Annotated in this window: 50 protein-coding genes and 1 tRNA gene (1 of these 51 running past the window's edge); 16 read left to right on the top strand and 35 right to left on the bottom strand. The window is 51.7% G+C overall.

Annotation, left to right across the window (positions count from 1 at the left end; translation table 11 throughout):
- From ACW73I_RS15945 to ACW73I_RS15930, 4 genes are all read right to left on the bottom strand, one after another.
- A protein-coding gene (locus ACW73I_RS15945) for an HDOD domain-containing protein (protein ID WP_458030413.1) crosses the window boundary here: on the bottom strand, window positions 1–292 show its start. It extends 629 nt beyond the left edge of the window; only the first 292 of its 921 coding nucleotides appear in the window; its start codon is at window positions 290–292; its stop codon lies beyond the left edge, outside the window.
- A gap of 8 nt (window positions 293–300) precedes the next feature.
- Window positions 301–1,620, bottom strand: coding sequence for a sigma-54 interaction domain-containing protein (locus ACW73I_RS15940; protein WP_458030412.1), 1,320 nt, complete (start codon window positions 1,618–1,620; stop codon window positions 301–303).
- Between the two features lie 223 nt (window positions 1,621–1,843).
- A complete protein-coding gene (locus ACW73I_RS15935) occupies window positions 1,844–4,327 on the bottom strand; it encodes an ABC transporter permease (protein WP_458030411.1) in 2,484 nt (827 codons plus the stop codon).
- On the bottom strand, window positions 4,324–5,013 hold the full coding sequence (locus tag ACW73I_RS15930) for an ABC transporter ATP-binding protein (protein WP_458030410.1): 690 nt from the start codon (window positions 5,011–5,013) through the stop codon (window positions 4,324–4,326). The genes ACW73I_RS15935 and ACW73I_RS15930 overlap by 4 nt, the downstream gene beginning before the upstream one ends.
- Before the next feature lies 1 nt (window position 5,014).
- Here ACW73I_RS15930 and ACW73I_RS15925 point away from each other — a divergent pair, with 1 nt between their 5' ends.
- The gene (locus ACW73I_RS15925) at window positions 5,015–5,617 is read left to right on the top strand and encodes an arylesterase (RefSeq protein WP_458030409.1); all 603 of its coding nucleotides are present in this window, start codon (window positions 5,015–5,017) and stop codon (window positions 5,615–5,617) included.
- Between the two features lie 77 nt (window positions 5,618–5,694).
- Here ACW73I_RS15925 and ACW73I_RS15920 read toward each other — a convergent pair whose 3' ends face one another.
- From ACW73I_RS15920 to ACW73I_RS15910, 3 genes are read right to left on the bottom strand one after another with little or no spacing between them, the layout of a single operon-like run.
- Window positions 5,695–6,657, bottom strand: coding sequence for a DUF58 domain-containing protein (locus ACW73I_RS15920; protein WP_458030408.1), 963 nt, complete (start codon window positions 6,655–6,657; stop codon window positions 5,695–5,697).
- Between the two features lie 29 nt (window positions 6,658–6,686).
- Window positions 6,687–7,592 (bottom strand): AAA family ATPase, encoded by a 906-nt coding sequence (locus ACW73I_RS15915; protein ID WP_458030407.1) that lies wholly within the window; start codon window positions 7,590–7,592, stop codon window positions 6,687–6,689.
- A gap of 17 nt (window positions 7,593–7,609) precedes the next feature.
- Window positions 7,610–8,833 carry an urease accessory protein UreH domain-containing protein gene (locus ACW73I_RS15910; RefSeq protein ID WP_458030406.1) on the bottom strand — a complete coding sequence of 408 codons (1,224 nt, stop codon included), beginning with the start codon at window positions 8,831–8,833 and terminating at the stop codon, window positions 7,610–7,612.
- A 384-nt stretch (window positions 8,834–9,217) separates the two neighbouring features.
- Between ACW73I_RS15910 and ACW73I_RS15905 the strand changes: the two genes are divergently transcribed.
- Window positions 9,218–9,293: transfer RNA gene (locus ACW73I_RS15905), tRNA-Gly, on the top strand.
- A 180-nt stretch (window positions 9,294–9,473) separates the two neighbouring features.
- On the opposite strand, the gene nifS is transcribed toward ACW73I_RS15905, so the two are convergent.
- Genes nifS through ACW73I_RS15890 form a run of 3 tightly spaced genes read right to left on the bottom strand, consistent with a single transcriptional unit; the run spans window position 9,474 to window position 11,965 of the window.
- The gene (gene nifS / locus ACW73I_RS15900) at window positions 9,474–10,688 is read right to left on the bottom strand and encodes a cysteine desulfurase NifS (RefSeq protein ID WP_458030405.1); all 1,215 of its coding nucleotides are present in this window, start codon (window positions 10,686–10,688) and stop codon (window positions 9,474–9,476) included.
- Window positions 10,681–11,592, bottom strand: coding sequence for a Fe-S cluster assembly protein NifU (gene nifU, locus ACW73I_RS15895; protein ID WP_458030404.1), 912 nt, complete (start codon window positions 11,590–11,592; stop codon window positions 10,681–10,683). Before nifU ends, nifS begins: the two co-directional genes overlap by 8 nt.
- A 16-nt stretch (window positions 11,593–11,608) precedes the next feature.
- Window positions 11,609–11,965 carry a HesB/IscA family protein gene (locus ACW73I_RS15890; protein WP_458030403.1) on the bottom strand — a complete coding sequence of 119 codons (357 nt, stop codon included), beginning with the start codon at window positions 11,963–11,965 and terminating at the stop codon, window positions 11,609–11,611.
- Between the two features lie 195 nt (window positions 11,966–12,160).
- Here ACW73I_RS15890 and ACW73I_RS15885 point away from each other — a divergent pair, with 195 nt between their 5' ends.
- Window positions 12,161–12,421, top strand: coding sequence for a nitrogen fixation protein NifZ (locus ACW73I_RS15885; RefSeq protein ID WP_458030402.1), 261 nt, complete (start codon window positions 12,161–12,163; stop codon window positions 12,419–12,421).
- A gap of 75 nt (window positions 12,422–12,496) precedes the next feature.
- Window positions 12,497–14,095, top strand: coding sequence for a SagB/ThcOx family dehydrogenase (locus ACW73I_RS15880; protein ID WP_458030401.1), 1,599 nt, complete (start codon window positions 12,497–12,499; stop codon window positions 14,093–14,095).
- Window positions 14,096–14,102: 7 nt separating this feature from the next.
- Here ACW73I_RS15880 and ACW73I_RS15875 read toward each other — a convergent pair whose 3' ends face one another.
- From ACW73I_RS15875 to ACW73I_RS15865, 3 genes are all read right to left on the bottom strand, one after another.
- Entirely contained in the window at window positions 14,103–14,759 is a 657-nt protein-coding gene (locus ACW73I_RS15875; RefSeq protein WP_458030400.1) for a potassium channel family protein, read from the bottom strand.
- Window positions 14,756–16,222, bottom strand: coding sequence for a TrkH family potassium uptake protein (locus ACW73I_RS15870; protein ID WP_458030399.1), 1,467 nt, complete (start codon window positions 16,220–16,222; stop codon window positions 14,756–14,758). Before ACW73I_RS15870 ends, ACW73I_RS15875 begins: the two co-directional genes overlap by 4 nt.
- A 243-nt stretch (window positions 16,223–16,465) precedes the next feature.
- On the bottom strand, window positions 16,466–16,684 hold the full coding sequence (locus tag ACW73I_RS15865; RefSeq protein ID WP_458030398.1) for a Nif11-like leader peptide family natural product precursor: 219 nt from the start codon (window positions 16,682–16,684) through the stop codon (window positions 16,466–16,468).
- Window positions 16,685–17,188: 504 nt separating this feature from the next.
- Between ACW73I_RS15865 and ACW73I_RS15860 the strand changes: the two genes are divergently transcribed.
- Window positions 17,189–18,373, top strand: a complete 1,185-nt coding sequence (locus ACW73I_RS15860; RefSeq protein WP_458030397.1) for a hypothetical protein — start codon at window positions 17,189–17,191, stop codon at window positions 18,371–18,373.
- Window positions 18,374–18,382: 9 nt separating this feature from the next.
- The gene (locus ACW73I_RS15855; protein ID WP_458030396.1) at window positions 18,383–20,944 is read left to right on the top strand and encodes an ArsR family transcriptional regulator; all 2,562 of its coding nucleotides are present in this window, start codon (window positions 18,383–18,385) and stop codon (window positions 20,942–20,944) included.
- A gap of 86 nt (window positions 20,945–21,030) precedes the next feature.
- Here the strand turns inward: ACW73I_RS15855 and ACW73I_RS15850 are convergent, their stop codons facing one another.
- The 4 genes from ACW73I_RS15850 to ACW73I_RS15835 all read right to left on the bottom strand — a co-directional run bounded on the left by ACW73I_RS15850 (window position 21,031) and on the right by ACW73I_RS15835 (window position 26,157).
- A complete protein-coding gene (locus ACW73I_RS15850) occupies window positions 21,031–21,567 on the bottom strand; it encodes an REP-associated tyrosine transposase (RefSeq protein ID WP_458030395.1) in 537 nt (178 codons plus the stop codon).
- A 112-nt stretch (window positions 21,568–21,679) separates the two neighbouring features.
- Window positions 21,680–22,093 (bottom strand): hypothetical protein, encoded by a 414-nt coding sequence (locus ACW73I_RS15845; RefSeq protein ID WP_458030394.1) that lies wholly within the window; start codon window positions 22,091–22,093, stop codon window positions 21,680–21,682.
- Window positions 22,094–23,110: 1,017 nt separating this feature from the next.
- Window positions 23,111–24,817 carry an AAA family ATPase gene (locus ACW73I_RS15840; RefSeq protein ID WP_458030393.1) on the bottom strand — a complete coding sequence of 569 codons (1,707 nt, stop codon included), beginning with the start codon at window positions 24,815–24,817 and terminating at the stop codon, window positions 23,111–23,113.
- Window positions 24,814–26,157, bottom strand: a complete 1,344-nt coding sequence (locus ACW73I_RS15835) for a (Fe-S)-binding protein (RefSeq protein WP_458030392.1) — start codon at window positions 26,155–26,157, stop codon at window positions 24,814–24,816. Before ACW73I_RS15835 ends, ACW73I_RS15840 begins: the two co-directional genes overlap by 4 nt.
- Window positions 26,158–26,400: 243 nt before the next feature.
- Here ACW73I_RS15835 and ACW73I_RS15830 point away from each other — a divergent pair, with 243 nt between their 5' ends.
- Complete coding sequence (locus ACW73I_RS15830) at window positions 26,401–26,700, top strand: DUF6156 family protein (protein ID WP_458030391.1); 300 nt, start codon at window positions 26,401–26,403, stop codon at window positions 26,698–26,700.
- 14 nt (window positions 26,701–26,714) lie between these two features.
- A complete protein-coding gene (locus ACW73I_RS15825) occupies window positions 26,715–27,176 on the top strand; it encodes a GNAT family N-acetyltransferase (protein ID WP_458030390.1) in 462 nt (153 codons plus the stop codon).
- Window positions 27,177–27,186: 10 nt separating this feature from the next.
- Here ACW73I_RS15825 and ACW73I_RS15820 read toward each other — a convergent pair whose 3' ends face one another.
- The 7 genes from ACW73I_RS15820 to nifB form a co-directional block, all read right to left on the bottom strand.
- Window positions 27,187–27,762 (bottom strand): nitrogen fixation protein NifQ, encoded by a 576-nt coding sequence (locus ACW73I_RS15820; protein ID WP_458030389.1) that lies wholly within the window; start codon window positions 27,760–27,762, stop codon window positions 27,187–27,189.
- Between the two features lie 82 nt (window positions 27,763–27,844).
- Window positions 27,845–28,195, bottom strand: a complete 351-nt coding sequence (locus ACW73I_RS15815) for a 2Fe-2S iron-sulfur cluster-binding protein (protein ID WP_458030388.1) — start codon at window positions 28,193–28,195, stop codon at window positions 27,845–27,847.
- An 18-nt stretch (window positions 28,196–28,213) separates the two neighbouring features.
- On the bottom strand, window positions 28,214–28,501 hold the full coding sequence (locus ACW73I_RS15810) for a 2Fe-2S iron-sulfur cluster-binding protein (RefSeq protein ID WP_458030387.1): 288 nt from the start codon (window positions 28,499–28,501) through the stop codon (window positions 28,214–28,216).
- 218 nt (window positions 28,502–28,719) lie between these two features.
- Window positions 28,720–30,000 carry an FprA family A-type flavoprotein gene (locus tag ACW73I_RS15805; protein WP_458030386.1) on the bottom strand — a complete coding sequence of 427 codons (1,281 nt, stop codon included), beginning with the start codon at window positions 29,998–30,000 and terminating at the stop codon, window positions 28,720–28,722.
- Window positions 29,997–30,422 carry an ArsC/Spx/MgsR family protein gene (locus tag ACW73I_RS15800; protein ID WP_458030385.1) on the bottom strand — a complete coding sequence of 142 codons (426 nt, stop codon included), beginning with the start codon at window positions 30,420–30,422 and terminating at the stop codon, window positions 29,997–29,999. The genes ACW73I_RS15805 and ACW73I_RS15800 overlap by 4 nt, the downstream gene beginning before the upstream one ends.
- Window positions 30,423–30,426: 4 nt before the next feature.
- A complete protein-coding gene (locus ACW73I_RS15795) occupies window positions 30,427–30,705 on the bottom strand; it encodes a ferredoxin (protein ID WP_458030384.1) in 279 nt (92 codons plus the stop codon).
- Window positions 30,706–30,793: 88 nt separating this feature from the next.
- A complete protein-coding gene (nifB, locus tag ACW73I_RS15790) occupies window positions 30,794–32,287 on the bottom strand; it encodes a nitrogenase cofactor biosynthesis protein NifB (protein ID WP_458030383.1) in 1,494 nt (497 codons plus the stop codon).
- Between the two features lie 464 nt (window positions 32,288–32,751).
- Here nifB and ACW73I_RS15785 point away from each other — a divergent pair, with 464 nt between their 5' ends.
- The 3 genes from ACW73I_RS15785 (at window position 32,752) to ACW73I_RS15775 (ending at window position 35,517) form a co-directional block, all read left to right on the top strand.
- Window positions 32,752–33,192 carry a putative lipoprotein gene (locus ACW73I_RS15785; RefSeq protein ID WP_458030382.1) on the top strand — a complete coding sequence of 147 codons (441 nt, stop codon included), beginning with the start codon at window positions 32,752–32,754 and terminating at the stop codon, window positions 33,190–33,192.
- Window positions 33,193–33,215: 23 nt separating this feature from the next.
- Window positions 33,216–35,165, top strand: a complete 1,950-nt coding sequence (locus ACW73I_RS15780; RefSeq protein WP_458030381.1) for a hypothetical protein — start codon at window positions 33,216–33,218, stop codon at window positions 35,163–35,165.
- A gap of 226 nt (window positions 35,166–35,391) precedes the next feature.
- A complete protein-coding gene (locus ACW73I_RS15775) occupies window positions 35,392–35,517 on the top strand; it encodes a hypothetical protein (RefSeq protein ID WP_458030380.1) in 126 nt (41 codons plus the stop codon).
- Window positions 35,518–35,600: 83 nt separating this feature from the next.
- Here the strand turns inward: ACW73I_RS15775 and ACW73I_RS15770 are convergent, their stop codons facing one another.
- From ACW73I_RS15770 to ACW73I_RS15755, 4 genes are read right to left on the bottom strand one after another with little or no spacing between them, the layout of a single operon-like run.
- On the bottom strand, window positions 35,601–35,867 hold the full coding sequence (locus ACW73I_RS15770; RefSeq protein WP_458030379.1) for a GIY-YIG nuclease family protein: 267 nt from the start codon (window positions 35,865–35,867) through the stop codon (window positions 35,601–35,603).
- Between the two features lie 8 nt (window positions 35,868–35,875).
- Entirely contained in the window at window positions 35,876–36,151 is a 276-nt protein-coding gene (locus ACW73I_RS15765; protein WP_458030378.1) for a hypothetical protein, read from the bottom strand.
- A 1-nt stretch (window position 36,152) separates the two neighbouring features.
- Window positions 36,153–36,608, bottom strand: coding sequence for a ribonuclease HI (gene rnhA / locus ACW73I_RS15760; RefSeq protein ID WP_458030377.1), 456 nt, complete (start codon window positions 36,606–36,608; stop codon window positions 36,153–36,155).
- A complete protein-coding gene (locus ACW73I_RS15755) occupies window positions 36,605–37,324 on the bottom strand; it encodes a class I SAM-dependent methyltransferase (protein WP_458030376.1) in 720 nt (239 codons plus the stop codon). Before ACW73I_RS15755 ends, rnhA begins: the two co-directional genes overlap by 4 nt.
- Window positions 37,325–37,409: 85 nt before the next feature.
- On the opposite strand from ACW73I_RS15755, the gene ACW73I_RS15750 reads away from it, so the two are divergent.
- The 3 genes from ACW73I_RS15750 (at window position 37,410) to ACW73I_RS15740 (ending at window position 43,732) form a co-directional block, all read left to right on the top strand.
- Window positions 37,410–38,996 carry a LysM peptidoglycan-binding domain-containing protein gene (locus tag ACW73I_RS15750; protein ID WP_458030375.1) on the top strand — a complete coding sequence of 529 codons (1,587 nt, stop codon included), beginning with the start codon at window positions 37,410–37,412 and terminating at the stop codon, window positions 38,994–38,996.
- Between the two features lie 101 nt (window positions 38,997–39,097).
- Window positions 39,098–41,218 carry a RelA/SpoT family protein gene (locus tag ACW73I_RS15745; protein WP_458030374.1) on the top strand — a complete coding sequence of 707 codons (2,121 nt, stop codon included), beginning with the start codon at window positions 39,098–39,100 and terminating at the stop codon, window positions 41,216–41,218.
- A gap of 75 nt (window positions 41,219–41,293) precedes the next feature.
- Window positions 41,294–43,732, top strand: a complete 2,439-nt coding sequence (locus ACW73I_RS15740; protein WP_458030373.1) for a cation:proton antiporter — start codon at window positions 41,294–41,296, stop codon at window positions 43,730–43,732.
- Between the two features lie 139 nt (window positions 43,733–43,871).
- Here the strand turns inward: ACW73I_RS15740 and htpG are convergent, their stop codons facing one another.
- Window positions 43,872–45,806, bottom strand: a complete 1,935-nt coding sequence (htpG, locus tag ACW73I_RS15735; RefSeq protein WP_458030372.1) for a molecular chaperone HtpG — start codon at window positions 45,804–45,806, stop codon at window positions 43,872–43,874.
- Between the two features lie 444 nt (window positions 45,807–46,250).
- Between htpG and ACW73I_RS15730 the strand changes: the two genes are divergently transcribed.
- Both ACW73I_RS15730 and ACW73I_RS15725 read left to right on the top strand, forming a co-directional pair.
- The gene (locus tag ACW73I_RS15730) at window positions 46,251–48,044 is read left to right on the top strand and encodes a diguanylate cyclase domain-containing protein (RefSeq protein WP_458030371.1); all 1,794 of its coding nucleotides are present in this window, start codon (window positions 46,251–46,253) and stop codon (window positions 48,042–48,044) included.
- A gap of 528 nt (window positions 48,045–48,572) precedes the next feature.
- On the top strand, window positions 48,573–50,675 hold the full coding sequence (locus tag ACW73I_RS15725; RefSeq protein WP_458030370.1) for an alkyl/aryl-sulfatase: 2,103 nt from the start codon (window positions 48,573–48,575) through the stop codon (window positions 50,673–50,675).
- A 427-nt stretch (window positions 50,676–51,102) separates the two neighbouring features.
- Here ACW73I_RS15725 and ACW73I_RS15720 read toward each other — a convergent pair whose 3' ends face one another.
- The 6 genes from ACW73I_RS15720 to ACW73I_RS15695 all read right to left on the bottom strand — a co-directional run.
- The gene (locus tag ACW73I_RS15720; RefSeq protein ID WP_458030369.1) at window positions 51,103–51,480 is read right to left on the bottom strand and encodes a DUF4345 domain-containing protein; all 378 of its coding nucleotides are present in this window, start codon (window positions 51,478–51,480) and stop codon (window positions 51,103–51,105) included.
- A gap of 32 nt (window positions 51,481–51,512) precedes the next feature.
- Window positions 51,513–51,974 carry a hypothetical protein gene (locus tag ACW73I_RS15715; RefSeq protein ID WP_458030368.1) on the bottom strand — a complete coding sequence of 154 codons (462 nt, stop codon included), beginning with the start codon at window positions 51,972–51,974 and terminating at the stop codon, window positions 51,513–51,515.
- 257 nt (window positions 51,975–52,231) lie between these two features.
- Window positions 52,232–52,702: a transposase gene (locus ACW73I_RS15710; RefSeq protein WP_458030367.1), complete on the bottom strand. Its 471-nt coding sequence runs from the start codon at window positions 52,700–52,702 to the stop codon at window positions 52,232–52,234.
- A gap of 282 nt (window positions 52,703–52,984) precedes the next feature.
- Window positions 52,985–54,418 carry an HlyD family type I secretion periplasmic adaptor subunit gene (locus ACW73I_RS15705; RefSeq protein ID WP_458030366.1) on the bottom strand — a complete coding sequence of 478 codons (1,434 nt, stop codon included), beginning with the start codon at window positions 54,416–54,418 and terminating at the stop codon, window positions 52,985–52,987.
- Between the two features lie 99 nt (window positions 54,419–54,517).
- Complete coding sequence (locus ACW73I_RS15700; RefSeq protein WP_458030365.1) at window positions 54,518–56,692, bottom strand: type I secretion system permease/ATPase; 2,175 nt, start codon at window positions 56,690–56,692, stop codon at window positions 54,518–54,520.
- 200 nt (window positions 56,693–56,892) lie between these two features.
- A partial coding sequence (locus ACW73I_RS15695; protein ID WP_458030364.1) for a calcium-binding protein occupies window positions 56,893–57,671 on the bottom strand: 779 nt, incomplete at its 5' end.

The raw sequence follows: 57,671 nt of genomic DNA, 5'->3' as shown, positions 1-57,671 counted from the left end.
CCCGGATGATCGCATCCCGAACCGAGGTAATTTTGCCCCGATAGCCATAAAGCGCGGAACTAGCCCAACGAATAATCTGGGCAGTCAAAACCGGGTCGATTTCTATAATTTCGGCCAATTCGTCAACATCCGCCTTGGGGTCGGAAATCAATTCGACGATACGCGCGGCTGTTCCCGGCAAAGGAGGCAGCGCCCGAATATTTGCAATGGTCTCACGCATATCCAAAGGCGGCGTAAACCCATCATGAGAATTGATTGCGCTGAGTGTCCAATGTACCAACGTAGACCGCATTTTTTTGCCTAGTTGAGATTAAGCCGGTTTAATTTTCGATAAAGCGTTCTTTCGCTAATATTCATTTCCGCCGCAATGAGCTTGCGATTACCTTGATATTTTTTGATCAAGCTCGCGATAAAACTCGCCTCATATTGTTCCAGAGCTGAAAGCGAATTTGATATCACTGGTTGCGCGCTAAAAGACGCTACCGTATTAAAATCTATCATTGGCTGAGACGATTCCTCTATCCTGCGCATAAAGTGGACATCATTTTCCTGTATCACGCCACCCGTACATAAGCTACCCGCTAATTGCAAACAATTTTTCAATTCACGGATATTACCCGGCCAAGCATGCTGAATTAACTTAACCAAACCTGCTTTACTCATCGTCAACGGTTGACCTGTTATTAGCCCTATCTGTTCTAAAAAGTGATCTACTAATAAGGGAATATCCTGCTTTCGTTCACGTAACGGCGGAATATCAATCGGAAATACCGACAGACGATAAAATAAATCCTCGCGAAACCTGCCTTGTCGTACCATTTCAGCTAAATCTCTATGGGTTGCACAGACGACCCGAACCGTAGCCCTGAGGCTCGAAGTCCCGCCCACGCGACGAAATTGACCGCTTTCGATAGCGCGCAGTAATTTTGCTTGCTGGGAAATGGGTAGTTCACCAATTTCATCCAAAAACAAAGTACCGTTGTCGGCCAGCTCGAATAGGCCTTTTTTACTTGCAGCCGCCCCTGTAAATGCCCCTTTTTCATGTCCAAACAATTCGCTTTCGAACAAGTCCTCGCCGAACACTGTGCAATCGGCAATGACAAACTCACCGGTCGCATGAGTTGAGTGTCTATGAACGAACTCGGCAGCAAGTTCCTTGCCAGTCCCCGTTTCACCTAACAATAAAACCGGAGCCGATGTCATTGCCGCTTTTTGCAACTTCATCGTTAGTCGTTTGAATGGATCGCTTTTGCCTACCATTCCGCCGTGGTGGTTCTCCTGCAACGTTTTGCTTAACAGACTTTGTGATTCACCTAAATACAATTGGCCTTCCGCGTTAAGCAAAGGATATCCCCTTACATTTAATATCCTTTTTTCCTGTTTCCCTTGTTCGGATGGAAAAATTCCGGCGTACGGCTCCAAAGTCTGAAAAAGCTGATGATGCCGACAATCGCCCTGCTGTTCACAACAAGGCTTTCCGACATAATCGTTACGCATAATGCCAAACACAGCCTCCCAGGCTTGGTTCACAGCAACCACACGTAAATCGGCACTGATGACCACGAACGGTTGTTCATGGGTTTCTAGCAACGATTCAAGCTTAATGACATTTTGCGACATAATCCTTTTTAATATATACGGCTATTATTTTTCGATACCCCAAAGATCGGTTCAGCCAACGATGTCAGCCTCATCTGACAGTTATGACAGATATAAGTCTAGCATTGTAGCGATAAATTTAGCTTATATAAGATATTCAGCACTTAGCTGCGCCAAAGCCTAAACGGCTTGGAAAAGTTATAAGGCTCGCAAAAAGCAAAAGATTCACGGCTTCTCAACACGATTAATACCGTCTTAAAACCAACATAGGCGATCGTTTCACCACGTCCCTGACACCCCAATAACCCGCTAATCCGACCAGTAGCGATCCTAGCACAGGCATTAAAATCCATAACCAAATTGAGGGGCGAAACGGAATATGCAGCACCCAGCTATACAGCACATATAAAACCGTCAATGCTATAAATACGGCCATCACCCCTGCAAATGCGCCTAACGAGCAAAATTCAATTAGCTGGATCTTTCTAAGCCAGGCCCGGCGGGCTCCAAGTGTACGCATCAACGCACCTTCATAAATACGATTATCTAATGTGGCATATACTGCGGCAAACAACACCGAAAAGCCGGCAACTAAACCAAAATAAAGCAAAAGATCAATCGCTTGAGTCAATTGGTTTAATATCATTTTAAACTGTTTTAGAATCTGGTCGACCTCAAGCACCGTAATCGCCGGATAGGTCTTAACCAAACTATTCAAAAGATTTTTCCGCGTTTCCGGCAAATAAAAACTAGTCAAATAGGTAGCGGGAAAATCGGCCAACGTTCCAGGCGAAAAGATCATATAAAAATTGGGCTTCATGCTATCCCATTGCAGACTACGAATATTCGCCACTTCTGCGCTGACTTGAGCGCTACCGACGGTGAATCGTAAAACATCGCCGATATTAATCCCGAGATTCTCCGCCAGTTTTTGCTCTACCGATACCCAGCCCGGCTCATTGCTATGCCATTCGCCGCCTGCGGTAATGACATTGTCTTCAGGTAAATCTTGGGCCCATGTCAAACTGAGATCTCGTTGAGTAGCCGACTCACCGCGGCTATCTTTGCTGACCCTGGCCTGCACGGCTTCATCATTTATTGCCACTAATCTTCCACGCACGACAGGATAGAACCGACTGGAAACGATACCGTTTTGCCGCAGACTTTGCGAAAATGCATGCAATTGCTCGGGCACCACATTTAGCACAAAATGATTGGGCGCATGTTCCGGCAACTGTTGTTGCCACTGTTCGATCAAATCACTCCTGACACTGAAACTCAAACTCATCGCCGCCAGCGTGATACTGAAAGCCAATATTTGGCTAGCGCTGGCTCGAGTGTTACGAACCATCTCTTTTACCCCGAAACGCCAGCTTACACTTAATCGCGGCAGCCACCGGGCCGAAAACCGCAACAAACCGGCTATCAGCAGCACCAGCATCGAAAGCACCAACATTCCGACGCCGATGATACTGGCAGTCATTTTCCAATCATTGCTATAACGCCAGACTAGCACTGTGATCACAGAAGTAGCTAAACCGTAAACCAGCCAGACTTTGGTCGACATAGGCTCGAGCTCTCTGCGTAAGACTCTTAACGGTGAAACTTGACGCAAACGTAACAGAGGCGGCAATGCGAAGCCGAATAAAATCACCATGCCGGTCACAAAGCCAAATAACACGGACAACATACCCGGGTTGGCCAATTCGACCGATAACAAGGGTTTCAATACAAAAAATAAACCGAGCTGCCCCAACCAACCGAATAAACAGCCGACTGCACTAGCCAACACGCCCAAGATTAAAAACTGATAAACATAGAGCCTGACTATTTCGTTTTGCCGGCAACCCAAACAACGCAATAAGGCCGATGTATTGAAATGACGCCCGGTATAACGCTGTGCGGCCATCGCAATAGACACGCCGGCAATCAGAATCACGACGATGCTGGATAATCCCAAATAGCGTTCCGCGCGACGCAAGGCCGAGCCCAACTCGGGCCGGTCTTCATGAATATCCAGGATACGTTGGGATGCATTAAGCAAAGGCCGTATTTGCTGTTTAAATGTCATCAATGCCGATTCGTCGCCGACGAATTGATAAAAATAATGCACATGGCTGCCGGGTTGTATGACGCCGGTCGCTTGCAAATCGGCCTGATTGATCATCACCCTAGGCGAAAAACTATAGAAATCGCCCCGCTTATCCGGTTCGTAACTTAATATTCGCGTGACGAGCAACGGTTTTTCCCCGACCGTCAGCGTATCCCCCACATTTAAATTTAAGGCCGACAAGATGCGCCGCGCCACCCATGCGGTTCCAGGCTCGGGGCCTTTATATACGCCGGCTTCTTCAGCAGCGTCTCCATCCCGGGTCTTCAGAAAACCGCGTAAAGGATAAGCCTCGGATACGGCTTTCACGGACGCCAGCAACATCTCGTTATTTTCCAGCAGCACACTGCTAAATTCCGTGGTTTGGGACCCCGTCAGTCCCAATGCCTGCGCCTGTCTTTGCCACTCAGCATCAATCGGTGTCGTCCCGGAAACAACCAGATCGCCTGCTAAGAACTGGGCCGCTTGTAAGATCAAAGTACGTTGCAATCTGTCGGCGAACAAGGAAATCGTCGTGGCGCTACCTACCGCAATGATTAAAGCCATTGCCAATAAAGTCAGTTCGCCGGAGCGCCAATCACGTTTAAGAAATCGCATCGCCAATTTGAACCGGTTCATAGCATGCTCCCTGCATCCAGTCTGATCATACGCCCGCAACGGGCGGCAAGCGATGCGTCGTGAGTGACTAAAACCAAGGTGGTATGCTTTTCCTGATTCAGTTCGAACAGCAAATCGATAATATGCGCACCGGTTTTGCTATCCAGATTCCCGGTCGGCTCGTCGGCGAACAAAATCTCGGGCTCGGTTACAAATGCACGCGCCAAAGCAACGCGTTGTTGCTCGCCGCCCGACAGTTCCTTAGGCGTATGCGTCAAACGCTGCGCCAGTCCCACCCGCCGCAACAAGGCCCGAGCAACCTCTTCCGCGCTATCATCGCCCGCCAACTCCAGTGGCAACATGACATTTTCCAAAGCGGTCAATCCCGGCAGCAATTGAAAAGACTGGAATACAAAGCCGATCAACGCATTCCGCAGCAGTGCCCGCCCATCTTCATCCATTTGCGTAATATCTTGGCCGGCGATACTGATCGATCCCGTGCTGGGCGTATCGAGTCCGGCCAGTAGACTCAGTAAAGTCGTTTTACCCGAACCGGATTCGCCGACAATCGCAACGCTTTCCCCGCGATTGATGATTAAGTCGATCGATGACAAGATATGCAGGTCGCCTTCGGAAGTTTGCACAGCCTTTGCCAAGCTTTTCGTGACGATAATGGGCGCTTTGCTTTGATTATTTTGAAACTTCATTATGTACCGTTTTGTCCTTGCCTTTATCCTGGGGCTCATGCCATTAGCCGCTATGGCCAAATCAATAGTCGTACTGGGCGACAGTATCAGCGCCGGTTACGGCATTGACGTTAAAGCCGGTTGGGTGAATTTGCTGCAGCAAAAGTTCAACCAACGGCAACCGGGTTATGTTATCAGTAACGAAAGCATCAGTGGCGACACCTCCGCCGGGGGATTAGCTCGCATCGATCAGATTTTAGCCAAGCATAAACCGGCGATTGTGTTGCTGGAGTTAGGCGCCAACGACGGCTTACGCGGCCTATCGCCCCAACAAATGAAAAGTAATTTGACCGAGATCATTAAGCGCTGCCGGCAAGCGCATGCAAAAGTGTTATTGCTTGGCATGAAACTGCCTCCCAATTACGGCAAACGCTTTGTCGATATGTTTTACAAGGTCTATCCGCAGCTGTCCGATGAGCTGAACGTACCCTTGGTACCGTTTATTTTAGAAGATGTGGCTTTAAAACCCGAATCGATGCAAGCGGACGGACTTCACCCTAATACTCTGGGCCAACCCCAAATCGTCGAAACGATTTGGCCTTATCTCCTACCGCTTTTGAAATGAATCGGTATGCCCCAGGGTTCGCACCGGCAAAACGGGAAGTTGTTTTTGGCCAAATCCTAATTGGAATTTACGCCGGATCAGAATAGCGCCAGCGCCTCCAGGCAAGCGGCCTGATGTTTTTGACCTTGATTCGGATTCAGCTGCTTGCCGGGCAGACGCAGGCCATAACGCAGGCCCGCCGTTTCGGCGTCCAGCACCCAGCGACACAACATGCTCAATCTTTCTTCGCGTTGGCCGCCGGGGGTATATTCATAATCCAGCCATAACTCGCTGGCGCCGGCTTCGCTCGCGTATTGTTTACTCATCAACCCTTGCCCCTTGGCATAGGCCCGCCAGTGAATTTGTCTTAGCGAGTCTCCCGGCTGATATTCGCGGATACCGTTGAAGTCGTCCTTGTTGCTGCGCTCAATCGAGCGCGGCCCGTTTTTAGTCATACAACCTTCGCTGCGAACCGGTAGCGGGATCGAATGTTTAGCCGGTCTTGGATAAACCAGCACATGACAATCGAAGCGTAACGGCGACCAAGCGCGGAATATTCCAAACGGATAACAGCTAGACAAGGTCACGGTACCCATTGCCTGCCGTCCGCGCTTTTTGACCGGCGACAGCAAACCGATCGTCTTACTGGAGTTGGCGTCTAAGCTGAGGCCTTGTTCGCAATCTAGTGCGGCTAGCAGCACGGGACGCGCCTGATTGAGCGGATTGTTGACGATAAGTTGAAACCTAGCGGTGTCCCCGGCAAACACCGGCTGTACGTATCCGACATCCACAATCAAGCCGGATAGCGATTTGTACGTATGCAAAATGGTCACGAAAAATATACTCGCCACCAAAAAGCACAACAAATAAACCAAGTTATTGTTGTAAACGAATGCAATCAGCAACAACAAGACTATGGTCAGCACTAAGCCCAGGCCGCGCCCGGTCGGCAAAATGAACACCCGCCTTTGAGTTAACTCAATCGGCCCGCTTTTGGGCTCTTCGCCGCGAATAAAACGGCTGAGTTTAAAGCGCTGTTTGAAGGATAAACGATCACCCATCTTCAACCTGTCCAATAGTATCCGCCCGTTCAAATTGCGGAAACTTGGCCCAGGATGGGCGCAACGATCTGATCCGAATCGGCTTGTTCCGCACGCAAGCGATGGCCCGCCACCGCCGGTAAAACCGCTTGAACATCTTCCGGAAGCACCGCTTCACGCCCCTGCATCCACGCCCAGGCTTTGGCGGCGTTCAACAAGCCCAAACCGGCTCGCGGCGACAGGCCGCAAGGATAAAGATCGGACCGACGGGTAAAGGCAATAATGCCTTGCAGATAATCCAGCAAGGCCGGCGACGTAAAAACGCATTCGACGGCTTCCTGGATTTGCCGTAAACGCGCTATCGTCATTTTCATAGGCAGTGTTTCCAGCAAGGCCTGCCTGGACTGGCCAGCCAATAATGCTCTTTCGGCCTGTGCGTCGGGATAACCCAATTCGATGCGCATTAAAAAACGGTCCAGCTGCGATTCGGGCAAGGGATAGGTTCCGATATGATAAGACGGATTTTGCGTTGCGACGACAAAAAACGGCTCCGGCAGCGGATAGGTCACGCCATCCACCGTTACGCGCCGCTCTTCCATTGCTTCCAGCAAGGCGCTTTGCGCTTTCGGGGTCGCGCGGTTGATTTCGTCGGCCAACACCATTTGACTGAATAGCGGGCCGCTATGAAACTGAAACTGCTGCCGGTCGGCGGCAAACACCGACGAACCGATGATATCGGCCGGCAGAATGTCGCTGGTGAATTGGATGCGTTGATAACTCATGCCGAACAGCTTGGCCAATGCATGAGATAGCGTGGTTTTTCCCACGCCGGGCAAATCTTCGATCAGCAAATGCCCTTTCGAAAGCAAACAACAGACCGCCAGCCTGATTTGGCGCTCCTTGCCCAATATGATCCGATTGGCTTCGGCCAGCAGTTCGCTTAAGTCGTTTTCCATGATGTTTAATCCTTGCTTTAATTTGACATGGCTTGATTGCGAACAAACGCAAAAATACGGCTCCATTGATCTCGAAACCGGCGCAGCAAACGCCGGTAGTCGTGTTCAAGAGACTTAAATACCGGTGATGTTCCGGCACCGTCTTCGCCGGCATTTTGCTCATCGTCGACCACGATAAACGAGCCGGGAATCATCCCCATCCAACAACTCCAAGCCACCACACCGCTTTCTTCGGGGGTAAACGTCACGACTTGTACGCCCGGCTTCACGTCAATCTCAAGGCCGTATTCCGGCACGACTATCCCTTTATTACATTGATTGACCTCCTTGCCGGTGATGATCCATTTCACCGGTATGCCTTTACGCAAAGTAAATTGATTTGGAGCAAAACCGGTCTGTACCACATCCATATTGATCACCTGCTCGGTGTCGCAACTCGGCGCCTCAGCCACGGTGGGCGAAAAACGTTGCGCGAGCCTGGCTATCAATGTATTAAAGTCGACACCGGTCCCGCTGACCGCCAGTCCGCGGTTCAACATAATCACACCCAAAGCCATCACCACTACGCCGGACACTTTCAACAACTTCGGCGTCAAACTACCGGACAACATCGTCGTTAAAAAGCCGAACCCCAACATCATCGGCGCGGCACCCAGCCCAAAGAAAAACAGAATCATCGCGCCGTCAGTTCCGCTGCCCGTCCCGGCGGCCATCACGTACATGGCCTGTAAAGGCCCGCATAAAATCATCAAACCATTCAATAAACCAATCGCGAACGGATGGCTGTGTCTGCGGTATTCGTAGCCGATAAAACGCATGACGAATTTCGGCGTCTTGAATTGAAAACGATCCAAGGCCGGAAATACTTCAAGCATGTGCAAACCGAACAGCAACAAAAAACCGCCGGCCACAATGCCGACCATTCCCTGGGTGTACGGAGTAAAGGCCACAATGGCGCCGAATAAACCGAACAGTCCGCCGATTGCGGTATAGGACAAGGTCTTGCCAAGCAGATACCAAACATGCGTCCAGTGCGACGAATGCCCTTCCTTGGCATGTTTTGCCGAATACCCCAGCACCAACGGTCCGCACATACCGACGCAATGAAAGCTGCTCAAAAAGCCGATCAGCACCAGCAAGCCCGCGTTCACGTCGCCGGTCAATTTCGGCATTTCGACATGATTCATAAACCAGCTGTCCAGCCACAATATCAAGCCGATCCCCATTAGAGCCAGACTCATAATAAACAGTCTATTTAAGGAACTTTGGCCAGTCGAAGGCATTCGCGGAAAATCAGTTCATAAGTCGGGGTTGAGCATTTCGCGATAAATCAGCAGAAACTTAGGAAAACACTTAGTGCGAACAAGCGTGACTATTTTAGATCAATCACAAAGAAATAGTTTGGAAGTGGATCAAACAAGAGCGTGCATATCGGATATCGTTCGGGATTGACGCTAAAAAATCGTTAGGTGTCGACTTTTCCTTGTCTTACACTCAAGTTTTGTATATCATCGCCCCTCTTTCGGTGGCGCCAATGGAGTAACTTTTGGGATATCCGAAAGACTGTAATTCAGCAAAACCGAGTAAGCACGGTACCTACAAAGGCTTTTGTGATTCCGGTCGCAGCGGGAATAGCTCAGTTGGTAGAGCACAACCTTGCCAAGGTTGGGGTCGCGAGTTCGAGTCTCGTTTCCCGCTCCAAAATAAAAAAGCCGCGATCCTGGCGGCTTTTTTATTTCAGTGCTTTTAGCGGTGCGCTTACACGCCTGCCAGCTTCCGTTTCAGCTTTTCGAGCCGCACACTAGCTTAAGGTTTACATACCTCACTCAATTGTAATTTACCACCAAGGCACCCCGCCGCGGCTGTCCGGCGGAGACAGAATTACGCATAAGTAGGTTGAAATGCCTGCTCCGGATTGGCGACGGGCGCGTTGTTGACGCTATCCCAATAAGGCGACAGTCTTCTCAAGGTTGCGACAATATCGGGCATCACTTTCAACACTTCGTCCACCTCATGCATATTGTTGTAGCGCGAGAACGAGAAACGGATCGTACCGTGGGCAGCCGTATAAGGAATATCCATCGCCCGCATCACATGCGACGGCTCAAGCGAGCCCGAGGTACAGGCCGAACCGCTCGATGCCGCTATTCCCGCCTTGTTCAAAAGCATTAATATCGCTTCGCCTTCTATGTACTCAAAAGCGATATCGGTGGTATTGGGTAACCTATCATCCAAGTCGCCAGTGATGAAACAATTCGGAATCTGATCGACAATGCCTCGCTCCAGGCGATCTCGCATGGCCTTGACGAAGGTATTTTCGTATTCCAAATGCTCCATCGCCAGCTCGCAGGCCTTACCCAGCCCGACGATGGAAGCGGTATTCTCGGTACCGGCCCGACGTCCGCGTTCCTGATGACCGCCGCGCAACAATGGACGGAAACGCGTGCCGCGGCGCAGATACAGCACGCCTATGCCCTTGGGTGCATGTAACTTGTGTCCGGACAAAGACAGCATATCGATTTTGGTGTCTTGCAGCATCATCGGAATTTTTCCGACCGCCTGCACCGCATCGGTATGAAACATCACGCCGGCCTCATGCGCCATCGCGGCCATTTCCTGAACCGGGAAAATGGTACCGGTTTCGTTGTTCGCCCACATGACCGACACAATGGCAACTTGATCCGATAACAGATTCTTGTAAGTTTCAAGATTTAAGCGGCCGCATTTGTCTACCGGCATCCGGTGTATGGTGTAGCCTTCCTTTTCCAGATGGTCGACCAAGTTCAGAATAGCCGGATGCTCAACCGCCGTGGTAATGATTTCTTTACGATTGGGCTGAGCCTTGATCGCGGATAAAATGGCCGTCGAATCGGATTCGGTGCCGCACGACGTGAAGATAATCTCCGAGTCATGCTCGGCACCCAATAGCTCCTGTACCTGGCTACGGGCTTTTTTGATGGCTCGCGCCACACCGTCTGCGAATCGATGGATGGACGACGGATTGCCGAACTGCTCGGTAAAAAACGGAATCATGGCCTCTACCACGGCCTTGTCGACTTTGGTGGTGGCGTTGTTATCCAGATAAATGTCAGACATGGCTTGCCTCCTCGATGTTGACCAGTTGAGGCATTTGCGACGCCGGAACGACCTTGATGAACTCACCCAGGATTTCCATCAAGCGTTGTTGGATGCCGCCTATGGTCATGGAGGACATGCCGCAACCGCTGCAAGCACCTTTCATGTTTACATAAGCGGTGTTTCCGACCACTTCCACCAGTTCGACGTCGCCGCCGTCGGCGCGCAATGACGGACGCATTTCTTCCAGGACTTCCTCGATTTTCTTAATCCGTTGCACGCTGGTCAACGGGCCCTTGACAGGGCTTAGTTTCGGTTTTTCAATCGGCGCAGCGGTAGGATCGAAGATCTCGCCTTGCTCTTTCAGGACTCTTTCCAAAATCCCCTCGATGTCTTCGTGACAAGAAGCACAGCCGCCGCCGGCTTTGGTGAAGTTGGTCACGTCTTCGACGGTACGCAGTTTGTTCGCCAAAACCATCTCTTCAATCATTACGGCGTCGATGGCGAAGCATTTACACACCAGCGCGCCTTCTTCGTGGTCGTCTTTCCACTCTTCGCCGCGATAATTGGCGACGGCGGCTTGCAGCGCTTCCCTTCCCATGACCGAACAGTGCATTTTTTCCGGCGGCAGGCCGTCCAACTCGGCTGCGATGTCTTGGTTGGTCACTTTTAGCGCATCGTCCAAAGTCATACCTTTGATGATTTCGGTCAAAACCGAAGACGACGCGATCGCGGAACCGCAACCGAAGGTTTGGAAGCCGGCATCCTCGATGATTTCGGACTCTTCGTTTACACGCAAGGTCAAACGCAAGGCATCGCCGCAGCTGATTGAACCCACTTCGCCGATCGCATTGGCGTCCGCCACCGCCCCGGCATTTTTCGGATTGAAGAAATGATCTTTAACTTTGTCTGAATAATCCCACATGGTTCACCTCGATATCTTAAGAACAGGTTTTCGGCGTGCCGTCGCTATCGCCGGTTGTAAACGACGAGCCGCAAGCACAACTTTTTACGGCATTGGGATTAGTGAATTTGAAGCCCGATCCCTCCAGGCTATCGACAAAGTCGATGGACATACCATCCAATTTCGGCATACTGACCGGATCAACAAATACTTTGACGTCGCCGCAATCGATCACGGTGTCGTCCTGGCCTTGTTTTTCTTCCAGGCGCAATCCGTAAGACAAACCGGAACAACCGCCGTCGGTCACTTCGATCCGTAATCCTCCGGTCGGTTTATCGGAATTGGAAATAAAACGCCCTACGGCTTGAATGGCGCTATCGGTTAAGGTAATCATTTTTCACTCTCCTGAACGGGTTGGCATTGATCTTGTAAACACTTAAAGCAACCTGCATGCCATACGAGAGGAGGTTGACTAAGCCACTGAATTTACTTGGATCAAAGCGGCAGGCCATACTAATTCCGCAAATTGCTTAACAACAATCCCGTTGTTTTTGTCGGATTTGCGACAAACCGTTTTTAGGAGCAAGCTATGAATGTAGAAGAACTGGATTTGGGCGATGTGGTTTACGCCGCACATACCATCGTAGACGATGGCAGCATGCCCGACAGCCAAGAAGGTGAAGTCTTAGCCGAAGAAGGCACCCGCGGCGTGATCGTCATGAAAGGCTATGTCGAGGAAAATCCAAACCGCAGCGTATTTTTGGTGCGCTTCGAAGATACCGAAATGAACCTCGGCCGTCCGATCGGCTGTTGGAGTGAAGATTTAATGATCAGAGAGTTGGTATCCTGATCCAGCCTTCCAAGCTTTATATATCCGAAACCGGCGACGACTCGGCTCGCGATCGCGCCGCCTAACGAGAACGCGATGGACAACCGAACAGACGCCATTCTACGCTATCATCAGCGCACCAAACACCAGTTGAACGCTTACGCCAAAGGCCCGGCGACGCTGGATTGGGACGACCAGCCCAACCCGTTCCGGCGCTTTTCCGATTGCGAATCGATTAAATTGCCTAAGCCCGGCGCCGATCTCGACTTGCTTTTTTCCGAGCTGGACCACCCCCTGCAAATCGAGCCGCAGCCTTCGACACTCGCCAATCTCGGGCTGTTGCTGGAGCTTTCCTTCGGCTTATCGGCCTGGAAGCAATTCGGACCGGACCGCTGGGCCTTGCGTTGCAATCCCTCCAGCGGCAATTTGCATCCGACCGAAGTCTATTTGTTGTGCGCGGATAGCTCGCCATTAGACCGCGGCGTCTACCATTATAATAGTCACGATCACGCATTGGCTCGGCGTTGCCGATTCGAGGGCAATCCGAGTTCTCCCGATTTGTTCATCGGCCTGTCCTCCATTCACTGGCGCGAAGCCTGGAAATACGGGGAACGTGCGTTCCGTTATTGCCAACACGACATCGGGCACGCCCTCGCCGCGCTCAGCTACGCGGCCGCTTGCCTGGGCTGGAGTGTCGAATTGCTGAGCGAAACCGGCGATGCGGACATCGCGCGGCTTTTAGGCTTGGACAGAAGCGCCGACTTCGTCGAACACGAGCACGAAGCACCCGATTTATTTTGTCGCTTACATGTCGAACGAGCCACGAACGGCGCATTCGATGCCGGAGCGATGTTGCAAGCCCTACAACCCGGCCATTGGCTGGGAAAAGCTCAAGCCCTGAGCGGGCGGCATTTTTATCGCTGGCCGGTGATCGACGAGGTTTCCGAGCAAACCCGCAAACCGGCGACAGCGGTCGAGCGCTGGCCGGCGCCGACTCTCGAATTGCCCAAACCGAGCCACGATATGCCGGCCAGCCGTTTGATACGCCGGCGCCGCAGCGCCCAACATTTCAACGGCAAAGCCGACCCGCTGGCTTTATCCGATTTCCACCGGATATTAATGGCGGCGCTTCCGAATGCCAAGCCGCCTTTCACGAGTTGGAATTGGACACCGCAGGTGCATATGGCCGTGTTCGTACATCGAGTGACCGATTTGGAACCCGGCTTTTACCTACTGCCGCGCGACCCGCAAGACGTAAGCGAACTCAAGCAAGCATTTTCCGCCGACTTTGCCTGGCACAAGGTCGACGCGCCGTTCGAGTTTTATCGATTGGTCGCGGGCAATGTGCGGCAAGCGGCCAAGACCCTGTCCTGTCACCAGCCGATTGCCAGCGATAGCGCGTTTAGTCTGGGCATGTTGGCGCGATTCAATGCCAACATCACGGCCGAACCCTGGCGTTATCGCCGCTTGTTTTGGGAATGCGGCCTGCTAGGCCAGATTCTATATCTGGAAGCCGAAGCGGCCGGCGTCAGGGGTACCGGCATCGGCTGCTTTTTCGACGACTCGGTACACGAAGTGTTGGGTTTGAAGGACGACGCTTGGCAAAGCTTGTACCACTTTACGCTCGGCGAGCCGCTCGACGACAATCGGCTGCAGACTCTGCCGGCTTATGCGCATCTGACGGATTCGGTTTGAGGTTTCGCTACTTCACCTTGCCGCTGGCCCATTTCGCGTGCAATTTTTCGAATTCGTCCGACGTCGTCACCAGTACTACTTCGTCGCCTTTTTCCAGCTTGCCGTCGCTATCGAGCGGCAGGAAGCGGTTATCCCGGTAGCAAAATATCGCCCGCGTTTGTTTGGGTAAGGCCAAATCGCTTACCAAGCCCTCATCGGCTTCATCGGCGATGAAACTGAACAACCTGACATTGCCGCGGAAGATTGCCGACATCTCCAAGATATTGCGGCCGGCGGCGATATTGACCAGATAACGCGCGTTGGTCAAAGTCGGCACGATGGTATCGTTCAAACCGAGTTCGACGCAGATGTGCTCGAACTCCGGATCTTCGATGCGGGTAATCACGCGCTTGACGCCCAAGGAACGCGCCACCAAGCTGGCGATGATATTGGCTTCGTCGCTTTTGGTCAGGCAGAACAACACGTCGATGGAATCGGGATCGGTCTCCTTCAAAATGGCCGGTTTACTGCCATTGCCGTGTATAAACACGCAATCGATTTGTCCCATCAACTCGTCGATCACGGCTTTATCGTTTTCGATGATGACGACCTCATGCCCTACCCGCAATAAGCGTTCGGCGGTTGCGACCGCCAGCGACGAAGCGCCGATGAATACGATCTTCACGTTTTACTCCCCAACTTAAACCAAGTTCGCGGATATAAGAACACCAAGAATGCCATAAATTCCACCCTACCCAACAGCATGTCGACGATTAAGACCAGTTTCAGCAAAGGCTCCAGCTCTACGCGAGTGATGCCCGCCGACAAGCCGGTCGTGGAACAGGCGGATACCACTTCGAACAAGGCATCCAACGGCGCATAACCCATCAGCAAAAAAGGTAACCACGAAAACAGCACGGTGCCGGCGAATATCAACATCAGCAACAGGACTTTTTCGATTTCGTCGGATTCCAGCTTGTCGCCGCGCAATTGCCTCTCCAGGACGGCATGAGGCGGCAAAGCCGAGCGCTGAATGAAAAACTGCAACAAACGCAACACGATCAAGATGCGCAGGATTTTGACACCGCCTGCGGTAGAACCGACGGAACCGCCGATCAGCATCGAGAATATCAGGCTCAATTTGGCGGCATCATCCATGCCGGACACGTCGACGTTGGCGAACCCGGTCGTGGTCTGGGCCGATAAGCCCATCACAACGGCGTTTTGTAATCGGAGAGACGGCTCGGGCGCATCGCAGCAAAAATATAACAAGGCGATGACCAGGAGCGATAGCGCCAGCAAGGCGCGGATTTCCAGATTGAAGGACAATTCGCTTACGCCGTTCTTATAAAAGCGGTAATAGAACGGCAGGGAGACCGCACCGACCACCCCGGTGAAAACCGTCAAAAACTGCGCGTACCAGTCATCCATCTCGGCCAAACTGGCGTCGTAGATCGAAAAGCCGCCGGTCGATACCCCGCTCAGCGCATGGGTCACGGCACTGAACGGCGAAATCCCGGCCGCCAACAGCAGGATAATCGCAAAAGCGGTCAACGCGCTATAAGTCATCAGCAACTTGATCGAATGAGAACGGGCATTGCCCAATAAATCCCGGCTATCGCTGATATCACCCATGACCAGGCGGCGGGTGGCAATGCCTTTATCCATGAACAAGAACGCGATCGAAAATGCCACGATGCCCAAGCCGCCATACCATTGCATCCAGGCCCGCGAAAACAAAAAGCCTTTGGAATGCTGCTGCATCCGGCTGATGGTACTCAAGCCGGTCGTGGTGACGGCCGAAACCGCTTCGAAAAATCCATCGAGATGAGTCATGCCTTCGCTGACAAAAGGCAATCCGCCCGACAGCGCCGACAGAAAAAAAGACAGCGCCGAAATGACCATGACTTCGTTGGTGCGTATATCTTCCGGCGCCCGAATGCGCGAGATCGGCAGGCAAATCGCGCTTAAGAACAGCAAGGAGACCAGTTGCGTCGTCATAAACGCCCAGTCGGCGTCCAACGCCGACACCAGAACCGATGCGCAACGTAATATGATGACCACCAAGCCGATTTTGCCCAGATAGCGCGCCAACACCCGGTAGCGTACCGGTTGCGCTAACGCGCGAGACACATCCGAAAAGCCCATGTAAATTTACAAATGCCGGAAAGAAGATTGCGATAAATTTAGCACCAATTTCATCGCAACTTTGTGAAATCGGAAAGTCCGGGAAAACGGTCCGCGTGGAATCGGTTAAAGCGATACTTGCACGAATACGTTTGAAGCCGCCTGCCGAGTCGGAGGCGGCGAGAAGAAGATCTCTGCGTTAGCTATGATTTGTGAAATGAGGCTTCTCAAACACTGCGTTTGAAAAGCCTTTTCCGCAGAAAATTAGGCTCTTAGCAAAGCCTTGACCAGTTTTTCCGACAATTGATCTTCGGTAAACTGCGGTTCGTTAGGCGGGTACAGCAATACTTCGTCGATATCAAAGCCGGCTTCCTTACCCAAAGATATCAACTCCCGGATTTTGACGCAGGCTTTTAATTTTTCTTTCAAGTCGGGATCGACTTTGGCTTTCTCGGAAAAGTCTTTGATTACTTTAATGGACATACTTATCTCCGTGGTCAGTCTAAACAAGATTGGAATAATCCGACATAGCGTTAGCAAAATGACGACCAATTCTTCAATAAACTTGTCATATCTTTAACTTAGCGGCTATAACCCAGCCCACGACGGCCATATTCCATACAAAAACTATTGAAAAATGTAGCATTTCATACAATTCAATAACAGCTAACCAATTTGTTTGTTGCCCGGGCATCGACTGCCGGCTTGGGCCAAGATTTAGCACGATAGCGTGCCGGCTTGCGCAAACAGCGCTCCTGCCTGGAGCCATGCTGCAACGAACATTTTCCGGTCTTGACGCAAAACAGACAGTACATGAACGAATACGCATCAACGCTTTAGGCAACGGGTGCCAAACAAGCCGGCAAACACCTTGCTTGACTGCGAGGCCAGCCCCGTTTCAGCTCAGCTTTCCTTTTGACTCATAAATACGTTAATATTAACGCACGTTGATTTTAACGTACTAAATGATTTATCTGCGAGGTAATCATGAAAGCTAATCCAGGCGGCCAGATCGATTTAAACGAAATCATAGGGCGCGATCAGGTAATCGAGCAGCTTTGGACAACCCTGGAGCAGCAATCGATACGTATCAACGCCGAACGCCGTATCGGCAAAACGACCGTAATCAAAAAACTTTGCGGCGCGCCAAAAGCCGGCTGGGTGCCGATTTTCCAGGATTTGGAGCAATACCATACCGCGATGGATTTCGCGCAAGCCGTTTACCGGGAAGTAGATAGCTATCTGTCGGCACGTGAGCAAATCGCACGCCGTGCCAAGGATTTCCTGAAATCCGTCGGCGGCACGGAAATCAAGGGCGTGATCAAGCTCCCCGTTGTGAACGACCAAGCCGCATGGAAAGCCCTGCTGACCAAATCGATCGAAGATCTGGTCGAATGCCAACACCGGAAAGACGAACGCCCTTTGTTGCTTTGGGACGAGGTGCCGTTGATGCTGCAAAGCATCGCTGCCCGCGAAAGCCAAGCGACGGCAATGGAGATATTGGATACTTTAAGAGCCCTACGCCAGGAATTGGGTAGCCGCGGCTTACGCATGATTTTGACCGGATCGATCGGTTTTCACCACGTCATAGACAGTTTGAAACAGCAAGGCTACGCCAATTCGCCACTGAACGATTTATACCCTTTCGAATTACCGGTTTTGGAACCGCATTTCGCGCAAGAATTGGCGGCCAAATTGATCGCGGGCGAAAACATCGCGACTACCGACCCGGCATTATCCGCCCAAACCGTTGCCGCGCTCGCCGACGGCTTTCCGTTTTACATCCACCATATCGTCAAGGCCGTCAAGTTATCAGGACAAGAAGCCAGCGCCGACGCGATCGGCAAACAGGTCACCAAGCAATTGTTGGACGGTAACGACCCTTGGGAACTAGCGCATTATCGCGACAGAATCTCGACCTATTACGGCGCCGGTGCCGAAACCATTGTTTTGGCGCTGTTGGATAGCATCGCCGCCGGCGACGATGCGACGGCGGTCGACACCATGCTCCACGAATTGAAAAGCCAGGGCTTGGCTGTGAATAGGGAAGGCTTGCTGAAACTCGTGAAAGCGGTCGAGCAAGACCACTACCTCGCCAAGGACGAACAAGGCCGCTATCGGTTTCGTTTCCCCTTGTTGAAGCGCTGGTGGCGCCTGTCGCGCGGACTATAGGAGCCCGTTATGAGCGAAAAAGCCTTTTTGTCGGTGTTCACGCCTAGCAGGACCGCGCCGGAAGATTTGGAAGCCATCTTCGTGCAACGCCACGCACTGTTGGCCGATGCGGTGGAACGGGTGCGGGAAAGCGCCGGCAGCGGCCATAAACACCATCTATTGTTCGTCGGTCCGCGCGGCACCGGCAAAAGCCATTTGCTGACGCTGTTGGTTCACCGCATCGGTTCAGACGACAGCGTGCGGCAATCGCTACAGATCGCCTGGCTGAACGAAGACGAAACCTGCACCACCCTGCTCGAACTATTGCGGCGCATCTATCTAGCGCTGAGCAAGCGCTACCCCAGCGACTATCAAGCCGACGACCTGGAACCGATTTACGACTTGAATGCAGAGGCCGCCGAACGCTGGCTGGCCGCCTTGTTGCTGGAAAAACTGGCCGGCAAAACCTTGTTAGTAGCACTGGAAAACCTGGATGCCTTATTCGAAGGCCTGGGAAAAGCCGGCCAACAAAAACTGCGAGCATTCATTCAAGAACATCCGGTTATGGCCATCGTCGCCACCGCGCAGCGTTTGGTCGACGACATTGCCAAACGCAACAGTACCTTTTTCGGTTTCTTTCAGACCGAAATGCTGGCCAACTTATCGGTGGAAGAAGCCGCGGAGCTACTGAGCAAAATCGCGGCGCTGAACCGCCAGGATAAAGCCGCCGCCTTTTTACGCGGCCCAACCGGGCGTTCGCGGGTGCGCGCCCTGCATCATCTGTCTGGCGGCAACCACCGGGTTTATCTGGTGCTATCGCAATTCATCACCGGCGACAACATCGATGCCCTGGTCGAACCCTTCGCCAAAATGGTGGATGAAATGACGCCGTATTATCAGGAACGCATCCGTTGGTTGCCGCCGCAACAACGCAAAATCGTCGAATTCTTATGCGGCAGGGAACGGCCGACGCCGGTCAAGGACATGGCCCGCCACCTGTTCGCCAGCCAACAAACCGTCTCCAGTCAACTCAAGGATTTGCGCGAAAAAGGCTATGTGCAATCGGCCCAGCGCGGGCGTGAATCGCTGTACGAAATCGCCGAACCGCTGATGCGCATCTGCGTGGAAATCAAGGAAAACCAAGCCCCCGGCCCCTTGCGCCTGCTGGTGGATTTTTTACGGGTTTGGTACGACGGCGTTCAACTCGACGAACGCTTGTCGGCTTGCACCGAAGACAGTTTGGCCCGCGACTATTTGCAGGCAGCCATCGATAGAAACTCCGTTTTAGGCAATTTGCGGGCTCAGTTGTTGGTCGATGATTTTCGGATTGAGTTGAGTGATGAACAACGGAAGGCTTGGATGTCTTTTATCGAGGACACCGCGCAGCAATCCGAAGAGTTGGCGCTTGCCATAGGGGAGTTGGCCAAGGGAAATCATAAACTAGCGATAAACTACCTGGAAGAGATATGCCGGGAAGCCGAGAAATACCCTCAACCGGTCGTCGAAACGGCATATGCGTTTATCGCCGTGGGTAATTTTGAGTTAGGCCGAATTTTAGCGGGCGTTCTAGCAGTAAATAGCATGCTCACATTTTCAAAAACACCCTGTGAGCTGCTTCTGGCTATTGTTAATCGTCGAGGTTTGGTTTACGAAGACTTGGGCATGACTGAAAAGGCGCTCAACGACTACAGTTTGGTAATCGAATCAGGCAATGTGGCACCGGAACAAACTGCAATAGCGCTGATTCGACGAGGATGGATAAGACTACAAATACGCGAAAATCGAGAAATTGAAGCTGCATTAAAGGATTTTGAAAGCGCTGCCGAGTTGCAAGGCGTTTCGCCGGATCTGATTGCCACTGCGCACTACAACCGAGGCAATACTTTAACTCTATTAAGCAATTTAGCTGGAGCGATTACTGCTTTTACAACGGGAATAGAAATTCCCAAACAATCACCGGAAATAAGGGCGCAAGGTTTATATGGCAGGGGCCTAATCTATCAACTAACAGATAAGTTTGGAGAAGCCATACGCGATTTCAATGCCATTTTATCTCTCCCGAATCTAACGAATAAGTTATCAGTCGATGTGCGACTCGGTTTGGCATTGACGAATTTCAAATCCGGACAGTGGTCGAAAGGAATTACGACACTCGCGGACGGCTTATCCATATTGACACCGGACATCCAACCGGACGAAGCACTATTTTCCGCCATTGTCGGTTTTACTTTTTCCGGCAGCTTATCGACAGCGACCCGCAAACAACGCATCGCCGAATTGGCGCGAGTCTTCGAGCAACATAAGGCATCGAATTACCTGGGCGAGGCACTCATACGCCATCTCGGCGCTATCCTGCGCAATCCCGACGAAACACCGAGCCCCGACAATCTGGAACATTGGTATTCGGCTTGGGAGGCTGCCGGCGCCGGCCGTGAAGCCCTCAAGTTACCCTTGCGCATTATGCGCACCGGCATCGACTTTCTGAAAACCGGCGCTCGGGACCACAGCGTATTACTGGACCTGAACCAGGAGGAACGGCAAATTTTGCTTCAGGCTTTCGGAATCGAGGAGCTCGGCCAAACCTATCCCTAGGTGTTGGCCTGCAATCGTAACGCCCCAAATCAGCGATCAGGGCCGTAGGGCGGATAAGCAAAGCGCCATCCGCCGCGTAAAAGCCATCAATTCTGCCTTTCGCCCGCTTCAAAGAATACTGAATCCAAACCAGCCCAATTCGATGGATAAATACCCTTCTTGACCATACGATGAAAACTGGAATACGGCCATTCCTTAACGGTGCGGGACCAGCCATGTTTTACCGGATTGTAATGAATATAATCCATGTGCATGGCATAATCTTTTTCGTCCATAATCGTATGCTCCCAAAACCGCCTTTGCCATATTCCACGTTCATGCCGCTTTATCCTGATTTCGGAGCGATACTCGGTTTTCGGAACCGATTTAGCAAACGCCTTTTTGATTGCGCGCCATCGATCCGAATATCGGTCATCGCCCGGAGGTAATGTCCAGATCGCATGCATGTGATCCGGCAAAACCACCCAAGCATCAATATGAAATGGTTGTGTTCCCCGAACAACACGTACCGCTTCCCGCAAGTCGTCAATTTGCTCGACTAACAACGCCAATTTCCGTTCAAGCAAGTTGACGGTGAAGAAATACGTTCCGCCAGGAACACGATTACGTCGATAATTTGACATGACAGAAGTTTAACCAATTTGGCGGATGGCGTTTCACTTATCCGCCCTACGGCCCTGCTGCTTTCGCGTTCAGTCAAGAAATCGATTACGGATTGTACGGTAGCGGTCATAATTAAATTCCCAAGAATTCAACATCAACAGATATAAATCGTTTGCCATTGAAAAACTCACCTATTGCACCAAAGGCATCCCTAATCAATTGCAGAACCTCGTCTTTTTGGCTTTGCAAAACTTTTGGTAAAGTTAACTTATGCACACGCCATGACATCACAGCGCCTTGCCCCGTAAAAGTTTTCGGCAACGGGTCAGCCGCAATATGAATGAACTCGTTTTTCCAGCTTAATGTGTAATAGTCAGTTACTTGCGTTCCTTCATATGGCCCTCCTTCCTTTTTTGTAAGAATAATGAAGGCATCCCGGTTTCGATCAACAGCCCAGCGTGTCGAAAGTTGCAGGTTAAAGCCAATCTGGTCTGCATCAGGTCTGGCCAGTTCTTCTTGGGGAATTTTCTCAATTACAAATGACATAGATGTTATCTCCTGCTTGGTTACTATACGGGACTATCCGTTTATTAAAGTCATCTGCCTCTCCGGTTAACCCGCTTAGCCCTCGTAACGCGATAAGGTGCGCCGATAGGATGTACCGACGTAAGGAGGCGCATCTGTCGAGTTACTCAATTCCGTTAATATCCGGTCTTTCATCATTTCCCCAATTGGTTTCATAAATACCTTGTTTTACATAACGGTGAAAACCCGAATAAGGCCTTTATGCCCTCTGGGTAAATCGATTACTCTTTTAACTTGACCGTGTTTCACAGGATTCCAAGACCGTAAGGCACAACAACCAACGGTCATTTGGCCGTATTGTTAAATTGAAACCATTTGCCGACAGACTCATTTTCATTTGAACATTCCCAAGCTGAAAGTTAAACCAATTGCGCATTACGTCATTTCCCCAATGGTATCAGGCATTTGCCGTATGACATGCCGCCAAAAACCTTAGCAAATTGACTAGGCTGTCATTTGTTTGGGTCGGTAGTGTGGTAGGCTGGGTCGAGCAACGCGAAACCCACCAGATACTTTGAAATAAACGAGTTTCTTTGCATTAAACAAAACAACCGCTGGGTGACAAAACATATCAGCTTCGAACCTGGGTTTCATTATCATTCAACCCAGCCTACTTCCACAAACGCAGATTCAGCTTATTATCTATTAGAGATCATTTGAAAGTTCAACCGGCAGTTGCAAATAATTTCGGTTGGAGCGCTCGTCATTTGCATTTTATTCCGGTCGAAAATTGCGCTGATTGTAGGTTTACGGCTTTTTGATTGCCAGTTGCTACACTTAGGATATCGTCACAAATAACTTCCCCCTTTAAAAAAGGGGGGATCGAGGGGGATTTTAAAAATCTCTCCCAGCCCCTCTTTATCAAAGAGGGGCGCAACAATCGCGTCATTCCGAACAATTCGAATTCCGGAAAGTTATTCGTGATCACGTCCTTAGCTATAAAGGCCGCCCGATTTTGCGCCGGAAGGCGAAATGCGCTTAAGCCGCCTGTTCCAACAGTTCCAGGCCTCGGAACACCGAACAACGTTTGAATACTTCCAAATCCGGCGGCAGTTGTTTTTGCTGGCAGAATTTGGCGACCAGCTTGGTCAAGCCTTTGATGTCGCGGCCGGAGGCGTTCGGAAACAGCGCGGCCAGTTCGTCGATCAAGCCTTCGGCGATCGGCAGCGAGAATTGTTCGGTCATGACCCGCCAGATTTTGCAACGGTCGTCGTGGTCCGGCATGTCGTAACGCACCAGGGCGATGCAGCGGGAAATGATGGCGTCGTCGATGTCGTCGACCCGGTTGGTGGTCATGAACAGCAGGCCGTTGAAATATTCCAATACCCTGAGGAACACGCCGACCACCGCGTTCGACGCCAGATTGTCCGCGCGCTTTTTGATGTAAACGTCGGCCTCGTCGATCAGCATCACCGCGCCCCAGCGCTGCGCCCGGATCAGGGTTTCCTTCAAGGTCTTTTCCATTTCGGCGACATTCAGGCCTAGCTGCCCGGAATGCACCCGGTACAAGGGGCGCTTGATGATTTCCGAATAGACTTCGGCGGTCAAGGTCTTGCCGACGCCCGCCGGCCCCGCGCATAACACCGTAGTGCCGCCGGATTTTCCGGCAACGATGTCGTCCAGCAACATATCCATTTCCGCGGTCAGGATATCGATCAAATCGGTCTGCTCGGGCGGCAGAATCAATTTTTGCTTCAATTCCGGTTGGTACACATATGGCTGCATGTCGTCGACGTGCACCCAAACGTGATGGTGCAGTTCCAGATGAAAAGTCAGGATATAACCGTGCACCGGCATCTCGATGAAAAGTCCCGCCGGTATCTCGCCTTTGAAGGCTTCCACGGCGGCTTCGGCCTTGCTGTCGTAGCGCATGCTTTTGCCAGCCTTGCGCAAATATTTGCCTAGTATGTCGCCCGAGGCATCCAAGCTTAACGCCCGTTCGCTCAGGATGTTTTCGTCGTTGACCAAGCGGCAGGCGCCGCCGCCCGACGACAACACCACGGTATTCTTGCGGGTCCAATCGCTGCTGCGGTGGCTGGCGGTCGGGTCTTCCGCGTAAACGCCGGTGCCCCAGCCGGAAAACTGTTCGCCGTAGCGCCCGCGCCAATCGAAATAGCGGCTGACCGATTCGTCGTAGCTGGCGATCAATTCCGGCGTTTCTTTCAGATAGCTTTTGCTGGCGAAAATTTCCGGCAGCGTCCTGTCGGCCAAGTCCTTGGCGCGTATGATCAGGGTTTCGTTGGCGATTTTGCCTTTGCTGTTGGCTTTCAATTCGATCAGGATGCGCCCGGCCTCTTCTTCGCCCGGCGGTGTGTAATCCAGCCGGGTGATCAAATAGGCGAAGGTGCGGCCGGACGATTCGACATGAAACAGCCAGCCGCGTATCGCATCTTGCACCAAGTAGTCGGCGATGGCCGGCATCAGCATCTCCAACTGCTCGGCGCCGTAACGGACACTGTCGTCCTGCAGCGCCGTTTGCAAGGCATTGATCAAGGCCGCCTGCTGCTGCAAGGCGTCGCCGGCCTGGGCGTAAATGCCGGCCAGGCTGGTCAGTTCGGACTGGGTGAGTTGGTCGTACGTCACCAGGGCTTTGCTGCCGAAACGCAACTGGTCTTTTAGGAATTGCAGACGCGGATGTTCGCTTAACAGCGGTTCCAGGTGGTCTTTTTCGATATGCAATTTCATGAATTCACTCCTGTGGCAAAACATAGCACTTCGGCGAGATGCAGGGGTTTGCCGAAGCCGCCGTTATCGATTTGTTGCTGGCAAGAAAAGCCGTTGCTGACGATCACGGCATCGGGTTCCGCCCTGAGCGCCGGAAACAACGCCAATTCGGCCATGGCTTGGGAATGTTGGTAATGTTCGGATTCGACGCCGAAGTTGCCGGCCATGCCGCAGCAGGACGACTCGATCAATTCGAAATCCAAGTCCGGAACCTGTTTCAACAGCTTCCGCACCGATTTGATTGCGCCGACGGCTTTTTGATGGCAATGGCCGTGCAGCAACACGCGTTTTTGCTCGGGCAAGGCATGAAACGGCAGCGTCCAACGTTTGGCGGTCTGCTCCTTGACGATAAACTCTTCCAACAGCAACACTTTCTCGGCCAGCTTTTTGGCCGGCTCGCCCAAGCCCAGCGTCAGGTACTCGTCGCGCAAACTGAGGATGCACGACGGCTCCAGGCCGACGATGGGATCGCCCGATTCGATATGCGCCGACATGGCCGCCAACATACGCTTGGCCTCGGCCTTGGCCCGGTCGATATGGCCGTTGGAAAAATAGGTGCGCCCGCAGCACAGCGGCCGCTTCGACGGATCGCCGGCCGAAGGACCTGCAACTTGGACGCGATAACCGGCGGCTTGCAGCAACCGGCGGGCGGCCTGAGCCGCTTGGGGATTGAAATAGAAATTGAAGGTGTCGACGAACAGCACCACGGATTGAGCGCCCGAATCGGCTTTCGTTTCGGCACCGGCATCGAAAGGCTGCGCGGCCGGCTCGGGCAGCGGCCTCAATGCGCTAACCCCTAATGCCGCGTCGCTTAACTTGGCCGCCCAAGCGAAGCGGTTGCGCCAGCGGATCAGGCGCGCAACCAGCGGCCAACGCAGCAGTCGCGGCAATTCGGCCCAGATCCTTTGCCTGAGCGGCACGCCCCAATGCTTGGCTCTTTGGGTCAGATATTCGGCCTTGATCAAGGCCATGTCGACGCCGTTTTCGCATTCGCGCTTGCAGCCTTTGCAGGACACACACAAGTCCATCGCGTCGGCCAGTTCCGAATTGAAAAATGCCCGGCTGTCTTCGGCATTCAGCGCCGCTTTCAACAATTTGACCCGGCCGCCCGGCGTTAAAGCCGCTTGATGGCTGATCCGGTAACTGGGGCACATGACGCCCTTGCCTTCCTGTTCGCATTGCTTGCTGCCGATACAAACCGCGATCGCTTTGGCGTAATCCGCGCCCTGCTTGGGAATGTCGGCATAAGCGTCGCCCATGCCGGCATTTTCGTAGGCCGACCAATCCAAGAACAATTTCATAAACGCATCGATTCATTTGAAAACCCCAGCCAAGCAAAATCAGCGCCATACGGCTTGCCATGGGATTTAAGCCTTGCGCGGCCAACGCTTTGTCGCAAAGCCTACAATGACATCGCCATGGATGCACAAGCGACACGGTATTAAACCGTCCGAACCGCGAAACACGCGGCTTCGGCACGATTACGCAGCTGGCTTAAACCTTGCTATCAGTAAGTTTATTTTGACGCAACCGAATCACCGAGCATGACCACACCAAGCAATCAATGCCGCTATTTCGTCAGTTACAGCGGCGTCAACCTGCCCTTGAAATTAGTCAACGAATTGCAGGAAGGCGACCGAGCCAACCGCAATACCTTTTTCGTGGGCTTTTACGACGAACAAGACCGTTTGGTGCGCTGCGAGAAAAGGGTGTACGGCGAGCTGGAATTGCTGCATTGCTACGAATACCACGATAACGGCGCACTGAAACAGGCCGAAATTACCGATGTCGACGAAGAAGTGGTGGTTTTGCATTTCGACTTAGCGGGTAAACCGGTCAAGTAATGGAAACACGGGCCGTGCAAGACGTTTTCGGCATTGCCGAGGCGAGCGAAGGCGATATTCCCGCCTTATGCGACTTGCTCGGCGTGTTATTCGGACAGGAAGCCGAATTCGAGCCGAATGCGCAAAACCAACGGCGCGGTCTGGCGGAAATCATCGCCAATCCGGCTGTCGGCAGAATCTTTGTGGCCCGCTCGGGCGACAACGCGGCAGGCATGATTAATCTGCTGTTCAGCATCTCCACCGCCTTGGGCGGCCGGGTGGCCTGGCTGGAAGACATGGTCGTCGCGCCGGCTTACCGCGGCAAGGGCGTCGGCTCGGCATTGCTAACGCACGCCGTCGGTTATTGCCGCGCTCAAGGCGTCAAGAGAATCACCTTATTGACCGACGCTAGTAACATCGAAGCGCAGCGCTTCTATAAAAAACAGGGATTCGCCCGTTCCGAGATGTTGCCGATGAGGTATTTATTCGAGGATTGATACGGCGTTTTCAATCTTCCGGCCCGAAACATTGCTGATAGTCCTGGCACACTTCGCAAGAAGGCGCTCTGCAGACATAAAGGCCTTCCTCTTCGCACAATTGTTTATATAAAAACTTTTTCCACTTCATGTCCTTGTTGTTGCGCGCGGCCAATTCCGGAAAATTATGATTCAGCAGGGCCGATAATTCCTTGCGGTTCCAAAGCCCCAAGTCTTGCCACAAGTGGTCGCTCCCCAGGCAGGCGGCGACGATGATGGCAATCAGGCATTCGGTTTCCTGGTCCTGTTTGCTGGCAAAGCGGCGCAACAGCTGCTCCATATCCTGTTTTTCCAGCATGCGGCTGAAATCCAAGGTCTTGCCGGATGGCGCATCGGGCTCCAGGCGATAGGACGAAAAACGCTCGACCAATAGATGCTCGAATTGCGGCTCGCTCAAGGCCAAACGATCGGGCAATACGCCCTCGCCCACTTGCCAGCTGGCGATGATCCGGGCCAACCAGAAGGAATTTTCTCTGTTGTCGGCACAAGCGATTAGTTCATCGAAAATCTGTTGGCGCGTGCTCAACGGAACAGGCTTCGGCTGCATGACGGCTACCCTCCTGCAAACTAAATGTCCCACCGGTTACGCATAGACTGCACCAAGGCCAGTGAGACAGGACTACTACAAATTAATATTCGACGCGAATATCTTCATCGCGCACGATCATCTGACAAGCCAAGCGCCAGTCGCACGGCAAGTCGTCGACGATCATCTTTTCCAACTCTTCGCTGGTTACTTTGCCGAGTTGTTTCAAGATGGTTTTTTCTTTCTCGGTTAAGGGGCCTCCCATACGCTGGTTTTTCTTATCCAGACTGGTGACCTTTACTAAGCAAGTACCGCATTCGCCGTCTTCGCATTCAAATTGAATCGGAATTTTATTTTCCAACGCCAGCTTCAGAACGGTTTGCGTGTGGCTACCAGCTACCGCATAAACGGTTTTGTCCTTATACTCAGGACTGGTAAATGTAACTAATGCCATCGAAAGTACCTCTCTAATTTATGCGGGTTTAACGGTAATTTTGCCGCCCAACACCTGGGCCTGGCAGGCCAAACGGTTATGCTTGCCCGCCATGTTTTCCCGCAGAATCTTGTCTTCCAATACCGAAGGCTCGCTCAAATGATTCCAGCCATCGGTGACTTTCATCAAACAAGTTCCACAGTCGCCTTCGCGGCAACCGTAGGTAATTCCCGAACCGACTTTTTCCGAGATCTCGATAACGCGAGTCCCGGCCGGCACGGTAACTGTGACATTAATGTCTTCAAATGTAATGGTCGCTTTGGCCATTGATAACACTCCATAAGATGAAAAAAATAAAATCCCGGAAACCGCCTAATCCGACGCATTTCCGTTTTGAAACCCCAACGGGGCTCCCGATTTTTCACTGCCGTAAGGCAATGCAATGACCGAGGCCTTCCTGGCTCGGCTCAACCTGCGGCTAAACAGGTTAATTTGTTGTCGCAGATCGGCCCCGCGCCGAGCAAACGCGGGCTTTTTCTCATCATTCAAGTCAAATCGGCAAAATTGAGTACCTTGGCTTCGCGCGTACCGGTCAACTCCTGCGCCAATTCCATACCGAATGCCTTGCATTCGACGATCTCGTCTTCGGTCGGGATCAATTTGACGCGCAGCCCGGGAATCGGAACCCTAAACTTCAGGCCGCGCAGCCGGTCTTCGACCAAACGCACGCCCTCGCCCGACCAACCGTACGAGCCGAATACCCCGCCGAGCTTGCCCTTTAAATTGACCACGGTCAGCGACGACAACAGGTCCCAGATCGGCTTGACCGCGTCGCCGTTGATGGTCGGCGTGCCGAATACCAAACCGTCGGCCTCCTCGATCAGGTCCACGAAAGGCGAGACTTCTCCGCCTTCCAAGTCGTACAGCGAAACGCGCACGTCCGGAATCTGCACCGCGCCTTGATAGATCGCCTCGGCCATCCGGCGGGTATTTCCGTAGGAACTGATGTAAAAAATCAGCAGGGTTTTTTGATGCGGTCTGATTTCGCTGTGCAAGGACGGACTCGATAGCTGCCGGTAGCGCTGAATGTAACGCTCGGGACTGTCGCGCAGGATCGGGCCGTGAGTCGGTGCAATCAAGTTCAACGGCAAAGGCTCGATCAAGTCGAGGGCTAGCGTCACGTATTCTTTGAACGGCCGCATGATGTGGGCGTAGTAATATTCGAACGAAAAACGGAAATCGCCGACTTGATCGTTGAACAAGCGCTTGTCGCAGAAATGGCAACCGAACACGTCGCCGGAAAAAAGAATGCCTTCCTCGGGCGTATAGGTACATTGGGTATCGGGCCAATGCAGATAAGGCGTGTGTAGGAACTGCAAGCACCGGTCGCCCAAAGACACCGTGTCGCCGGTGATTACCGGCGTAAAACTCAAGCTGTCTTTCTTTAACAATGCCTTTAGCATTGATTGGGCTTTTTGCGAGATATATAACTGGGCTTGCGGCGCCCTGCGCATCAGTTCCGGCAATGCCCCGGTATGGTCGGGTTCCAAGTGGTTCAGCACGATGACTTTGATCTCGGAATAATCCGCCGCGCTTTCCAACCGTGCGAAGAAATCCTCGGCAAAGCCTTCTTTGACGGTATCGATCACGGCCACGCCATCGCTGCCGCGCACCAGATAAGCGTTGTAACTGGTACCGTTAGCCGTTTTTAGAATAATGTCAAAAATTCTGAGATTCGGATCGAAAGCGCCTATCCAATAGACTCTGTCCGATAACGCGACCGCTTGGGGAACGCCGTCGCCGTTCTCCAAAATCGCTTGATTCATGGCCGGCACGCTTGTTGTTTCCGCTGTCTCGGGCAGGTTTCCAAATCGTCGCTTAGACCTTCGTTAGATAAACCCAACCAAGCATCTATTCTTTCGGAATCGAATCCGGCCCGGCGGCGACCGTCCACTTCCATCAGCGGACGGCGTATCAGGATAGGGTCTTCAACCATTAAATCGATTGCTTGACGTTCGTTAAGCAATTCCGGGACGACCGTACCGTTCTTGATGGCCGGCGCGCTGCGGTTAAACCATTCGGCTACCGGCAGACCGCCGAAGAAAGAGCGCAACAAGTGACGGTTGGCCGCCCAAGGAAATTGCAATAAATCGTAAACCACCAATAAATGACCAGCTTTAACCAATAGCTGCTTCTGCCGGGTGTTGTTAAAACATCCCGGTTTTTCATAGAAATGTATGGTGGCCATAGCCTTAGTGAGCTTGAAGTTCAGCCATCGCTTCCGCCATTTTTTCCGGAGGAATACCCGTCAACGATCCCGGTTGATTGATCGCAGTGCCATTCGCATCGAGTATCGCACCTTCGATAGGGCAAATACTGGCGCATTGCGGCACGTCGAAGTCGCCGACACATTCCGTGCATTTTTTAGGATTGATCAAAAAATAGGCTTCGGCTTTATAAATAGCTTTGCTAGGGCACAAAGGTTCGCAGGCGTAACAATTGACGCAGGTGTTAATAATTTTTAAAGCCATAGGATTAGTCCTGTCGTATTGTGAATTTGGCGTCGTCCAAGCCGCCGGGTTAGCTTGAAAAACAAACCTAACCCGGCGATTTTCGGACCTATGCGGTAGCGCGTTCGGCGCCGCGAGCTTCCTCCAGCTTGCCCGACTCGGCCATTTCCTTGTACACAGCCATTACGGCGTCTTCGATCGGTTCCATCGCATGTTCACCGTTAGGCATGATGCCGGCTTGTTCCAGCATGTCCCAAGGCTCGTAACCGATTTTCGAACACAACACCGCTTCGCAGCCTTCCAGGGTACGGATGGTGCGCTGCAACACGCTTTCGCCGTCGCCGCAGGTATCGTCGCCGCTACAGTACAAGTCGGTTTTACGGTGGCTCATGAAACGCACGCCATCGGGCGAAGCTTCATAGATCAAGAACTCTTTGGCATGACCAAAATGTTGGTTAATGACGCCTTGACCGCTGGTCGCCACGGCCATCAACACCGGACGAGTATTCAGCTTGACCTGAGCGACTTGTTTTGCGGCTTTTTCCTCTTTAGCGGCACGTTTACTGTGCATCTCGTCGGCAATGGCCTCATGGATCACTTTGCGTTTTTCCATCGCCGCTTGATAATCGATTTCCATGTCCTCGATCTTGTCCAAAGTAAACTCGTCGCCGCGGTCTTCGCCCAACAGACCGACCGCGTCGGCACGGCATTGGCGGCAATGACGCATCATGTTCATGTCGCCGGAACAGGCATCCTGCAGATCCATCAATTCATCCTGAGTCGGGCTACGTTGTCCCATCACACCGTAGAAGGTGCCGTGCTCGGCTTCGGCGATCAGCGGCATCACGTTATGCAGAAATGCGCCTTTGGCCTTTACGGTCTTACTGACTTCGACCAGATGCTTGTCGTTGACACCCGGGATCATAACGGAATTGACCTTGACCAGAATGCCCTTGGCGACCAGCATCTCCAGGCCTTTTTGCTGCTGTTCGATTAGAATGCGCGCGCCTTCCACACCATGAATACGTTTGTGTTCCCAGAAAATCCATGGGTAAATCTTGGCGCCGATTTCAGGATCGAGCGTGTTGATCGTAATCGTCACGTGATCGATGTTATGTTTGGACAATTCTTCGACGGATTCCGGCAACGCCAAGCCGTTAGTCGATACACACAACTTAATATCGGGCGCATCCTGGCTCAGGCGGCGGAAGGTTTCGAATGTCCGCTCCGGATTGGCTAATGGGTCGCCGGGGCCGGCGATGCCCAACACCGTCATCTGCGGAATCGTGGCCGCGACGGCCATGGTTTTCTTAACCGCTTGATCGGGAGTCAACAGCTCCGAAACCACACCCGGACGCGATTCGTTGGCGCAGTCGTATTTTCGATTACAATAATGGCACTGGATATTGCAAGCCGGTGCCACAGCCACGTGCATACGGGCAAAGTAGTGATGAGCGTCTTCGGAATAGCACGGGTGGTTCTCCACCTTAGCTCGAATATCGTCGGACAAATGGCCCAATTGATCGTCGCTTGAGCCGCATGAGTGGGAAGAGCAGCCGCCTGCGCTTGCTGCTGGTTGTTCGTTTAATACTGGCAGTTCCATGAATGTCACCTCGCTTGTTTGTCAGAAACTGTAGATGCATAGACCGTACCAATAATCAAATATAAAATATGATATTGATTTTAAACAACTTTTTAATAAGCATAGCCTTTATTTGTCATAAACGACACAAATTCCTATGCCCGACTTCGCACGAATTGTGGCGATTGGTATAAAACCGTATCAAAAGTAGGTCTCTATCCTGCGTCGTCACTTAAGGCTTCAATAACGATTTAGCCGAGATAGTGGCTTAGTTACTTTAGATAGCCGAACAGCAAATTCTTATCCGCAACCGCTTAGCCGAATTGTTATTTCGGTAAATCCGAATTCCCGCCCATATTCCGTTTAGGGTGCGCGCGCTAGTCGTAACAGAGCGCGGCTATCAGGATCGGCTAAAACCGTTTAAACTAGCGCTTGTCCTACACCACTTTTTTACGCGCCCTTAACCTAAAAGCTCATCAAAAACCATGAATTATCGAAAGCTATCTCTCCTTCCGTTGTTGGCCTTAGCAACTGTAACGCTGACAGCTTGTTCTTTTTCAAAAAGTTCGGAAAGCTCTTCAGCCAGTTCCGAGGGGATCTTTGGCCTCATATCCAGCCCATCCACATCGAGCTCGGACTCTTCCGCCACCGAGCAAGAAAAATATGAAAACGAAGTGACTGATTACACAGCCGAATTCGTTAATTCATCATCCGGGACACTGGAGAGTTTTCGCGAACATATCAGTAAAGTTGCGCAAGACCACGGCATCACAAACTGGGAAAGTGACCATACGACCTATGTAGCCATCGGCCGTGGCCTGAAAAAGGCCAATTTGAACGACCCGCAAATTTCCGCATTCACCGAAAGCCTAAGCGAAAACGATCCGATGAAAAAACAATTCATCCAGGAAGGTTTGAATAAATAAATTCCGCATCGCCGCTGATCGTAATGAGCTATTTCAAGCAATCACGCGGCTTCAATTGGGCATTTTGGGCCGGGATAGTTTTCCTATTCTGGCCCACGCATGCTTATACGCGTGAATTTGAATTTTTGTATATCAACGCCAGCGAAGGCAGCGCCAGCGGCGGCCATGCCGCGGTTAAGTTCGACAACGAGGTGTTCCATTTTCAACATCTCGACCCGGGGATACTGCGTATCTATCGAGATGACTTTTCCGCGTTCCGCTTGGCCTACGGCTTTCAAGAAAACCGCGCTATTCACGGACATCGCATCAAAGTCAGCGACGCGACGTTTCAATCCTTCCGCGACGCCTTTAATCGCAGACTGATCATCCAAGACCAGCAAATTCGCCGCTTAAAAGCCTTAAATGAAGACTACCGCCTGCTGAACGACTTAAAAAGATTAGCGGCTCTCAATCCCATACCGGCAACTTTCCCAAGCGTTCAATTAAAAGCCCTCGGCTATTTCGTGAGCGATTTTCGACTAAACCGGGACAATCACGCCGTTCGCAGCGACGCCTACAGTAAAAGCACGCCCATAGTCCGGTTAAAGCAAGCTATTCTCGATATTTACGGCAAGGATTTTTTAAAAGAAAAAACACAACAAACATGGAAGCGACTTCAAGGCCTAAAACCGGAAGATTTCATCAAAAGCTTCACCGTCTCGGAAACTCGTTTCGAACCTGGCCGATATTCGTTTTCGCAGCAATATACGAATCTGTTATTAAATCTCGCCGCTCTGAAAATATTGGAACAGGCTGCGGCGCCGCGTTCTGAAGCACTTTCGACGGCCGCGTCCCCGCAGTTCCTGTTAAACGACGAAGCCGTTACAAAATTGGATCGCTTTCAACAGAAATTGTTTTCGGACCTCATCAAACTAACCCAAAGTCGACGCAGCGATTGGGGATATCCTTTCCTGGTAGGAATGGCAAGATTACATGCCTTGGAGCTGTCTATTAACGCGCGGCAATTGGTCGTATTGAATCGCCTTCGCGAATCTCGAAGCGACGATCAGACGCTTAGGATAGCGCCCCAGCATTTTTCAGCCATAGCGAAGTTTGCGGACAATGGCTTTAATGCCACGATTAAGCGCTTATCACAATCAGAAATTGACGAATATCAATACGGTGACCTGGAAGTCAAAGCAGGCGCCTTGTTACAAATCAAGACATCCATTCAAGCCAAAAAATCTTTCCCGTTACCGGCCGCAGATAATACCCCCTCCTTAGCAGCTAACGCGGAACCGGTCCGATTACCGTTAACCGTTACCGAACTGGATACGTCTATTAGCCGGTACAAAATCGAATCGGAGGCTTATTCTGAAAAACTGCAAACGCTATACCGTTATGAACTACTTAACCGCAATTGCGTTACCGAAATTTTCCGCGTATTAAATGGCGATCTGGCCAAGCAGGCGAACGAGGATGGCGCGACAAACGAAGCCATAGAACAAACGTCGCAGCGCTTGTTGGGTGGCTACATTGAAAATGACAACATCAATATCGTTCCCTTCCTTGCGTTCGATCAAGTCGCTAGCCAGTACCGGTTGGAGTCCAGCTACCGGTTGCCGTCTTATCGAGAGCAACAAATTCAGCGCCAATATCGGTCAAATACTGACGTTCTAGTCGATTTGACCGAGTCTAACACCATCACTTCGTCCCTTTATCAGTGGCATGGCACGGATGCCGCGTTCGTGTTTTTCACCCAGGATTCGATCTGGCTTAGACCCTTTATGGGCGGCGTCAACCTGGCCGTTGCGATCGGACAAACCTTATACGGCTTGTTCGCTTTACCGTTGGACACCGGCGAAAATTTGCAAAAAAGCATGAAAGGAATTTTTGTCAGTGTGCCCGAATTGTTTTTTTTCAATATCCGCAAAGGTTCTTTTCCGCATTTGCTCCCACCAACGATCCAAAACAGTGATCTTGCTCAAGGTTAGCGACTTTTCTTCTTGAAATTTTTCAAATTCCGGTATCACGAAGTCCGAAAAAACGAAGTTTTTTGAAAAAAATTACTTTCAATTAACTTTAACAATGCTTTTCAAGAACTTGTTTTAAAAAATTTTGTTAATAGACGAAAAAAATAGCGGGCGAAAGTGCTATTGAGTTTCTGTATGAAGCTGGCAAACTCTACGGACGTTTTGGGTAGTTAAAGTGGGGTGATTTATGAAATTATTAGTTTTATTGTTAATATTTTCGGCTCTAGGCTATGGCGTCTTGCGCATCATGCATAGCCTGGTACGAGAGTTAGCCGAGATAACCGCAGAAGCATGGCACATAGGCGACACTTAAAGAGCATAGCACAATAAAAAAATTGCAAGTTGTAATTGGAATTTTAAATTTGATTGAGCGACATGCCGGAAACGAACCATGCTTTATCTATCCATTTCAAACCATGGAAAACAATTTATTAAATCCACTTTATGTTTGCGCTTCATCTTCTTTATTTCGACTTCCCTTCTAGTCGCCGAGCCGCGAGAATGTCCTTTTTCTACAAAGACAATGCGGTTCGGCCGGCGACTTCTAAAATATTTAGCGCCTTTACCCTGCTGATGCTGCCGGAAGCGCCGCATTACATCGGTGCTGATACCCGTATAAAAAGTGCCGTCGTCGCACAAGACGATGTAGACCGACCATGTCACTGCGCGATTTAGTCGGTCGTTCCGTTAAGCCAATAATTAATAATCGCCGCGATTGCCAAACCGACGCCGATGTAGGCGTACCGGGCGATAAAAACCAAAACTCCGCTTTGATTATGAATTGCCGAATCCTTAATACTCGGCGTGACGATTAAGCTCCAGAGCAAGGCCGCCAAAAAATAAACAACCACGCCCGATATCCCCCAGGAAACCGGCGGACGCCCCGAACGCGGCGCGGTGCTATAAAACCACACGCCAACCAATACAGCAGCAATTACACTTAACATACTAATTCACCCTAGTAGCGGTATTTAATGCGTCGATGCCTTTGTTAGCCAGAGCATCGGCTCTCTCATTGCCATGATCGCCGGCATGTCCCTTGACCCAAATCCACTCGATGCTGTGGCGTTGTATCGCTTGATCCAGACGGCGCCATAAATCTTCATTCTTCACCGGTTTGTTCGCCGACGTCTTCCAGCCGCGTTTCTTCCAATTCGCCATCCAGTCGGTAATGCCTTGCAATACGTATTTCGAGTCGGTGTAAAGCCTGATGTCACATGAACGCTGAAGCGCCTCCAAGGCCTTTATCGCCGCCGTCAGCTCCATGCGGTTATTGGTGGTTTCGACTTCACCGCCGAACAACTCTTTTTCCTTATCCCGGTACCGCATGCAGACGCCCCAGCCACCCGGCCCCGGGTTTCCGCGGCACGCGCCATCCGTATAAATCGTAACTACTTCAGTCATGTTGCCTTATCCGATTTATGTATGCTTAATTCCAAGCCCACATTAGCGGTCGTCAACTTCGCCTTGTTTGTAACCGGGGTTAAAGGGATGATGGAATATTGTCTTTTAACTGCCTTTAGACCGTAGGCAATTGAGAAAATACGCCTTGGCACCGGCGCAAAACAGCCATTAGTTATCGTAAACCTATCCAAACCAAATTCTGCGGTCGTCAACAACTCAAAATTGAGTAATTTTAACCAATCCGAAACACGCGCCCTCGATATAAAATGCGCGATCCAAGACTCGCCTAGTTTTTTATCCCACAAGAATTGAAGGCGAACATAAAGACTTATGGGATTGAAATTCAAAATCACCAACTCGCCTCCCGGTTTGAGTACACGATGTATTTCGCGCATGGTTTTAAAACGATGCGCGTCGAATTCAAACAAGTGCGGCACGATGACCAAATCCATCGATTCGGTTTGTATCGGCAATTTGTAGGCCTTTGCGCTGACCTTTAGTGCAGTAGCGCTTCCAATGTTTTTATAGTCGAGAATTACATAGTTTCGATATAAAGAACAATCGACAAACTCGTCCTCCCAGCCCAGGCCGCCGATTTGCAACTGCCTTTGCTTGCAACTTGTTGTAATACATCGCTTTATATATTTTGCCTCCATGTCTTGTAGAAGCTTACCGCGCGGTGTTTGATATAACGCAAATAGGAAATTTCTTTTCATTAAAAACTACTCTGGCGAGCAGGTATTTTGGATTTAGAGGTAATGCATGGTAGCATTTAATTTTTTTATTTTAAGCGCCAAGACAATGCCTCGCACTATTTCAAAAATATCGGCCCGACATCTGTCCTATCTGCTACCGATTCTGTTAGCAACCGGTTGTAGTCAAACTCCCCATAAAGACCAATTGACTCAAGCTTCAAGCACTAAATTTACCGTATTTACCCGCAACCACAACGGTAATCATATCTTCAACAAAGATGAATCGAAAGAGCACGCGACTGTTTGGGATCGCATGTTATCGCTTTACGCATTGCCTGAAATAGAAAATGCCAGGATAGACCGCGAGGTAGACTTCTATCTAAGAAACCCCGAATACCTGACTCGAGTTCAGCAACGCGCAGAACCCTATTTGTTTTTCATACTTAATGAAATCGAAGCCAAAAATATTCCAGGGGAATTGGCTTTATTACCGGTCATAGAAAGCGCGTTTAGGCCCGATGCCGAATCGCCTGCCAAGGCGTCCGGTCTCTGGCAATTTATTCCGCCAACCGGCCGCCTGTACGGCTTGGAGCAAAATAGCTGGTACGATGGTCGCAGAGACGTAATCGAATCGACTAAAGCGGCGACCACTTTTCTGAAACAGCTCAGCGAAGAATTTAATAACGACTGGCTGTTAGCCTTAGCCTCTTACAACGCCGGCAAAGGCAACATAAACCACGCTATCGAGAAAAACATCAGCCGCGGAAAACCAACGGACTACTGGTCATTGGACTTAAATAGCGAAACTGCGGCTTATGTTCCGCGGTTGCTGGCCGTTGCCAAAATCTTCGCCAATCCGGACAAATACAACATCAATTTACATCAGATCGCCAACGAACCGTACTTCGAGTTAGTTGACGTTAAATCGCAAATCGACTTGGGCAAAGCGGCCGAATTGGCGCAAACGCCGGTGGATGACTTCTTGAAATTAAATCCGGCATTTAATCGATGGAGCACTGCCCCTGATGGCCCCCATCACCTATTGGTGCCTGTCGAAAAGGCCGACACGTTTAAGGAAAAATTGGCTGAATTGCCGCGTCATGAACGGATCAAATGGGAACACCATACGGTCGGCAAAAGAGAAACCTTGAAGACCATCGCTAAAAACCACCACGCCTCAGTCGAACAAATCAAAGAAGTCAACCACTTGGACGACACTGCGGTTGCCAGAGGCGAAACGCTGTTGATTCCGATGTCGTACAAGTCCATCAAGGGCCGCGAAACGACGGTGGTAGCGTCGCAAGAATCGCGGGCGCCATCCAAACCTCAAGTTAGCACCCAAGTTTATACCGTCAAGAAAGGCGACACCTTATGGAACATCTCGCAGCGCTTTTCGGTTGATAAAGACGACATCTTGACTTGGAACAAACTTTCCGGCAAATCGTCTTTGAAGCTCGGTCAAAAACTCAAAATCAAAAAAGCCGGCGACAATATTCAATTGGCATCCGCCGCGCCTAGTTTCAAGCAAATTACCTATACCGTTCGGCGCGGCGATACCTTGGCCAATATTTCCAGGAAATTTAAAGTCAACGTCACCGATTTGCGAAAATGGAACAATGTACCTAGGAATCGTGCAGACATTAAAGTCGGTGAAAAATTGAAAATTACGATTGAAGCCAACCAATCGTCATAATAAAAAAGGACCAACAAGCAAAACGGCGTAGCCATTGGCCAATGGCTACGCCGTTTTGCTTTATTGCGCACTTTAAAAAACATCTGCTTTAAAATATATGCATGAACACTATCGATGCCACTGTCCAAGCGCATTTTCCGGATCTGTCGGATTCTGATCGCGAACTGGTTAGCCGGGCATTGTCTTTGGCTAAGCAAATTATCGCCGGTCATGCGGAATTAGCCGCCAGTCTAAGGCCTAAGGGCATAGACGTAGCCAAAATATTAACAGCAGTTCATATCGACCTTCCCTCGATTCTGGCGGCCATACTTAGCGATGCCCGCCTTGACGATCATCTAAACGAAACGGCTATCGCCGAGCAGTTTGGTGCGATTGTCGCATCGCTGGTTAAAGATGTCCGATGGCTCAATAAAATCAGCATATACCAACTGGAAATGTCCAGCCAGCCTAATCAGGCTGAAATCTTGCGGCGCATGCTGCTGGCCATGACGCACGACGTGCGTTCGGTGCTGATCAAGCTCGCGTATCGCATCCAACGCCTGCGCAACCTGAAACAGGAAAACGCCGATATTCAACGCTTTATCGCGCAGGAAACACTGGATATTTACGCACCATTGGCCAACCGTCTCGGCATCAGCCAGTTCAAATGGGAGCTGGAAGATCTCGCCTTCCGATATCTGGACCCCGAACGTTACCGCAGCATCGCCCAATCTTTATCGGATAAAAGGGTTGAACGAGAAGCTTGCATCAAAACGTTCTTAAGCAAGCTACGACAAATATTGGATGAACACGGCATAGCCGCTAAAGTTTATGGCCGCCCCAAACATATCTACAGCATCTGGTGCAAAATGCGGCGCAAGCGGCTTCCTATCGAAGAGCTTTATGACTTATTGGCCGTGCGCGTGATCGTCGAAGATTTATCCGCTTGCTATACGGTACTGGGTTTGACTCACAGCCTGTGGCAGTATATTCCGAAAGAATTCGACGACTACATCGCCAACCCCAAGGAAAACGGTTACCAATCGCTGCATACCGTCGTCGTCGATAAGCAAGGCAATCGCATCGAAATTCAGATTCGTACCCGCAGCATGCACGAATTCGCCGAACTGGGGGTAGCCGCCCATTGGCGCTATAAAGAAGGCGGCAAGCACAACACGGCGTCGGAAAAAACCATATCGTCGCTGCGGCTATTGTTGGAAGAACGCAGCAACGACAATTTACTGGAAAGCTTCCATACGGAATTATTTTCCGACCGGGTATTTGTGCTGACTCCCACCGGCAAATTGGTGGATTTGATCAAGGGTGCGACGCCGCTGGACTTCGCCTATGCCATTCATACCGAAGTCGGGCATAGTTGTCGTGGCGCGAAAGTCAACGGTCAAATCCGGCCGCTTACCTACGAACTCAACTCCGGCGAACAGGTGGAAATCATCACGGTCAAAAACGGCCAACCCAGCCACAACTGGCTGGATCCCAATCTCGGCTACCTAAAAACGCCGCGCGCGATAGCAAAAGTCAAGAGCTGGTTCAAGCAACAAGAGCTTAGTGAAAATATTGCAGCCGGCAAAGGTTTGTTGGATAAGGAAGCCAAACGCCTCGGGCTTAAACAAGTCGAAATCGACGACTTGCTGAAGCATTTCAAGATGCCGGATGCCGAACATTTTTATCAGGCACTTGGACGCGGCGACATCAATAACCGGCAATTAGCGGCTGCGCTAAAAATCCCCGAACTAGCGCCGGCTACGTTTAAGCTTACTCCGGCGAAAACGAACAAACGGTCGACCGTCACGGTCGCCGATATGGAGAATGTCGTCACTACGTTGGCAAAATGCTGTTCGCCGATTAAGGGCGACGACATCGTCGGCTTTATTTCGCATAGACGCGGCATCACGATACATCGCACCGATTGCGAAAATATTCAACATCTGACACCGGAACAACGAAACCACCTCCTCTCGGCCGAATGGAGCGGCGGACATCGCGCTCACCACACCGTTCCCATCGTTATTGAAGCGGCAGACGGGCATAACCTGCTGATCGACGTTTCGCAGGTGCTGCACGCGGCGAAGGTGCAGATCACCGACGCTTTTCTGAAAACGCATACCGATCATTCGGCGACGTTAACCATGCAAATACAAATTGAAAACACCGCCCAATTGAGTTCCGTACTCGGGCGGCTCAGTCAATTGCCTAATGTCGTGGAAGTTAGCCGCAAGGTCTGACGGGCCGGGTAGTTCGAATCTTGACGGACCTCTATTGAGTTAAACTTTACTTAACTCTATATTCCGGACACGGCCATGTCGCTCCCCGAACTGTTGTTCACCATCCTAAGTTTCCTAACCTTGGCAATGGTAGTGGCCGGAACCGGCCGCTACCTCAAGTTGCCCTACACGGTATTGCTCGTTCTTCTAGGGGTAACCACCAATCTATTGGCGCCGCTGAGTGCATTCGCCGAGTCCATACAAAACTTTAGGCTAACGCATGACCTGGTGTTGTTTGTATTCCTGCCTGCCTTGATTTTCGAGTCGGCACTCGGTCTAAACGCTCGGGCTTTGCTGAAGGATCTAGTACCCGTGTTGATCATGGCAATTCCGGGCATGCTGGTTTCCGCTGGTTTGGTTTCCCTGGGTTTGGCGATATCGCTGGAGATCGATCCGATTGTGGCCTTGCTTTTCGGCGCTTTGATCTCGGCCACGGACCCGGTCGCGGTAATCGCATTGTTTCACGAATTAGGCGCGCCCAAGCGCTTAACGGTATTGGTTGAAGGTGAATCGCTGTTTAACGACGCCACTGCCATCGTGTTATTCAACATTCTGCTGGGTTTCGTGCTATCTGGTCAATTCGTGCCCGAAGCCTCCTTAACCGCGCTGGCGGACTTCGGCCGGGTGTTTCTCGGCGGAATCGTAGTCGGGATAGCCATAGGCGTTTTGGTCAGCGAATTGATCGTCAGATTAAAAAATAGCGAACGCGGCGTTTTGATTGTTTTAACCTTAATCATGGCGTATTTAAGCTTCATCGTCGCCGAAGAGGGATTTCACGTATCCGGCGTCATGTCCGTGCTATCGGCTGCAATTAGTTTAACCATACTGGGATTTCCGAGGCTCACCGGCGAATCCGAACACAGCATACGGGAAACCTGGAGCGTCATGGTGCTGATATTCAATTCGCTGTTATTCATCATGCTTGGCTTATCCGTGGACGTATTTTCCTTGGCCGAATATTGGCAAGCCATATTGTGGGCAGCGCTGGCGGTCAGCATTGCCCGCGCGGTCAGTGTTTACGGCTTGATTCCAATAACCACCTGCTGCTTCGCATTGCCTAAAATCAAACTGGCCAGCCGGCATATCATGTGGTGGGGAGGTCTAAAGGGCGGTTTGGCCATTGCGATCGTGCTGTCCATTCCGGATACCGTAGCCGACAAACAGTTGCTGACCGAACTTACCTTTGGCGTGGTTCTAATCAGTTTATTGCTGAACGCGTCAACCATTAGACCGTTGATCCACCGGTTGAAAATCGATCGCCTAACAGACGAGGAATGGCTGGAATTGCAGCAAGGCATGAGCCAAATCAAAAGCGCCACCGAAGACGTCCTACAATATTTCTCGCGCTTGCATTTATTGGACAGCTATATGCAGTCGTCGGTGGTATCGGCCTTGCAAAAAAAATTGCCCGAAAGAAGCGCCGATTTGTCGGAAGATGAACGGCTAAAACAAATTCACTTACATGCGGTACAGGCGGAAGAGGAAGAATTACTTAGACTGCACGACATCGGACTGGTCAACTATTACACCTATTTGAATTTCCGGGATATTCTTTCAAAAGATAAGGCGAAAAGCGTGGCTGAACTAATTACAACCACGACCCCGATTAGCGTGGTCAATCCGTTTCTACGCTTTGAAATGACGGTCATTAAGTTTTTGAGCAAATACGACTGGACGTTGAGCCTATTAATCCGCTATCAGAGCATCCGATTTTCCAATTTAATCCGTCACGACATCGCCGGCGTGTTGATGGCTCACAAAGCCTTGAGCGCGCTCAAACATGCCGAGCCGACGATGTCCGGAGAAAAGTTCTCTATCATTCGAAAAATCTATCAAGACCGGTTACACCGCCGGCAAGGACGATTGATACATCTGGGCGAAACCTTTCCTGACTTTTATCAGCAATACGAGTGCCGCCTGTTTCAAGAAGTGGCGTTGCTGCACTCGCTCAAACTGCTGGCCGAAGAACACGATCGCGGCAAATTATCGACCAAGGTGTTCCGGCGGCTGGAACTCAGGCTGCAAGACGCGTTAAAACAACTGCCCCATGTCACGGCCAGCTTAAGCTTGGCCAATCGCGACAACTGGCTGGACAGCGTGCCTTTATTTTCCGGCTTGCCGCAAGAAGTCGTACGAAAATTAGCGAATAGCGCCCATTACGTCAGCTTTCTTCCGGGCGATACCCTGTTTAATGAGGGCGACACCGGCGATTCGGTGTACGTATTAGTCAGCGGCACAGTCAATGTTTTTCAACGGGACGCTCAAGGCAACAGCGGACATATTGCGGAATTGCGTCCGGGCAGTTTCATCGGTGAACACGCCTTATCGGAACGCGCCGTTCGCACGGCGACCGTCAGAGCCAAAACCTATATCACTCTGTTACGTCTGACCAGCGGAGAAGTCATAGAACTGGCGAAGGCGGCTCCGGATCTCGCAGCACGTTTACAAGATGCCGAGTTCGGCAAATACGGTTAGCTTGACTTTGGTTCTGACAACGAAAACATTGGTATAGCCATCAAGCGAGACCCCAAAGCCGCCTTCAACCAATGGCCGCGGAAGAATTCGACGCAAAAAAAGGCCGGGAAGCCCCGGCCCGGAATGAAGGGAGAACCGATTAGCTCAAAAGCCCTTTTAACAAATCATTCAATTTGTGTACGAATGCTGCCGGATCGTCCAGCTGCCCGCCTTCGCTCAGGATGGCTTGATCGAACAGGATGTGGGAGATATCGGCGAAACGGGCGTCGTCCTGCTCGTCTCTTAAGGCTTTGACGATGGCATGCTCAGGATTCACCTCGAAGATAGGCTTGCTGCCGCCCATGCCCATCATATTCAGGTTTTGCCCGGCTTCCTTCATGATGCGTTCCATATTCAGACTCATATCGTAAGCACCGGTGACCAGGCATGCCGGCGAATCGGTCAAACGGTGACTCACCTTCACTTCGCTGACTTTATCTTTCAACACTTCCTGCATTTGCTTCAGTACGGACTCGAAATCTTTGTTGATCTCTTCCTGGTGTTTTTTCTCTTCTTCGGTATCGAATTTGTCCAGGTCCAGCTCGCCTTTGGCGATCGATTGCAGGTGTTTGCCGTCGAATTCGGTCAGGCTGGAGACCAGCCATTCGTCTATGCGGTCGGACATCAGCAACACTTCGATGCCTTTTTTACGGAAGACTTCCAGATGCGGACTGCTTTTTGCCGCGGCAAAGCTGTCTGCGGTGATGAAGTAAATCTTTTCCTGACCTTCTTTCATGCGGCCGACGTAATCGGCCAGCGACACGTTTTGGGTTTTATCGTCGGTATGGGTCGACGAGAAGCGCAGCAGTTTGGCGACGCGATCTTTGTTTTTGTGGTCTTCGATCGGGCCTTCCTTGATGACGTTGCCAAATTGCTCCCAAAATTTTTGGTAATTTTCGGCGTCGTTTTCGGCCAGGTCTTCCAACATGCTCAAGACTTTTTTCACGGAACCGGATTTGATCGCGCTGATTTGCTTGCTTTGCTGCAGGATTTCGCGGGATACGTTTAACGGTAAAGTGTCGGCATCGACGATACCTCGCACGAAACGCAGATAGCGAGGCATCAGTTGTTCGGCGTCGTCGGTGATGAAGACCTTTTTGATATACAGCTTGACGCCGTGTTTGGCGTCTCTGTCCCACAAATCGAACGGCGCGCGGGCCGGTACATACAGCAGCAAAGTGTATTCGTTGGTACCTTCGACCTTGCTATGCACGCGGACCAGCGGGTCCTGGAAGTCGTGGGCGACGTGTTTGTAAAACTCGTTGTACTGCTCGTCGGTAATGTCGTCTTTGGATTTGGTCCACAAAGCCGATGCGCTGTTGACGGTTTCGTCTTCGACCCGCGCCGGCGCGGTTTCATTGCCTTCGTCGTCTTTTTCGGCCGGGATTTCCTTGCTCATGATAATGGGCAAGGAAATGTGGTCGGAGAACTTTTTGACGATGGAGCGCAGTTTCCAGCCATTCAGAAATTCTTCTTCGCCTTCTTTCATGTGCAGCACGATTTCAGTGCCGCGCGTGGCTTTTTCGACGGTTTCGATGCTGTAATCGCCTTCGCCGGCCGATTCCCAGCGCACGCCTTCTTCATGGGGCGCGCCGGCTTTACGGGTGGTCAGAGTAACTTTGTCGGCCACGATGAAAGCGGAATAAAAACCGACGCCGAATTGGCCTATCAGTTCGCTGTCCTTGGCTTGGTCGCCGGTCAGTTTTTCGAAGAACTGTTTGGTGCCTGATTTGGCGATGGTGCCGATATGATCCTGCACTTCTTCGCGGGTCATGCCGATGCCGTTATCGGTCACGGTGATGGTTTTCTTGGCTTCGTCGAAATCGATGCGGATCTTCAGTTCGCTGTCGCCTTCATACAGGCTGTCGTTGGCCAGGGCTTCAAAACGTAATTTGTCGGCGGCGTCTGAGGCATTGGAAATCAGTTCCCGCAGAAAGATTTCCTTGTTGCTATACAAAGAGTGAATCATCAAATGCAAAAGGTGCTTCACTTCGGTTTGAAAGCCTAAGGTTTCTTTTTTTGCTTCAACAGTCATGTGTCTACTCGTGAAAGTTAAAAAATCGGACTGTGGCGAGTTGGGGATGGTTAAATCGTTTTTCAAGGGGCAAATATCGTCCCGGACGTTTTTCCCGTCTTCATTCCTGCAGATCCGAAGACGGTTCGCGCAATGACGATCGAATTACCGTTCGCTACAGCGCGCGCCAGCCCCGCGGAAACACTGAAATTGGGTTTTTACCGGCCGGAATTTTCTACTTATACTGGTGCTGCGCGGAATGTCGCCGGAGGTGCTAACAATTGAATTGCGCAAGACGTTGTGCAAATGCAAGCAAAATCATCCGCTGCTGAAGCTATGACATTTCGCTTACGTAATATTGCCGTCATAGTTAGCGACCGATCTGCGTAAAGCCCGAGCTAACGCTTGATTTCATTATCTGAAAATTCAAACTAAACTGGACTCAATGGTTTGCGGGGAATGAAAATGGAGTTGAACCTTACCGCCGAAAATAACGCGGCGTTGAACGAATTGCTTAGAATCGCAGCGATGCCGATTTCTTTGGAGCAAATGCTCGGCAAGAGTCTCGATGCCTTATTGTCATTAAGCTGGCTTTCGGTGCTTCCGAAAGCCGGTATCTTTCTGGTTTCAACGGACGAAAGCGGTCGTCCTTCATTGCGCTTGGTCATAGAACGGCGTTTGGATGCGGCGATTTCGACATTGTGCTCCGAAATTCAATTTGGCCAGTGCCTTTGCGGCCGTGCCGCCTTATCACGAACGCCCCTTCATGTTTCCTGTGTCGACGACTTGCACGAAATACGCTACGAAGGCATACAGCCCCACGGTCATTACATTATTCCCATCATGTCTGACGAAACTTGCGTGGGCGTGTTACTGTTTTACCTTCAGGAAGGGGCCAGACAAAAAAAACATGAAATCAACTTTCTGATTCGATGCTCCGCTGTGCTGGCCTTGGCCATTGAATTACGCAGAAAGGAACGTGAGTTGGAAACGGCTATCCGGGAATTAAGTTTCCAGAAAAAAACATTAGATCAGCATGCGATTGTCAGTATCGCGGACGTCGAAGGTCGCATTACATACGTTAATGATAAGTTTTGCGAAATTAGCGGTTTCAACCGAAACGAATTGATCGGACAAAATCACCGTATGCTCAAGTCCGGAGAGCATTCGAAAGATTTCTACCGTAATCTTTGGCGCACAATTTCCTCGGGTAAAGTCTGGCACGGCGAAATCAAGAACAAACGCAAAGACGACGGATTTTATTGGGTCAGCGCCACCATAGTGCCGTTTATGAACGAAAGAGGGAAGCCCTTTCAGTATGTCGCCATCCGCACGGATATTTCAGAACGCAAAGCGGCTGAATTCGCATTGGAGCAAGCGCAAAGCATCGCGAAAATAGGCAGTTGGACCCTGGATATCGTTAACAATAAGTTGACGTGGTCGGATCAAATTTTTTTGATATTCGGTATCGATCCCGAACAGTTCGGCGCCAGTTTCGATGCTTTCCTCGAAACCATACACCCGGATGACAGGAAAACCGTGCTCGAACACTACCTGGCATCTATCGACGGCCACGTCCAATACGACATCGAGCACCGTATCGTACGCCGAAACGACGGAGAAATTCGTTGGGTACATGAGCGCTGTATGCACCAGCGCAACAAGAGTGGCGAGGTCTTCCGCTCGGATGGCACCGTCCAGGACATTACCGAGCGTAAACAGGCGCAAGAGGAAATTCAACGATTGGCCATGACCGATCATTTGACGGGCATAGCCAACCGTAATCAATTCCATAGGCGATTTTCCGAAAGCTTGCATCTGGCGAAACGTGAAAACTTCGTATTGGCGCTGCTGTTACTGGATTTGGATAGATTTAAGCCGATTAACGACGCCTACGGCCATATCGTGGGAGATGAGGCTTTAAAGGTGGTTGCAAGCGCGTTTAGCCGGGAACGCCGACAAACCGACGTGGTTGCTCGCCTGGGAGGCGACGAATTCGCGATTTTATTGGTCAATCCCGACAGCCCCTCCAGCATAGAGCGATGCGCGCAGAAGATAATCGCAGAAGTTAGCGAGCCTTTTTATGTTCGCGACCATCGGATCAGCCTTGGCGTCAGTATCGGCATTGCGACCTTTCCGACTGACGGTTCGACCGAGGACGATTTGATTCATCAAGCCGACGTGGCATTGTACGAGGTCAAAAGATTAGGGCGAAACTCTTATTGTTTCTATAGGCCTGAGCTGGGAGAGTCTCAGTGAACCGGCATAGCGCCGATGATGCAACGACTGAAATAAGCGCACCATATTCAGGGCTGATCCAAATGGTATCGGTTTCGCCGCCAGTCTCCTTCACTGTCGGCATGTCCCAATTGCCGGAATTCGGTTTATTGTCAGCCAGCTGGGCGCCGCGATCCGCAATCGACTTTTGCCTGAATTCGGGCCTGCTCAGTTCGATTGGCGTGGTTTCATCAGCAGTCGGGCCGGCGGATTCGGCAAGCGGCGTAAAGTCCCTATTAAAGCGCCGAGCACTGCGCGCCTTTTAGTGGTCTGCCAGCTAAATGAATGGCAGCAATCTGATCTTTCCGGCCACTATTGTTTACGTCCAATGATATGAGGAATTGAAAAGCAGATGCCGAGCAAGATCTTGTTGCGTTGCTTAGAAATTAACTAATTAGTTAATTGTTCATGTTAACCACTCACTCAACTTGACGCCCCAGTGAGCACAAGTTACTTTTAGCGTTAGCTTTTTGTCCTTAGCAGCATTACATATTCCAGAAAGGAGAATACATGGCACACAAAAAGATACCAATAAAGACTGGATTGTTCCTGTCAGCGGTCCTAGCGATTACCGGCTGCGCAACCACAAGCGACATAGGTAACGAGACTTCAGCAGCCCCATCGGGCCACTTCGATCCGAAAGGAAAAGCGCCTTCCAAGTTTACTGTCGAACTACAGAACGGCCTGCGCAAAAACCTGCCGTTCGACGATAAACGCGATTTCGAGGAGGCCAAACGAGGCTTCATTGCCGCTCCGGACTACAAGCAGATCAAGGCTGAGGACGGGCATGTCGCCTGGGATATGGCAAGCTACGGATGGCTGCTGGAAGACAAGCAGCACGACAGTATCCACCCGTCGCTACAGCGCCAGGCCGTCCTGAACATGGCTTACGGTCTGTACGAAGTGGTACCCGGCAAGATTTACCAGGTACGCGGTTATGACTTGGCCAACGTCAGCTTCATCAAGGGTGACACCGGCTGGATCGTCATCGATCCGCTAGCCTGCAAGGAAACCGCTAAAGCGGCCTTGGACTTTATCAACGAGAAAGTTGAAAAGCGTCCGGTCGTGGCCGTGATCTATTCACATTCGCATGCCGACCACTTCGGTGGCGTGCGCGGCGTGGTTGACGAGGCGGATGTGAAAAGCGGCAAAGTGCCGGTCATTGCCCCGGTCGGCTTCATGGAACACGCAATTTCCGAGAACGTCTACGCCGGCACTGCCATGAACCGCCGGATGTTCTTCCAATACGGCGTGCTGCTGCCGCGCAGCCCGTTCGGCCACGTAGACCAGTCCATCGGGAAGAACACTGCCTCGGGAACGCTCGGCCTGATCGAGCCTACCCGGTATATCGAGAAGGATTTTGAAGAGTTGACCATCGACGGCGTCCGCATGGAATTCCAGAACACCCCTGGCACCGAGGCTCCTGCGGAAATGAACACCTGGTTCCCGGACCTCAAGACATTCTGGGCTGCGGAGAACATCACCGGCACCATACACAACATTTACACCCTGCGCGGCGCCCTGGTGCGCGACGCGCTGGAGTGGTCCAAACATATCAACGTCGCCCTGTACCGATACGGACAGGAGGCGGAAACGATGTTCTCGGCGCACACCTGGCCGCGCTGGGGTAATGACCGCATTCAGGAAGTCATGCGCACCCAACGCGACGTTTACGCTCATCTGAACAACGAGGTTCTGCATCAGGCCAACCAGGGTGTGACCATTAACGAAATACACAATGTCTACAAGCTCCCCGACAGTCTCAAGCAGCAGTGGGCGGCGCACAGCTATCACGGTTCGGAAGAGCACAACAGCCGCGCGGTGCTGAATCGCTATTTGGGTTACTGGGATGCTAACCCTGCTACTTTGATGCCCCTGTCACCCAGGGATTCTGCGCCGCTGTATGTGGAGATGATGGGCGGCGCCGAGAAGATTCTTGCCAAAGGCAAGGAACTTTACGACCAAGGCCAATACTTTGCAGCGGTGGAAATTCTGAACAAGTTAGTCTACGCAGAACCTGAGAATACCAAAGCCAAGGACCTGCTGGCCGACGTGTTCGAGCAGATCGGCTACCAGAAGGAAAGCCCCAGCGTGCGCAATAGCTTCCTCGGCGCCGCGTACGAACTCCGAAACCGCATGCCGGCCGGCTCACCGCCATCGACGACAGGTCCTGACACCATCCGTGGCATGTCGACCGAGCTCTGGCTGAATGCTTTGGCCATCGGCATGGATAGTCAAAAGGTTGCCGGTCAGAATTACGTCATCAATTTGGTCACCCCGGACAACGACGAGAAGTTCATCATCGAACTCAGCAATTCGGTGCTCACCAACTTCCAAGGCCAACAGTCGAAGCAACCGGATTTGACCATTACGGTTAACCGTAGCGACCTGGAACGAGTGATGGGCGGTACCGCTACCTTCGATCAATTGATTACTGAAGGCAAGGCAAGGTTCGACGGAAACCGTAGACCGTTCGATGTTCTGCGTAGTGCTATAGTGCGATTCACGCCCGACTTTGAACTGCTTCCCGGCACCAAGCCGAAAGTGCCGGCGACACCTGCCAAGAAGAATCCATTCGAAATGGATAAACCTGCCGATACCTCGGGTGGTTAATCCGATAGTTTTCTGTAGCGTTGCAAAGCGCTACGGCGACTAATTACCGGCTGCAGCGGACGGCCTTGCCGAGCTACCGCTGCAGCTGGAGCGTTATATGACAATAAACACCACAGACGACAAGGACTGACGAAAGCAACAGTCGTTGCCGCATTTTTGGCCGCTTTTGGTTGCTCGAATCATCCATCGGCAAATTGCCGGTAAACACTCAATTACAAGCTTTTTATCATGCAGACCGTTCGGACCAAGGCGCTGACTGGTCATTGCGTTTCCAGGCGCGGTTGCTTTTTCCAAAATAAAAAGCTGGGGTTTTTACAGGAGATGGGGGAGCAGTGGGTTCGCCTCATCGCTAGATAAGGCGAACCTTTATTCACGCAGGATTGAAGTCGTTCGATCGTTCTTTCACCCCGGACTGAATTCCATCAGGCTAATCATCCAAATAAAAAATCCAAAGCGCAATCGGTGTCAGCAAAAACTCTGCGCCGATATAAAAAATCAACAATGGCGCGGGCTGTCCCTCAATAAACAAACTCAAAATTCTGCCGAACACCAATCCGCCGGCGAATATTGCGGTGGTGAGCACGGCGACATTTCTGTATCGTTCGTTAAATGCCGCGTACAGCCAAAATATTCCCAGAGCCAGATAAAGCCCCATGACAGCTCTTAGGATATGGGCGATGTTCGAGTCCAACTGCGGCATATCCAGAAACGTCCGTGTAAACCATTGCGGCGAGACGCCGTACAGCAAGGCAATAATCGACACCATGGCAAAAGCGAAAATGAGAAAGGCTTTTTTGATTTTCATGGATGTTTCCCTAGCCAATGAAATATTGAATGTTAGATGTTTTCCGACTCGATCACCTGTTGCCCCGCTGAAGCATGGAAACAGGTTTCGAACAACTTATGTGCTACCTGTGCGGTGGTAACCGCGCGATAGTGCCGGGGCAGAATTGCAGCGAGGTACTTGCCTAGCAATAAGCCGGCGGACTCCAACGATCTGCCGTGGGATCGCGAGCCGCCGATCAGCAATGAGGGTCTGATCAACACCAATGAACTAAATCCCAAGCCGGCAAGAGCCTGTTCGGTCTTCCCCTTGACGCGCAGATAAAACAGACTGGCTGCCGGGTTTGCACCCAAGGAAGAAACAAACCCAAAAACCGGCGTTCCCATGCGCCGAGCCAATTCGGCTGCGGCGAGAACATAGTCGTGATCGACGCGGTAAAATCCGGCCCTGGATTTGGCTTGGCGCAGCGTAGTTCCCAATGCACAAATTGCCAAATCGGCGTTCCACCAGGGCACATCCTCCAGCAATGCTTCGAAATCTATCCAGTTTGCCTTCAGGTGTCAAAGGTTTGCGTGTGGGCGCTGTATCACGCGAGACTTCCGGATGCTGCAATGCGAATTGCAGCACCTGCCGCTACTTGTCCGGTGGCGCCAAGAATGAGTACTTGCTTCACGTTTTTACTCCCGATCGGTAAGTATTGTTAAAGAAGTCTTTAAACACACAGATTATCAGCTATTGATATGTCGAAAAATTAGAGGGCTATATAACGCTTTTATTTAAATGAGACGGTAAATAATATGTACGGGTATTTAACCAAGAAAGACGTATGCACCCAACATGCCGGGAGTGACGGATATTTGTCGCGCACCTCTTCCAAAACACCGCAAGCGCTTTTGGTATCGCCGAGATTGGCTGCATGGACTTTGACATACGGCAAGTTGCCCAGGATATCGACGACGATATGGCGTTTATGGCCTTTAACTTTTTTGCCGTCATCGATACTTCGTTCGCCACTGTCATACTGGGTTTTTACGCTTTCGGCATCAATAATGCCATACGTCGGCAAAATAGCACGTCCGGCTTTTTGGCGGCTACGTGCGTTCACCTGATTTAAAGCGCGTTCCCAAGCGCCACGCTTGTTCCAGCGGTTAAAATGATCGTAAACCGTTTGCCCAGGTGGAAAATCATTCGGCATTAATCGCCACTGTATGCCGCCTTTAAGCACATACAAGATAGCATTCACAATGGTTCGTTTCCCATGTTTATAGCCTCTGCCTCGCTTGCTGCTCGGGGCAAACTCTTTTTTATTAAATCCCGGTGCGCGTCACTTAAATCCGTTTTGTATGCCGTTTCTCAAGTTTTGAACTTGCAATGACAGAAGGGCTTTAGGTCGCGGCAAATCCTACCGCGATAGCGGTTTAGTCCAAAGGGTGCTATGTGCAGATTAACATAGCGCCCCTAACCGGCCACCCAACATCTTTTTGTCAGGCGGTCTGCTCTCGCCCATATAGCGGACGCTCAAGATTCACCGCTCTCTCAAACTTTCCCCGACATGCTCGGTCAAGGGGCTGAGAAAGTATTCGATAACCCGCCGTTCGCCGGTTTTGATTTCCACGGTCACGGCCATGCCGGGGGATAGGTTGACGGTCTTGTTTTCCACCTGCATGGTGGTGCGCGGCAGTTTGATTTTGGATGCGTAGATCAGTCCGCGTTTTTCGTCGTTGATGGCGTCGGTGGAGACCTGTAGCACTTCGCCATGCAAGGCGCCGTATTTGGTATAAGGGAAGGTCTCTATCTTGATTTCGGCTTCCTGGCCGGGGTTGACGAAGCCTATGTCTTTGTTTTCGATGAAGGCTTCGATTTCCAGAGCTTGGTCGACCGGTACTATGATCATCAAGGGTTGAGCCGGCGTGACCACGCCACCGACGGTATACACGACTAATTGCTGGACGTTGCCGTCTACCGGGGCGGTCAGTTTCAAGAGTTCGCTGCGCTGGCGGGCTTTGATAATCGCCTGTTGGTAGCTGGCGATTTTTTGTTCGCTGTCGTGTAAACGGTCCAACGCGGCGCGTTTAGTGGCGGCCAACAGTTCGGTTTTTTGTTTGTCGGCTTCCTGGATCGAGGCTTTGAGCGCTTGCCGTTTTTGCTTTTGGGTCGCCAATTCGCCTTCCTGTTCGATACGGGCTTGTTCGCGTTCGAGATAATCGTGACTGGAGACGAACTTTTTACCCTGCAACTGGTGGTAATCCTCGGCCAACTGGCGGGCGATGGGCGCCGTATGTTGCAGTTTTTCCACGGTCGCATGAATAGCCCGCAATTCCGCCTCCCGGCTGGCTTTGTCCGCTTCCAGCCGTGCCAGTTTACTCAGCAACTCCTGCCATTCGCTATCCAGATGTCGCTGTTCGTTGTCGGCCTGTAGCTGCGAAGCGCCTTCCGGTGTTTGCAGTTGCGGTGCATGCCTCTTATCCTGTTGCAATTGGCTGAGGCCGGCCAGAAAGGCGGTGTCGCGTGCAGCCAGTAGTTCAGTGATCCTTAGATCGCCGGCAATGCTATCGGTATCCGCATTCGCGACGGTGGCATCCAGTTCAATCAATACATCGCCGGCTTTGACGGCTTGGCCGTCGCTGACATAAATCGCCCGCACGGTAGCGGTTTCCATCGGTTGAATGGTCTTGACCCGGTCGTTAGGTACGATCTTACCCTGGGCGGTGGCGACAATGTCGATATGCCCCAGGGTTGCCCACAGCACCGCCAACACAGCAAAACCTATCAGCAACCACATGGCAATGCGCGGGGCTGGTGACACAGGGGTTTCCTGTAAGGCCAAGGCGGCTGGTAAGAACTGGGCCTCGTAGCGCTGCCGCGGCAGGCTGTCCAGTTCGGCTCGTCTAGCCCAAACCTGGCGGGACACGGCCGCGTAGCGGTCAAGTAAAGCTAGGGTAGCTTGCAGTTTTAACATTGGAATCCGTGTTTACGTTGGAATTGTATGTTGATATGAAAGACACAAAACAAAACATGAAAACATCGGTAACTCGGCTAACCATTTCGTTTTTGTCTGTCAGCCGGCCTGCAAACGGTGCAAATAGGCATAATGCCCATCCTGCTGTTGCAGCAATTCGACGTGGCTGCCTTGCTCGATGATCTGGCCTTTATCCAACACGATAATCCGGTTGGCGTCCCGTACCGCACTCAACCGATGGGCGATGACGATCACCGTGCGGTTACGGCAAATGGCTTTCATGTTGGTTTGAATGATCCGTTCCGATTCGTAATCCAAGGCGCTGGTGGCTTCGTCGAAGATCAGGATGCGCGGATTGGCCAGCAAGGCCCGGGCGATGGCGATGCGTTGGCGCTGGCCGCCGGACAGGGTGGAACCGTGTTCGCCCACCATCGTGTCGTAGGCTTCCGGCAATTCCAGGATAAACTCGTGGGCGCCGGCCAGTTTGGCGGCTGCGATAACCTGCGGCAGCGGAGCGCCGGGGTCGGTCAGGGCGATGTTGTCGCGGATGCTGCGGTTGAATAACACGTTTTCCTGCAATACCACGCCGATTTGACGTCTGAGCGACGAGACGTCGGCCAATGCCAAGTCCATGCCGTCGACCAGTACCCGGCCGCGTTCGGGCACGTACAGGCGTTGCACCAGCTTGGTCAATGTGCTTTTGCCGGAACCGGAGCGGCCGACGATGCCGATCACTTCGCCGGCCCGGATGTCGAGGTTGATGCCGCGCAAAACTTCGGAGCCGTCCGGCTGATAGCGAAACACGACTTGATCGAAGGTAATCCGGCCTTGCAACGGCGGCAAGCTGCTTTTGTTGGTGGCTATTTCGTTACGGGCATTCAAGATATCGCCCAAACGCTGCATCGAAATGCCGGTCTGTTGAAAATCCGTCCACAGCTGGGACAAACGCATGACCGGTTGAGCCACGTGGCCGGCCAGCATATTGAAGGCGATCAGTTGGCCGACGGTAATCTCGCCTGCTATAACCAGATGCGCTCCCAGCCACATCGTCGCAACCGTGACCAGTTTGCCGATCAGGGTGACGCCGCCGTTGGCGAAAATGCCGATGGTGGCGGTGCGGAAGCCGGCGGCGATATAGGCGGCCAATTGTTGATCCCAATGCCGGGTCAGTTGCGGCTCCACGGCCATGGCCTTGACGGTCCCGATGCCGGCAATGGCTTCCACCAGAAAAGCCTGATTTTCGGCGCCGCGATTGAATTTCTCGTGCAAACGGCCGCGCAGCAAAGGCGTGTACAGCAGCGACAAAAATACATAACAAGGCAAGGACACCAATACGATTAGCGTCAAATCCCAGCTGTAGTAACTCATCACCGCCAGAAACACCACCGAGAACAACAAATCCAGCACGACGGTAACGGCATTGCCGGTTAAAAAGGCGCGGATATTTTCCAGTTCCCGCACTCTGGCCACCGAATCGCCGACCCGCCGCGCTTCGAAATAAGCCATCGGCAAGTTCAGCAAATGCCTAAACAGCCGCGCCCCCAATTCGACGTCGATGCGGCTGGTGGTATGCGCGAACACGTAACTGCGCAAACCGGTCAACACCACGTCGAACAAGGTCACCACCAACAGGCCGACCGCGATCACATCCAGGGTGGTAAAACCCCGGTGTACTAACACCTTGTCCATCACCACCTGAAAGAACAACGGCGTCACCAGCGCAAACAGCTGCAGCACAAAGCTGACCAGCAGCACTTCTAATAGTAACTTGCGGTATTTGACCACCGCCGGGATGAACCAGGTGAAATCGAACTTGCCAAGCTCGGCGGCCAGCGAAGCCCGCGACGTGAACAGAATCAAATCGCCCTGCCAACGCTCACCCAATTCAGTCAGACTCAAACGTTCCGGCCGGCCGGTAGTCGGCGATTGGATCAGCACCTGTTCGGCTTCCACTTTGGCCAGAATAAAGTAACTACCGTCAATGGCGCGGGCCAGGGCCGGTAGCGGCGTGGTGGACAAACGGCCCACCGGTACTTTGACGGCCTTGACGCTCAGGCCCAGCTTTTTTCCGGCCAACAGGATTTCGCTATGGCCGAAGTGTTTTCCATTTTCGCGGAATTCGTGCGCCAATTGGTCCGGATCGGCGGCGATGCCGTGCAGCCGGGCCATCATCACCAGGCCGATCAGGCCGGTGTCGGTGTTGGGGGCTTGTTGCGAAGAAGCGTTATGCTGGGAGGGTTCGGGGGTGTGTTCTGTTTGCTGTGTAAAGGTCATCGGTTCCTCGATGGCTCAACCGTGGCATCAACGCGGCGGCTGAGGGTACAACGGTTGCGGAATCGGCAAGCGGAAAGGCGGACATAGCGCGGCTAACAGGCCGCGCCGTGATTAGCCTTTCGGCTCACTCGTAATAGTTGTAGGCCGGAATAAACCCGCCCGGCGCCAGCAAGGGCGGGTGTTTCCGGCAAGCGGCATGCCTACTGCCAATTAGCGGCCAGCACCGGTGCCAACTGGGTTTGGTAGTCCGGCGGTAACGTGGTTTCCCCTGCCGCCGGCGGCTCGAAGGCTGCCATCGCGCTGACCAGGTTTTCCACTTGGCTGTCTAACAAGACCAGACCGCCGTCGGCAGTTTCAAAGCGTTCGACGTGTTTATCCGCACCGTCGTACCAGTCTTTGACGATTAGCCTATCATCGGTTCCAATAATGCCGACTTCCAGATGGTTGCCCGCATGAATAAACCACAATTGGTCGGCCGTAATGCCGGACAGAAACCGTGCGACGTCGGTATTGCCGGAAGCCGCGTCGTTTTCCACCACGGTGTCGGTTCCGTAGCCGCGTCCGATTAAATAGGTGTCGTTTCCGGCGCCGCCCGCCAAGGTGTCGGAACCGCTGCCGCCGATCAGAACGTCGCCGGCCGCACTGCCGGTCAGCGTGTCGTTGCCGGCGCCGCCGTCGATCGCGGCAATATTCAGCAGCTCGGTGCCCGATAGGTCAATGGTATCGCCGTATCCGGTGCCGGCGATGGTATTTGATCCCAGGCCCCCGTCGATGCGTTCGACTGCATAGTCGCCGCCGAATTGATGCAGCCGGATCAGGTCGTCGCCGTCGCCGCCCATAATCGTATCGAAACCGCCGCCGCCTTCGAAGCGGTCGTAACCATTATCGACGCCTTCAACGATAAAGGTATCGTCGCCGTCGCCGCCCGCCAACGTGTCGGAGCCACTACCACCGATCAGAACGTCGCCGGCCGCACTGC

This window comes from Methylomonas sp. MgM2 (assembly GCF_054172045.1).
The sequence above is the reverse complement of the archived record's forward strand: the minus strand, read 5'-3'. Positions and strand labels throughout refer to the sequence as shown.

Coding starts and splice junctions, on each gene's coding strand:
- ACW73I_RS15935 (WP_458030411.1), bottom strand. CDS start 4,327: ATGAACCGGTTCAAATTGGCGATGCGATTTCTTAAACGTGATTGGCGC.
- ACW73I_RS15850 (WP_458030395.1), bottom strand. CDS start 21,567: ATGTCAAATTATCGACGTAATCGTGTTCCTGGCGGAACGTATTTCTTC.
- htpG (WP_458030372.1), bottom strand. CDS start 45,806: ATGACTGTTGAAGCAAAAAAAGAAACCTTAGGCTTTCAAACCGAAGTG.
- ACW73I_RS15730 (WP_458030371.1), top strand. CDS start 46,251: ATGGAGTTGAACCTTACCGCCGAAAATAACGCGGCGTTGAACGAATTG.
- ACW73I_RS15870 (WP_458030399.1), bottom strand. CDS start 16,222: ATGGGCTTTTCGGATGTGTCTCGCGCGTTAGCGCAACCGGTACGCTAC.
- ACW73I_RS15845 (WP_458030394.1), bottom strand. CDS start 22,093: ATGTCATTTGTAATTGAGAAAATTCCCCAAGAAGAACTGGCCAGACCT.
- ACW73I_RS15720 (WP_458030369.1), bottom strand. CDS start 51,480: ATGAAAATCAAAAAAGCCTTTCTCATTTTCGCTTTTGCCATGGTGTCG.
- ACW73I_RS15835 (WP_458030392.1), bottom strand. CDS start 26,157: ATGAAATTGTTCTTGGATTGGTCGGCCTACGAAAATGCCGGCATGGGC.
- ACW73I_RS15780 (WP_458030381.1), top strand. CDS start 33,216: ATGAGCTATTTCAAGCAATCACGCGGCTTCAATTGGGCATTTTGGGCC.
- rnhA (WP_458030377.1), bottom strand. CDS start 36,608: ATGACTGAAGTAGTTACGATTTATACGGATGGCGCGTGCCGCGGAAAC.
- ACW73I_RS15910 (WP_458030406.1), bottom strand. CDS start 8,833: ATGAGTCTGGCTCTAATGGGGATCGGCTTGATATTGTGGCTGGACAGC.
- ACW73I_RS15705 (WP_458030366.1), bottom strand. CDS start 54,418: ATGTTAAAACTGCAAGCTACCCTAGCTTTACTTGACCGCTACGCGGCC.
- ACW73I_RS15880 (WP_458030401.1), top strand. CDS start 12,497: ATGGACAACCGAACAGACGCCATTCTACGCTATCATCAGCGCACCAAA.
- ACW73I_RS15740 (WP_458030373.1), top strand. CDS start 41,294: ATGTCGCTCCCCGAACTGTTGTTCACCATCCTAAGTTTCCTAACCTTG.
- ACW73I_RS15890 (WP_458030403.1), bottom strand. CDS start 11,965: ATGATTACCTTAACCGATAGCGCCATTCAAGCCGTAGGGCGTTTTATT.
- ACW73I_RS15930 (WP_458030410.1), bottom strand. CDS start 5,013: ATGAAGTTTCAAAATAATCAAAGCAAAGCGCCCATTATCGTCACGAAA.
- ACW73I_RS15925 (WP_458030409.1), top strand. CDS start 5,015: ATGTACCGTTTTGTCCTTGCCTTTATCCTGGGGCTCATGCCATTAGCC.
- ACW73I_RS15915 (WP_458030407.1), bottom strand. CDS start 7,592: ATGGAAAACGACTTAAGCGAACTGCTGGCCGAAGCCAATCGGATCATA.
- ACW73I_RS15940 (WP_458030412.1), bottom strand. CDS start 1,620: ATGTCGCAAAATGTCATTAAGCTTGAATCGTTGCTAGAAACCCATGAA.
- ACW73I_RS15725 (WP_458030370.1), top strand. CDS start 48,573: ATGGCACACAAAAAGATACCAATAAAGACTGGATTGTTCCTGTCAGCG.
- nifB (WP_458030383.1), bottom strand. CDS start 32,287: ATGGAACTGCCAGTATTAAACGAACAACCAGCAGCAAGCGCAGGCGGC.
- ACW73I_RS15885 (WP_458030402.1), top strand. CDS start 12,161: ATGAATGTAGAAGAACTGGATTTGGGCGATGTGGTTTACGCCGCACAT.
- ACW73I_RS15800 (WP_458030385.1), bottom strand. CDS start 30,422: ATGGCCACCATACATTTCTATGAAAAACCGGGATGTTTTAACAACACC.
- nifS (WP_458030405.1), bottom strand. CDS start 10,688: ATGTCTGACATTTATCTGGATAACAACGCCACCACCAAAGTCGACAAG.
- ACW73I_RS15830 (WP_458030391.1), top strand. CDS start 26,401: ATGACCACACCAAGCAATCAATGCCGCTATTTCGTCAGTTACAGCGGC.
- ACW73I_RS15775 (WP_458030380.1), top strand. CDS start 35,392: ATGAAATTATTAGTTTTATTGTTAATATTTTCGGCTCTAGGCTATGGC.
- ACW73I_RS15700 (WP_458030365.1), bottom strand. CDS start 56,692: ATGACCTTTACACAGCAAACAGAACACACCCCCGAACCCTCCCAGCAT.
- ACW73I_RS15820 (WP_458030389.1), bottom strand. CDS start 27,762: ATGCAGCCGAAGCCTGTTCCGTTGAGCACGCGCCAACAGATTTTCGAT.
- ACW73I_RS15860 (WP_458030397.1), top strand. CDS start 17,189: ATGAAAGCTAATCCAGGCGGCCAGATCGATTTAAACGAAATCATAGGG.
- ACW73I_RS15745 (WP_458030374.1), top strand. CDS start 39,098: ATGAACACTATCGATGCCACTGTCCAAGCGCATTTTCCGGATCTGTCG.
- ACW73I_RS15755 (WP_458030376.1), bottom strand. CDS start 37,324: ATGAAAAGAAATTTCCTATTTGCGTTATATCAAACACCGCGCGGTAAG.
- ACW73I_RS15840 (WP_458030393.1), bottom strand. CDS start 24,817: ATGAAATTGCATATCGAAAAAGACCACCTGGAACCGCTGTTAAGCGAA.
- ACW73I_RS15805 (WP_458030386.1), bottom strand. CDS start 30,000: ATGAATCAAGCGATTTTGGAGAACGGCGACGGCGTTCCCCAAGCGGTC.
- nifU (WP_458030404.1), bottom strand. CDS start 11,592: ATGTGGGATTATTCAGACAAAGTTAAAGATCATTTCTTCAATCCGAAA.
- ACW73I_RS15815 (WP_458030388.1), bottom strand. CDS start 28,195: ATGGCATTAGTTACATTTACCAGTCCTGAGTATAAGGACAAAACCGTT.
- ACW73I_RS15765 (WP_458030378.1), bottom strand. CDS start 36,151: ATGTTAAGTGTAATTGCTGCTGTATTGGTTGGCGTGTGGTTTTATAGC.
- ACW73I_RS15785 (WP_458030382.1), top strand. CDS start 32,752: ATGAATTATCGAAAGCTATCTCTCCTTCCGTTGTTGGCCTTAGCAACT.
- ACW73I_RS15750 (WP_458030375.1), top strand. CDS start 37,410: ATGCCTCGCACTATTTCAAAAATATCGGCCCGACATCTGTCCTATCTG.
- ACW73I_RS15810 (WP_458030387.1), bottom strand. CDS start 28,501: ATGGCCAAAGCGACCATTACATTTGAAGACATTAATGTCACAGTTACC.
- ACW73I_RS15855 (WP_458030396.1), top strand. CDS start 18,383: ATGAGCGAAAAAGCCTTTTTGTCGGTGTTCACGCCTAGCAGGACCGCG.
- ACW73I_RS15865 (WP_458030398.1), bottom strand. CDS start 16,684: ATGTCCATTAAAGTAATCAAAGACTTTTCCGAGAAAGCCAAAGTCGAT.
- ACW73I_RS15795 (WP_458030384.1), bottom strand. CDS start 30,705: ATGGCTTTAAAAATTATTAACACCTGCGTCAATTGTTACGCCTGCGAA.
- ACW73I_RS15920 (WP_458030408.1), bottom strand. CDS start 6,657: ATGGGTGATCGTTTATCCTTCAAACAGCGCTTTAAACTCAGCCGTTTT.